Annotated in this window: 56 protein-coding genes and 1 pseudogene; 34 read left to right on the top strand and 23 right to left on the bottom strand. The window is 71.1% G+C overall.

Annotated features, from left to right (window positions below; all coding sequences use genetic code 11):
- A partial coding sequence (locus M1L60_RS38095) for an SPFH domain-containing protein (protein WP_253242436.1) occupies positions 1 to 224 on the bottom strand: 224 nt, incomplete at its 3' end.
- A gap of 11 nt (positions 225 to 235) precedes the next feature.
- Positions 236 to 685, bottom strand: a complete 450-nt coding sequence (locus M1L60_RS38090) for an NfeD family protein (RefSeq protein ID WP_253242435.1) — start codon at positions 683 to 685, stop codon at positions 236 to 238.
- Between the two features lie 155 nt (positions 686 to 840).
- Here M1L60_RS38090 and M1L60_RS38085 point away from each other — a divergent pair, with 155 nt between their 5' ends.
- Complete coding sequence (locus tag M1L60_RS38085) at positions 841 to 2,145, top strand: serine hydrolase domain-containing protein (RefSeq protein ID WP_253242434.1); 1,305 nt, start codon at positions 841 to 843, stop codon at positions 2,143 to 2,145.
- Between the two features lie 11 nt (positions 2,146 to 2,156).
- On the opposite strand, the gene M1L60_RS38080 is transcribed toward M1L60_RS38085, so the two are convergent.
- The 3 genes from M1L60_RS38080 to M1L60_RS38070 all read right to left on the bottom strand — a co-directional run bounded on the left by M1L60_RS38080 (position 2,157) and on the right by M1L60_RS38070 (position 4,564).
- The gene (locus tag M1L60_RS38080) at positions 2,157 to 2,561 is read right to left on the bottom strand and encodes a type II toxin-antitoxin system VapC family toxin (RefSeq protein WP_253242433.1); all 405 of its coding nucleotides are present in this window, start codon (positions 2,559 to 2,561) and stop codon (positions 2,157 to 2,159) included.
- Positions 2,558 to 3,511: a hypothetical protein gene (locus M1L60_RS38075; protein WP_253242432.1), complete on the bottom strand. Its 954-nt coding sequence runs from the start codon at positions 3,509 to 3,511 to the stop codon at positions 2,558 to 2,560. The genes M1L60_RS38080 and M1L60_RS38075 overlap by 4 nt, the downstream gene beginning before the upstream one ends.
- A 147-nt stretch (positions 3,512 to 3,658) precedes the next feature.
- On the bottom strand, positions 3,659 to 4,564 hold the full coding sequence (locus M1L60_RS38070; RefSeq protein ID WP_253242431.1) for a DMT family transporter: 906 nt from the start codon (positions 4,562 to 4,564) through the stop codon (positions 3,659 to 3,661).
- Positions 4,565 to 4,720: 156 nt separating this feature from the next.
- On the opposite strand from M1L60_RS38070, the gene pdxR reads away from it, so the two are divergent.
- Complete coding sequence (gene pdxR / locus M1L60_RS38065) at positions 4,721 to 6,019, top strand: MocR-like pyridoxine biosynthesis transcription factor PdxR (protein WP_253242430.1); 1,299 nt, start codon at positions 4,721 to 4,723, stop codon at positions 6,017 to 6,019.
- Here the strand turns inward: pdxR and M1L60_RS38060 are convergent.
- Positions 6,006 to 6,806 carry a DUF3097 domain-containing protein gene (locus M1L60_RS38060; RefSeq protein ID WP_253242429.1) on the bottom strand — a complete coding sequence of 267 codons (801 nt, stop codon included), beginning with the start codon at positions 6,804 to 6,806 and terminating at the stop codon, positions 6,006 to 6,008. The genes pdxR and M1L60_RS38060 overlap by 14 nt on opposite strands.
- An 89-nt stretch (positions 6,807 to 6,895) precedes the next feature.
- Between M1L60_RS38060 and M1L60_RS38055 the strand changes: the two genes are divergently transcribed.
- Entirely contained in the window at positions 6,896 to 7,678 is a 783-nt protein-coding gene (locus tag M1L60_RS38055) for an Rv1486c family protein (RefSeq protein WP_253242428.1), read from the top strand.
- Complete coding sequence (locus tag M1L60_RS38050; protein WP_253242427.1) at positions 7,671 to 8,156, top strand: NUDIX domain-containing protein; 486 nt, start codon at positions 7,671 to 7,673, stop codon at positions 8,154 to 8,156. The genes M1L60_RS38055 and M1L60_RS38050 overlap by 8 nt, the downstream gene beginning before the upstream one ends.
- Here M1L60_RS38050 and M1L60_RS38045 read toward each other — a convergent pair.
- Positions 8,149 to 8,553, bottom strand: a complete 405-nt coding sequence (locus M1L60_RS38045) for an NUDIX hydrolase (RefSeq protein WP_253242426.1) — start codon at positions 8,551 to 8,553, stop codon at positions 8,149 to 8,151. The two genes, M1L60_RS38050 and M1L60_RS38045, sit on opposite strands and share 8 nt — an antisense overlap.
- 56 nt (positions 8,554 to 8,609) lie before the next feature.
- Between M1L60_RS38045 and M1L60_RS38040 the strand changes: the two genes are divergently transcribed.
- Positions 8,610 to 9,140, top strand: coding sequence for a GNAT family N-acetyltransferase (locus M1L60_RS38040; protein ID WP_253242425.1), 531 nt, complete (start codon positions 8,610 to 8,612; stop codon positions 9,138 to 9,140).
- Between the two features lie 87 nt (positions 9,141 to 9,227).
- Positions 9,228 to 9,536: a hypothetical protein gene (locus tag M1L60_RS38035; RefSeq protein ID WP_253242424.1), complete on the top strand. Its 309-nt coding sequence runs from the start codon at positions 9,228 to 9,230 to the stop codon at positions 9,534 to 9,536.
- Here the strand turns inward: M1L60_RS38035 and M1L60_RS38030 are convergent.
- Positions 9,520 to 10,350, bottom strand: coding sequence for a L,D-transpeptidase (locus M1L60_RS38030; RefSeq protein WP_253242423.1), 831 nt, complete (start codon positions 10,348 to 10,350; stop codon positions 9,520 to 9,522). The genes M1L60_RS38035 and M1L60_RS38030 overlap by 17 nt on opposite strands.
- 43 nt (positions 10,351 to 10,393) lie before the next feature.
- Between M1L60_RS38030 and M1L60_RS38025 the strand changes: the two genes are divergently transcribed.
- Positions 10,394 to 10,921: an alpha/beta fold hydrolase gene (locus M1L60_RS38025; protein ID WP_253242422.1), complete on the top strand. Its 528-nt coding sequence runs from the start codon at positions 10,394 to 10,396 to the stop codon at positions 10,919 to 10,921.
- On the opposite strand, the gene M1L60_RS38020 is transcribed toward M1L60_RS38025, so the two are convergent.
- Genes M1L60_RS38020 through M1L60_RS38000 form a run of 5 tightly spaced genes read right to left on the bottom strand, consistent with a single transcriptional unit; the run spans position 10,911 to position 14,609 of the window.
- Positions 10,911 to 11,309 (bottom strand): MmcQ/YjbR family DNA-binding protein, encoded by a 399-nt coding sequence (locus M1L60_RS38020; protein ID WP_253242421.1) that lies wholly within the window; start codon positions 11,307 to 11,309, stop codon positions 10,911 to 10,913. The genes M1L60_RS38025 and M1L60_RS38020 overlap by 11 nt on opposite strands.
- Before the next feature lie 4 nt (positions 11,310 to 11,313).
- Positions 11,314 to 12,093: an HAD-IIA family hydrolase gene (locus M1L60_RS38015; RefSeq protein WP_253242420.1), complete on the bottom strand. Its 780-nt coding sequence runs from the start codon at positions 12,091 to 12,093 to the stop codon at positions 11,314 to 11,316.
- Positions 12,093 to 13,091 carry a ferrochelatase gene (locus tag M1L60_RS38010; protein ID WP_253242419.1) on the bottom strand — a complete coding sequence of 333 codons (999 nt, stop codon included), beginning with the start codon at positions 13,089 to 13,091 and terminating at the stop codon, positions 12,093 to 12,095. Before M1L60_RS38010 ends, M1L60_RS38015 begins: the two co-directional genes overlap by 1 nt.
- 19 nt (positions 13,092 to 13,110) lie before the next feature.
- The gene (gene fabI, locus M1L60_RS38005) at positions 13,111 to 13,878 is read right to left on the bottom strand and encodes an enoyl-ACP reductase FabI (RefSeq protein WP_253242418.1); all 768 of its coding nucleotides are present in this window, start codon (positions 13,876 to 13,878) and stop codon (positions 13,111 to 13,113) included.
- Between the two features lie 26 nt (positions 13,879 to 13,904).
- Positions 13,905 to 14,609, bottom strand: coding sequence for a beta-ketoacyl-ACP reductase (locus M1L60_RS38000; protein ID WP_253242417.1), 705 nt, complete (start codon positions 14,607 to 14,609; stop codon positions 13,905 to 13,907).
- 88 nt (positions 14,610 to 14,697) lie between these two features.
- Between M1L60_RS38000 and M1L60_RS37995 the strand changes: the two genes are divergently transcribed.
- The 4 genes from M1L60_RS37995 (at position 14,698) to M1L60_RS37980 (ending at position 18,819) form a co-directional block, all read left to right on the top strand.
- Complete coding sequence (locus M1L60_RS37995) at positions 14,698 to 15,990, top strand: sensor histidine kinase (protein ID WP_253242416.1); 1,293 nt, start codon at positions 14,698 to 14,700, stop codon at positions 15,988 to 15,990.
- On the top strand, positions 15,987 to 16,637 hold the full coding sequence (locus M1L60_RS37990; protein WP_253242415.1) for a response regulator: 651 nt from the start codon (positions 15,987 to 15,989) through the stop codon (positions 16,635 to 16,637). The genes M1L60_RS37995 and M1L60_RS37990 overlap by 4 nt, the downstream gene beginning before the upstream one ends.
- A gap of 310 nt (positions 16,638 to 16,947) precedes the next feature.
- Positions 16,948 to 17,655, top strand: coding sequence for a tropomyosin (locus tag M1L60_RS37985; RefSeq protein WP_253242414.1), 708 nt, complete (start codon positions 16,948 to 16,950; stop codon positions 17,653 to 17,655).
- A 402-nt stretch (positions 17,656 to 18,057) separates the two neighbouring features.
- Complete coding sequence (locus tag M1L60_RS37980) at positions 18,058 to 18,819, top strand: alpha/beta hydrolase (RefSeq protein WP_253242441.1); 762 nt, start codon at positions 18,058 to 18,060, stop codon at positions 18,817 to 18,819.
- Between the two features lie 343 nt (positions 18,820 to 19,162).
- Here the strand turns inward: M1L60_RS37980 and M1L60_RS37975 are convergent, their stop codons facing one another.
- The 3 genes from M1L60_RS37975 to M1L60_RS37965 are packed head-to-tail and all read right to left on the bottom strand — an operon-like array spanning position 19,163 to position 22,196.
- Positions 19,163 to 20,113, bottom strand: coding sequence for a VWA domain-containing protein (locus M1L60_RS37975; RefSeq protein WP_253242413.1), 951 nt, complete (start codon positions 20,111 to 20,113; stop codon positions 19,163 to 19,165).
- The gene (locus tag M1L60_RS37970; RefSeq protein WP_253242412.1) at positions 20,110 to 21,087 is read right to left on the bottom strand and encodes a DUF58 domain-containing protein; all 978 of its coding nucleotides are present in this window, start codon (positions 21,085 to 21,087) and stop codon (positions 20,110 to 20,112) included. Before M1L60_RS37970 ends, M1L60_RS37975 begins: the two co-directional genes overlap by 4 nt.
- Positions 21,069 to 22,196: an AAA family ATPase gene (locus M1L60_RS37965; RefSeq protein ID WP_253242411.1), complete on the bottom strand. Its 1,128-nt coding sequence runs from the start codon at positions 22,194 to 22,196 to the stop codon at positions 21,069 to 21,071. The genes M1L60_RS37970 and M1L60_RS37965 overlap by 19 nt, the downstream gene beginning before the upstream one ends.
- 256 nt (positions 22,197 to 22,452) lie before the next feature.
- Here M1L60_RS37965 and M1L60_RS37960 point away from each other — a divergent pair, with 256 nt between their 5' ends.
- Genes M1L60_RS37960 through M1L60_RS37945 form a run of 4 tightly spaced genes read left to right on the top strand, consistent with a single transcriptional unit; the run spans position 22,453 to position 24,950 of the window.
- On the top strand, positions 22,453 to 22,674 hold the full coding sequence (locus tag M1L60_RS37960; RefSeq protein WP_253242410.1) for a hypothetical protein: 222 nt from the start codon (positions 22,453 to 22,455) through the stop codon (positions 22,672 to 22,674).
- Between the two features lie 9 nt (positions 22,675 to 22,683).
- Positions 22,684 to 23,178: a PH domain-containing protein gene (locus tag M1L60_RS37955; RefSeq protein WP_253242409.1), complete on the top strand. Its 495-nt coding sequence runs from the start codon at positions 22,684 to 22,686 to the stop codon at positions 23,176 to 23,178.
- Complete coding sequence (locus tag M1L60_RS37950) at positions 23,175 to 24,551, top strand: PH domain-containing protein (protein ID WP_253242408.1); 1,377 nt, start codon at positions 23,175 to 23,177, stop codon at positions 24,549 to 24,551. The genes M1L60_RS37955 and M1L60_RS37950 overlap by 4 nt, the downstream gene beginning before the upstream one ends.
- Before the next feature lie 9 nt (positions 24,552 to 24,560).
- Positions 24,561 to 24,950, top strand: a complete 390-nt coding sequence (locus M1L60_RS37945) for a thioesterase family protein (protein ID WP_253242407.1) — start codon at positions 24,561 to 24,563, stop codon at positions 24,948 to 24,950.
- Here M1L60_RS37945 and M1L60_RS37940 read toward each other — a convergent pair.
- Positions 24,943 to 25,881: a carbohydrate kinase family protein gene (locus tag M1L60_RS37940; RefSeq protein WP_253242406.1), complete on the bottom strand. Its 939-nt coding sequence runs from the start codon at positions 25,879 to 25,881 to the stop codon at positions 24,943 to 24,945. The two genes, M1L60_RS37945 and M1L60_RS37940, sit on opposite strands and share 8 nt — an antisense overlap.
- Before the next feature lie 95 nt (positions 25,882 to 25,976).
- Here M1L60_RS37940 and M1L60_RS37935 point away from each other — a divergent pair, with 95 nt between their 5' ends.
- Both M1L60_RS37935 and M1L60_RS37930 read left to right on the top strand, forming a co-directional pair.
- Complete coding sequence (locus tag M1L60_RS37935; protein ID WP_253242405.1) at positions 25,977 to 26,624, top strand: superoxide dismutase family protein; 648 nt, start codon at positions 25,977 to 25,979, stop codon at positions 26,622 to 26,624.
- Between the two features lie 50 nt (positions 26,625 to 26,674).
- Positions 26,675 to 28,144, top strand: coding sequence for an aminopeptidase P family protein (locus tag M1L60_RS37930; RefSeq protein WP_253242404.1), 1,470 nt, complete (start codon positions 26,675 to 26,677; stop codon positions 28,142 to 28,144).
- Here M1L60_RS37930 and M1L60_RS37925 read toward each other — a convergent pair.
- The gene (locus tag M1L60_RS37925) at positions 28,141 to 28,614 is read right to left on the bottom strand and encodes a hypothetical protein (RefSeq protein ID WP_253242403.1); all 474 of its coding nucleotides are present in this window, start codon (positions 28,612 to 28,614) and stop codon (positions 28,141 to 28,143) included. The genes M1L60_RS37930 and M1L60_RS37925 overlap by 4 nt on opposite strands.
- A 157-nt stretch (positions 28,615 to 28,771) precedes the next feature.
- Here M1L60_RS37925 and M1L60_RS37920 point away from each other — a divergent pair, with 157 nt between their 5' ends.
- Both M1L60_RS37920 and M1L60_RS37915 read left to right on the top strand, forming a co-directional pair.
- Positions 28,772 to 29,191, top strand: a complete 420-nt coding sequence (locus M1L60_RS37920) for a YciI family protein (protein ID WP_253242402.1) — start codon at positions 28,772 to 28,774, stop codon at positions 29,189 to 29,191.
- Entirely contained in the window at positions 29,188 to 30,432 is a 1,245-nt protein-coding gene (locus M1L60_RS37915; RefSeq protein WP_253242401.1) for an RNA polymerase sigma factor, read from the top strand. The genes M1L60_RS37920 and M1L60_RS37915 overlap by 4 nt, the downstream gene beginning before the upstream one ends.
- Here the strand turns inward: M1L60_RS37915 and M1L60_RS37910 are convergent.
- The 3 genes and pseudogenes from M1L60_RS37910 to M1L60_RS37900 all read right to left on the bottom strand — a co-directional run bounded on the left by M1L60_RS37910 (position 30,409) and on the right by M1L60_RS37900 (position 34,521).
- A complete protein-coding gene (locus M1L60_RS37910; protein WP_253242440.1) occupies positions 30,409 to 31,161 on the bottom strand; it encodes a class I SAM-dependent methyltransferase in 753 nt (250 codons plus the stop codon). The genes M1L60_RS37915 and M1L60_RS37910 overlap by 24 nt on opposite strands.
- 98 nt (positions 31,162 to 31,259) lie before the next feature.
- Positions 31,260 to 34,085, bottom strand: a pseudogene (pulA, locus tag M1L60_RS37905) (pullulanase-type alpha-1,6-glucosidase); the annotation flags it as partial.
- Between the two features lie 46 nt (positions 34,086 to 34,131).
- Positions 34,132 to 34,521, bottom strand: a complete 390-nt coding sequence (locus tag M1L60_RS37900) for a DUF6841 family protein (RefSeq protein WP_253242400.1) — start codon at positions 34,519 to 34,521, stop codon at positions 34,132 to 34,134.
- 185 nt (positions 34,522 to 34,706) lie between these two features.
- Between M1L60_RS37900 and acnA the strand changes: the two genes are divergently transcribed.
- The 7 genes from acnA to M1L60_RS37865 all read left to right on the top strand — a co-directional run bounded on the left by acnA (position 34,707) and on the right by M1L60_RS37865 (position 41,759).
- A complete protein-coding gene (gene acnA, locus M1L60_RS37895; protein WP_253242439.1) occupies positions 34,707 to 37,484 on the top strand; it encodes an aconitate hydratase AcnA in 2,778 nt (925 codons plus the stop codon).
- Positions 37,485 to 37,694: 210 nt separating this feature from the next.
- Positions 37,695 to 38,102, top strand: coding sequence for a pantetheine-phosphate adenylyltransferase (gene coaD / locus M1L60_RS37890; protein ID WP_253242399.1), 408 nt, complete (start codon positions 37,695 to 37,697; stop codon positions 38,100 to 38,102).
- 37 nt (positions 38,103 to 38,139) lie between these two features.
- A complete protein-coding gene (locus M1L60_RS37885; RefSeq protein ID WP_253242398.1) occupies positions 38,140 to 38,679 on the top strand; it encodes a sigma-70 family RNA polymerase sigma factor in 540 nt (179 codons plus the stop codon).
- Complete coding sequence (locus tag M1L60_RS37880; RefSeq protein ID WP_253242397.1) at positions 38,676 to 39,731, top strand: hypothetical protein; 1,056 nt, start codon at positions 38,676 to 38,678, stop codon at positions 39,729 to 39,731. The genes M1L60_RS37885 and M1L60_RS37880 overlap by 4 nt, the downstream gene beginning before the upstream one ends.
- Complete coding sequence (locus M1L60_RS37875) at positions 39,728 to 40,624, top strand: ABC transporter ATP-binding protein (RefSeq protein WP_253242396.1); 897 nt, start codon at positions 39,728 to 39,730, stop codon at positions 40,622 to 40,624. Before M1L60_RS37880 ends, M1L60_RS37875 begins: the two co-directional genes overlap by 4 nt.
- Entirely contained in the window at positions 40,621 to 41,463 is an 843-nt protein-coding gene (locus tag M1L60_RS37870) for a DUF2705 family protein (RefSeq protein ID WP_253242395.1), read from the top strand. The genes M1L60_RS37875 and M1L60_RS37870 overlap by 4 nt, the downstream gene beginning before the upstream one ends.
- 50 nt (positions 41,464 to 41,513) lie before the next feature.
- Positions 41,514 to 41,759, top strand: a complete 246-nt coding sequence (locus M1L60_RS37865; protein ID WP_253242394.1) for a DUF2630 family protein — start codon at positions 41,514 to 41,516, stop codon at positions 41,757 to 41,759.
- Positions 41,760 to 41,820: 61 nt separating this feature from the next.
- Here M1L60_RS37865 and M1L60_RS37860 read toward each other — a convergent pair whose 3' ends face one another.
- Positions 41,821 to 42,738, bottom strand: coding sequence for a serine protein kinase RIO (locus M1L60_RS37860; RefSeq protein WP_438862201.1), 918 nt, complete (start codon positions 42,736 to 42,738; stop codon positions 41,821 to 41,823).
- A gap of 148 nt (positions 42,739 to 42,886) precedes the next feature.
- Positions 42,887 to 43,537, bottom strand: a complete 651-nt coding sequence (locus M1L60_RS37855; protein WP_253242393.1) for an HAD family hydrolase — start codon at positions 43,535 to 43,537, stop codon at positions 42,887 to 42,889.
- A gap of 164 nt (positions 43,538 to 43,701) precedes the next feature.
- Here M1L60_RS37855 and M1L60_RS37850 point away from each other — a divergent pair, with 164 nt between their 5' ends.
- From M1L60_RS37850 to M1L60_RS37815, 8 genes are all read left to right on the top strand, one after another.
- The gene (locus M1L60_RS37850) at positions 43,702 to 44,280 is read left to right on the top strand and encodes a TetR/AcrR family transcriptional regulator (RefSeq protein WP_253242392.1); all 579 of its coding nucleotides are present in this window, start codon (positions 43,702 to 43,704) and stop codon (positions 44,278 to 44,280) included.
- 69 nt (positions 44,281 to 44,349) lie between these two features.
- Positions 44,350 to 45,252: a TIGR04222 domain-containing membrane protein gene (locus tag M1L60_RS37845; RefSeq protein WP_253242391.1), complete on the top strand. Its 903-nt coding sequence runs from the start codon at positions 44,350 to 44,352 to the stop codon at positions 45,250 to 45,252.
- 55 nt (positions 45,253 to 45,307) lie between these two features.
- Complete coding sequence (locus M1L60_RS37840; protein WP_253242437.1) at positions 45,308 to 46,132, top strand: MbnB/TglH/ChrH family RiPP precursor modification enzyme; 825 nt, start codon at positions 45,308 to 45,310, stop codon at positions 46,130 to 46,132.
- Entirely contained in the window at positions 46,129 to 46,587 is a 459-nt protein-coding gene (locus M1L60_RS37835; RefSeq protein WP_253242390.1) for an SCO6045 C-terminal-like domain-containing protein, read from the top strand. Before M1L60_RS37840 ends, M1L60_RS37835 begins: the two co-directional genes overlap by 4 nt.
- A 19-nt stretch (positions 46,588 to 46,606) precedes the next feature.
- Positions 46,607 to 47,356, top strand: coding sequence for a helix-turn-helix domain-containing protein (locus tag M1L60_RS37830; protein WP_253242389.1), 750 nt, complete (start codon positions 46,607 to 46,609; stop codon positions 47,354 to 47,356).
- Between the two features lie 32 nt (positions 47,357 to 47,388).
- Entirely contained in the window at positions 47,389 to 48,147 is a 759-nt protein-coding gene (locus tag M1L60_RS37825) for an SDR family oxidoreductase (RefSeq protein ID WP_253242388.1), read from the top strand.
- Positions 48,148 to 48,336: 189 nt separating this feature from the next.
- Complete coding sequence (gene mug / locus M1L60_RS37820) at positions 48,337 to 48,879, top strand: G/U mismatch-specific DNA glycosylase (RefSeq protein WP_253242387.1); 543 nt, start codon at positions 48,337 to 48,339, stop codon at positions 48,877 to 48,879.
- Positions 48,880 to 49,225: 346 nt separating this feature from the next.
- Positions 49,226 to 49,783 carry a TIGR03086 family metal-binding protein gene (locus M1L60_RS37815; protein WP_253242386.1) on the top strand — a complete coding sequence of 186 codons (558 nt, stop codon included), beginning with the start codon at positions 49,226 to 49,228 and terminating at the stop codon, positions 49,781 to 49,783.
- The last annotated feature ends 41 nt before the right edge of the window (positions 49,784 to 49,824 follow it).

Genomic DNA, 49,824 nt, shown 5'->3' with positions numbered 1-49,824 from the left:
TGGGGCGGGAAGGAGACGACCTGCTCGCGCATGTCGACCTTGCTGCGCACCGAGTCGACGAACGGCACCAGCAGGTTGAGACCCGGCGAGAGCGTCCGCTTGTACTTGCCGAGACGCTCGACCACGTCCATGCGCTGCTGCGGGACGATGCGGACCGATCGGAGCAGCGTGACGATGGCGAACACCACGATCACGATGATGAGGACGCCGACAATAGCTTCCATGGCACCCCTCTCTATATGTTGGGCAGATCGTCGCGCCACACGATGACCGTGCCGCCGTCGACCTTGATGACCCGGACGCGCTCGCCGGGTAGGTATTTCTCGTGACCGTCGAACGAGCGGGCCTGCCAGTGCTCGCCGTCGATCTTGACCATGCCGCTCTCGCCGTCGATCTCTTCGAGCACGGTGGCCTGCGTGCCCTCGATCGCCTCGACCCCGAACGGCGTCTCGCCCGTCTCGATGGCGGGCCGGGCGTGGCGCTTGACGATCGGGCGCAGGGTGGCCACGGACAGGCCGGAGACGACCACGAACACGATCACCTGCAGCAGAAAGGGTGCGCCGAGAGCCGCCGCACCGGCCGCCGCGAAGGCACCGACCCCGAAGAAGATGATCAGTAACGTGGCCGTGAAAGCCTCGGCGATCGCCAACGCGATGCCTAGCACGATCCAGAGAACCGCTTCCACGCATCGATCGTGACACGTCCGCGCACGTCCGGCGACGCTGCGTGCGCCCTCACGGAAAATGTCATGCAACTGCCATCCAATCCGGGGGCCCGGCAGCGTAGCCATATGGGCCGAGCAGAGTTATACCCACGAGTCACACATCGAGAGGGTCCACCGTGTCACTGCTGCCGGAGACCGGCCGACGGGTCGAGGAGATCGCCGTCCGCGCCCAGGCCGAGGGGCGTACGCCGTCGCTCGTGCTGGCCGTCGTGCGCGACCGCGCCGTGCTGCATCAGGTCTTCACCGGCGAACATCCGCGGCCGGACGCGAAGACGCAGTACCGCCTGGGGTCGATCACCAAGACGATCACCGCCACGCTGGCCCTGCAGCTGCGCGACGAGGGCTTCTTCGCCCTCGACGACCTGCTGTACCGCCACCTGCCGGGCACCCCGATCGGCGGGGTCACACTGCGCCAACTGCTCGGACACGTGTCCGGCCTGCAGCGCGAGCCGGACGGCGCCTGGTGGGAGCGCAACACCGGCGGCGACGTCGACCAGCTGCTGGCCGAGCTGGGCTACGACAAGGTCGCGGGGCCGCCGTTCCGCCGCTACCGGTACTCGAACCTGGCCTACGGGCTGCTGGGCGCCGTGATCGAGAAGGTGACCGGGGAGAGCTGGCAGGCCCTGGCCGGCAAGCGGGTGCTCGACCCCCTCGGGATGAAACGGACGACGTACGCGCCGGTGGAGCCCTTTGCCCGGGGTTATGTCGTGCATGAGCTGGACCGTTCGCTGCACGAGGAGCCCCGCCTGGACTCGGGGGCGATGGCGCCGGCCGGTCAGCTCTGGTCGACGCTGACCGACATGGCCAAGTGGGCGGCCTTCTGGACCGACCCGGCCCCGGCCGTACTCGCGCGGGAGACGGTCGACGAGATGTGCGCGCCGGTGGTGATCAGCGACCTCGAGTCGTGGACCGGCGGCCACGGCCTCGGCCCGCAGCTCTACCGGGTCGGCGAGCGGGTGTTCGTCGGCCACGGCGGGTCGATGCCCGGGTACGTGGCCCAGTTCGCCGTCCACCGGCGCAGCCGCCTGGGCGTGATCGCCTTCGCCAACTCGTACGGCCTGTCCGGCACGACGATCAAGGACGTCGCCCTGTCCGCCCTGACCGCGGCCGTCGACGGCGAGCCGGAGACCCGTACGCCCTGGCTGCCCCCCACCCCGCCCACCGGCGAGGCCGCGGCCCTGGTCGGCCGCTGGTGGTGGATGGGCCGCGAGTACGAGATCACCACCCACGCCGACACGTTGGTCATGACCGGCCCCAACCACCGTTCCCGCTTCACCCGCGAGGCCCCCGACCGCTGGCGCGGCATCGAGGGCGACAACGAGGGCGAGCTCCTGACTCTCCTGCGCGACGACGAGACCCACGTCACCGCGATCGACATCGCCACCTTCGTCTTCAGCCGCGACCCGTCCCACCTGGCCTGAGCCCGGCACCGTCAGGAAAGAACGACCAGACCTGGGAAGTTGTCGAAATGGCGTCGGTTGATCGTCAACAACGGCGCGTTGTGATAGATAGCCGTGGCGCAGATCCACAAGTCGTTGGTCTGGCTGTTGTGGCCGAGCGGATGACCGGCCCGCTGCGCATGACTCTTGAGCCGGCCCCAGAGGCGTGCAAGATCGTCGTCGTAGGGCGCGACAACGTAGCGGCGGATTGCCTCTTCGAGTTGATCCACCCGCTTCTGGCCCCAGCCCCGCTTGGCCGCGCCGAAGTGAACTTCCGCAATGGTCGTGAAGCTGATCACCGGGACTGCGCCTATCAGGTGTGGAGCGAACGAACTCGCGGCCGTCGGAGTTGGCCACAGATGTGAGAAGGCATCGGTGTCGACGATCACGTACTTCATTCGTCGCCGGTCCGAGCCGACCGGACAGCGTCCAGGAACTCGTCGAAGTCTTCGATGGGCGCACCGCCGAGTTCGTCGAGCGAGCTCAACGGCTCAACCTGCTGCTGCCGGGCCAGACCGTCGAGCGAACTGGGCTTGGCGCTGCTCAGCGCTTCCAGCCGTGTCAGGTGGAGCACGTGGACTGACGTGCCGTTCGGCTCGAACTCCCCGGTCCCCTCGGCCATGACCATCTGGTCCATGGCATCGAGGACAGCGTCACGCAAATCCTGCGGGAAGTCACAGAGCACGCTTCCGGCGTAGGTGTCGATGCGGCAGCGAAGGCCGGCCGGTGAGAAGTCGCCCATATGCAACCGGCCGACGACAGTTACGGTCTGCTGAACAGGCTCGAACTGGACCGAGCGGACCGCTGCCTGCAATTCCTCATCAATCGTGAAACGTTTCCCGCCGGCCCGCCAGAACTCGATTCGAGTGACGCCCGTCGGGCTGATCCCGCCCGCGAGATCGCGTATGCCGTTGAGAACCTGCGGGGTGAAGTGAGGGGGCGTCGTCAGCGGGTCGCGCAGGATTCCGTTGATCCCCTCCTCCAAGACGTCCAGCGCACTGTTCAAGAGGTCGTCCAGGCTGCGTTGCCCGGTGCGCGCAATGTCGAGTGCGGCCGACCCCGCTCGGAACCCGACGAAGTCGAGCCGAACCGCGTCGACGATCTCTCGGGGGCGCCGTCCGGGCCGGGCAGCGCCACCGCTGATGCTGAGCGCGATCCGCTCGAGTGAGGCTTGGAGCCCACCCGCGAGGCGGGCCAGTTCCGACAGGGCCAGACGCCCGCCTTCGGTCGCTGGGCCGACAGCGCGAAGGACGAGATCGGCCTCTCCGCTCACCGTGTCGCCTGACGAGCTCAACAGACCCACCTCCCAACGTTTTCGAGCAGGATCGGCGTCGGCCGGCAGGCTCACCGACCCGGCCGGACCAGTGGCTCCATCATGCCCGAATCAGAGGACGGAGACGTCGACCCCGCTCACGCCTGTGGATAACTCGAGCTGCCCGCTTGACAGCGGCGTAGCGTCGCCGCCACGTCCCTGGGTGGGAGGGGGCGGCGGTGGCTAGGGGACAAGATCTAAAGCTCGGGAAGTCACGATCGGCGTGGGTGCGACCGTCGGGCGGGAGCGGAAGCCCAGCGCCAGGCCGACCGCGACGACGGCGATGCCGAGCCAGACGGCCGGGCCGGGCATCGGGCCGCCCAGGGCCACGCCGGCCACGGCCGCCGAGATCGGGGCGATGCCGGTCAGCAGGCCGGCCCGGGCCGAGCCGAGGCGCTGGACGCACGTGTACCAGAGGACGAACGCCACCGCTGTCACCGCGACGGCCAGGTAGATGCCGGCCAGTATGTCGTCGAGTCGCAGCCGCAGCACCGCTGCCGGGCCCTCGCCGACGAGTCCGCCGACCCCGAACGCCGCCGCGGCCATCCACGTCGAGTGCACGCTGACGCCGAGCGGGCCGTGGCGGCCCAGCACCGGGACGGCCAGCAGGGTGAAGCCGGCCTCGCAGGCGAACGTCACCAGCGCCCACAGCAGGCCGATGCCGTCGGTGCGGCCCAGGCCCTGCACCAGCGCCGCGCCGGCCGTGACGATCAGGGCGGCCACGATCAGCCGCCGGGCCGGGGTCTGACCCTCGAGCAGCGGGCCGGCCACCGCCAGCAGCAGCGGCACGCAGGCCACGGCTACCCCGAGCACGGCCGGCTCGGCGTGGCGGGAGCCCTGCACCAGGGCCACGTTGAAGATGAGCATGCCGGTGACGACCACGCCGCCGAGCCACAGCCACTCGGTGCCGTGGGGGCGCACGAGGCGCCGGCCGGTGAACCGTGCGTACAGCACGAGCAGCAGACAGGCCACGGCGTACCGAAGCGATTGCACGGTCAGGGACGGCGCGCCGGCCAGGAAACCGGAGACGGCGACGCTGCCGCCGACGAAGGCCATACCGGTCGCGCCGGCCAGGAGACTTGTCTTCACCAGAACGATGCTGGTCGCGATATGGTCCGGGTTGAAGGACCAATCCAATGGCGCTGAGGGGGACCAATTTCCGGATCGGACTTCCTGCAGCTGCGCCCCGAGGAGGCGCCCGTCAAGGGCCTGACGGCCTGGCTCGCCGACGGGCTGCGGGCCGCGGTGGTGGGCAAACGGCTGGCCCCGGGCGAGAAGCTTCCGCCCACGCGGGTGCTCGCGGCCGAACTGGCGATCTCGCGCGGGGTGGTCGTCGACGCCTACCAGCGGCTCATCGACGAGGGGCTAGCGCAGGCCCGCACCGGCGCCGGCACCACGATCGTCGCGCATCCGCACGTCCGGGACGCGCCCTCCGACCGCCGCCGCTCGCTCGACACGTTGCGCCTGCCGCTGCCGCCGGCCGACGGCATCGACGTCGACCTCTCCCCCGGCGTCCCGGATCTTTCGGCCTTTCCGCGTACGGCGTGGTTGCGCGCCGAACGGGCCGTGCTCGACGAGATCACCGCGGCCGACCTGGGCTACGGCGATCCGGGCGGCACCCCGCGCCTGCGGGCCGAGCTGGCCGGGTGGCTGGCCCGCACCCGCGGCGTACGGGCCGAACCGGACGACGTCATCGTGGTCAACGGTGTCGCCCAGGCGCTGGCCCTGCTCGCCCAGACGCTGCCGTCACGAACGATCGCCGTCGAAGACCCGGGATCCCGCGGGGCGCGGGACCAGCTGGCGCATTGGGGCGTACGCCCGGAGCCCGTCCCCGTCGATGCCGACGGCCTGGTCGTGGCCGCGCTCACCCAGTCCGCGGTGCTGCTCACCCCGGCCCACCAGTTCCCGACCGGGGTGGTGCTCGGCCCGGCCCGCCGGCGGGAGCTGCTGGCCTGGGCGGCCGGCGGTGGCACGGTCATCGAGGACGACTACGACGCCGAGCACCGCTACGACCGCGCCCCCGTGGCGGCGCTTCAGGGCTCGGCTCCGGACCAGGTGGCGTACGCGGGAAGTGTCTCGAAATCCCTCGCGCCGGGCATGCGTCTGGGCTGGCTGATCGCCCCGCGCCGCCTGCAGCCCGCACTGCTCACGGCCAAGCACGACAGCGACCTCGGCAACCCGGCGCTACCCCAGCTGGTGCTGGCCCGGCTGCTGACGACCGGCGACTACGAGCGGCATCTGCGCCACGTCCGCAACCGTCAGCGCCGCCGCCGGGACGCGCTGCTGGCCGCCCTGCGCGAGCACCTGCCGAGCGCCCGCGTGACCGGGATCGCCGCCGGTCTGCACCTGCTGCTCATGCTGGACGGCGACGAGCCGGACACGCGGACGGCCGAGCGCGCCGCGGAACATGGCGTTCTCGTCCACCCGCTGTCGTGGCACCGGATGACGCCCGGCCCGCCCGGCCTGGTGCTCGGCTACGCGGCCAACCCGCCGGATCGGCTGGCCGAGGCGGGCCGGCGTCTGGGAAGGCTCATGGCACGGTGACGAAGTCGATCAGGCGCTCCATCGAGTTGATGAGCGGCGTCTCGACGTCCTTGTAGCTGCTCACGGACGACAAGATGCGCCGCCACATGTCGTACGGTTCCCGGACGCCCACCGCCTTGCAGATGCCCTCTTTCCAGGGCTGCCCGGGCGGGATCACCGGCCATTTCTGCAGTCCGACCCGCTCCGGCTTCACGGCCTGCCAGATGTCGACGTACGGATGCCCGGTGACCAGCACGTCCGGGTCGGTCACGGCGGCCACGATCCGGCTCTCCTTGCTGCCCGCGACCAGATGATCCACGAGTACGCCCAACCGCCGCTGCGGCCCCGGCCGGAACTCCCGCACCGCGCCGGCCAGGTCGTCGATCCCGTCCAGGGGCTCGACCACGATGCCCTCGATGCGCAGGTCGTCGCCCCAGATCCGCTCGACCAGGGCGGCGTCGTGGACGCCCTCGACCCAGATCCGGCTCGCCTTGGCCACCTGGGCCCGCACCCCGTCGACGGCGACCGACCCCGACGCCGTCACCTTCCGCTGGGCCTGCGCGGGCGCCGCGGCGGGCCGGCGCAACGTCACCGTCTGCCCGTCGAGCAGGAAAGCGGCCGGCTCCAGCGGGAAATTGCGCCGCTTGCCGTGCCTGTCCTCGAGCACGACCGCGCCGAGCTCGAAGCCGACGACCGCCCCGCAGAACCCCGAATCCGCGTCCTCCACGACCAGGTCGCGTTCGGCGTCCACCTCGGGCACGACCCGCCGGCGCCGCCACTCCCCTTTGAGCACGTCCTCCCCATACATGCAAGGCACCGTAACCCGTGCGTTGGGACACGGCGTTTCTGACTCTCCGGCCGAGACAAGGTTCCCGGCGGGCACGTACCCTTGCTCGCATGTCCCCCGCAGCAGATGCGGCCACCCTCGTCGCGCGGCGCTCCACCCGGTTCGTGGCCTGGGTGCGCGCCTGGCGCGCCGGGCTCGCCCCCTTCGACGAGCTGGCCGACGAGATCGCCCGCGACGAGGAACACCTCGTCGCCGACGTGCCCGGCACGTGGACCGACGTGCCGCTGCCGCAGGGCCTGCCGGCCTTCGCCAAGGTGCACCCCGACGACATCCGGCTCGTGCTGCCCGCCCCCGGCGACCCGCGCGGCCTGCCCGGCCCGGGCCCGCTCACCGGCGCCGCCATGCTGGCCGGCGAGGCCGTGATGACCTCCGGCTTCGGTGTCGTGCCCGAGGTGCGCCGGCACGTCTCCGGTTCCGGCGTCGAGTTCGAAACCGTGCTGTGGCGCTGGTTCCCGGTCGAGAATTACCGCCCGGTCTTCCAGATGGGCGCGGCCGAGGCCGAGGGCGAGCTGACCCTGGCCCTGGGCGAGGCGACCAGCCAGCTGACGAAGCTCGACGTGGCCCAGTGGAAACCCGAGCTGGCCGGCGCCCTGCAAGCGTTGCGCCGCCCCGACAGCACGGCCACGCTGCCGCCCGGCTTCGACCCGCGGGCCCGCCGCCTGTTCGCCCGCGCCTCGGTGCTCGACCAGGTGCTCGCGCTGGCCTCGACCAACGCCCCCGGCGGCGCCATCAACGGCTACGAGGCCCAGCAACGCGACGCCGCGCTGCGCCCCCTGATGGACGCGTGCCGCCAGGCCCTGGTCGCCGCGTGCAACTCGCCGCTGCATGCCTGACCGCACCAAGCACTGCACGTTCTGCGGCGCCCGCTTCGTCCCGGGCCAGCCGTGGCCGCGCCGCTGCACCGCCTGCGGCGAGACGACGTACCGAAATCCGACCCCGGTGGCGGTCGCCCTGCAACCCGTCGGCGCCGGCCTGCTGGTCGTCCGCCGGGCCGTCCCACCCGCTCAGGAACGGCTGGCCCTGCCCGGCGGCTTCATCGACTACGGCGAGTCCTGGCAGGACGCCGCCGCCCGCGAGCTACGCGAGGAAACCGCCCTCAGGGCCGACCCCGCAACAGCCTCCCTGTTCGACACGATCAGCGCCCCCGACAGCACACTGCTCGTGTTCGCCTTGTTCCCACCACTCGCCTCAGCCGACGAGATGCCCCCACCCGAACCCAACAACGAGACGTACGGCTGGGAAGTCCTGAAAGGCCCGGTCGAACTCGGCTTCAGCCTCCACACCGCCGTCGCGGCCCGCTTCTTCAGCTGATCAGGCCGGCGGCCACCAGTTCGGCGACCAGCCGCTGGATCGCCGGGGCGCAGCGCCCGGCGTCGGCCGAGGTGAACCAGGCCAGCTCCGCGATCTCGTTGGCCGCCACCGGCGTCTCGTCGGGCTTGCCACCGATGAAACAGATCAGGCGTACGGTCGTCCCCGGCGGACGGTTGTGGGCGGGCGCGACGATCTCGGCGAACAGGGTGAGGTCGGCCGGGTCGACCACCAGGCCGACCTCCTCGCGGGTCTCACGGGCGGCCGCTTCGGCGTACGTCTCGAAGGGTTCGGGTTTGCCGCCGGGCAGATAGAAGGCGTCCAGCCCGTCCGGCCGCACCACCAGCACGCGGCGGTCTCGCACGTGGACCCAGGCAGCGGCGATCACTTCGCTTGTCACCCGGCGAGCCTAAATCGACAAGCGCGGGAACCCACGCGACGGCTAGCCTGCCGGCCATGGAGATTCGAGCGGAGCGGGACGGGGACGACGTTGCCGGCGTGCATCGGGCGGCCTTCGGCGCGGACGGCGAGAAGATCGTCGAGCTGGTGGCGGCGCTCAAACGGGATGATCCCGCGCTGCTGTCGCTCGTGGCCGAAGTCGACGGACAGGTCGCCGGGAACGTCATGTTCACCCGCAGCCTGCTCGACGCGCCGTCGCGCCTGGTCGACGTGTGGGTGCTCAGCCCGCTGTCCGTCCTGCCCGCCCGTCAGCGGCAGGGCGTGGGCCGGGCGTTGATCGAGCACGGCCTGCGGATCGCCGACGAGCAGCGCGTGCCGCTGGTCTTCCTCGAGGGCGATCCCGCGTACTACTCGAAGGCAGGTTTCCGCGCGGGCGGCGAGCTCGGCTTCCGCAAGCCGTCGCTGCGCATCCCGGACGTCGCGTTCCAGGTCTACCCGCTGACGGCCTACGAGCCGTGGATGACGGGCACGCTCGTCTACTCGGCCACGTTCTGGGACTACGACTCGGTCGGGTTGCGCGATTCCTGAGCCTGCACCTCGTGGCCGGCGCCTCACGCGACCCGGCTCACGTTCGTTTCGTAGGCGTGGGTTGGCCCGGCCCCTTACGTTGACGACATGCAGAAGCCGGAACTGGACGAGGATCAGCGCACGCTGGCCGCCCGCGTCGCCGCGATGCTCGAGGGGCTCGGGCCGGCTGACGACTACTCGGACGCTCTGCCCGCGCTGCGCGAACTCACCCGGGACCGGTTGGTGCTCGGGGACGTGCTGGGCGACTACCTGCACAAGGTGATGGCCGGCAGTCAGGCCCAGACCGTTTCGTACTGGCCGGTGCTGGAACTGTTGCGGGCGGCCGGCGCCGATGAGGAGCGGGCCGCGGCCAAGGCGACCTGGTTGCGGACGGCGGACGTCACTCCACCACGGTGAGCACGACGCCCTCGGGGATGTGACGCAGCAGGGTGCGCTGCGCGTCCGGCGGCATGCGGATGCAGCCGTTGGAGATGCTCCGCCCGAAGGCCGACTCGTCGTTCCACGCGTGGATCGCGGTGTGCCCGTTGCGCAGCGAGGCCGACAGCGCGTCGCGGTCGTCGGGGATCGCGCCGAGCACCAGCGCGTCGAGCCCGGCGTACACGTGTCCGTTGGTGATGGTCCGGCCCATCACGTAGGTGCGGCCGAGTGGTGTGGGCGTCCGCGAGGAACCGATCGCCACCTCCCAGTCGCCGCGCGGCTTCCCGTTGTGCCGCCAGGTGAGTCGCCGCTCGCTGAGGTCGACGACGAGCTGGTCGCGCAGCGGGTGCACCGTCCCGGCGCTGACCGGCACCCACCCGATGCGACGGTTGATCGACGGGACGAGCACGCCCAGCCACCCCGGCTCCCGCGCGACGATCGGCGCTGTGGTCGGCAGGCCGCTGATGCTGCGGGGCAGGAACGCGCGCGCCCGGCCGCCGGGTGCATCGTAGAGAGCGGCCTTCCCGTGCGGCCGCAAGCCTTCGGTGACCGCTTCGAGCGAGTGCGGAGCCGGGTCGCGCGGAAACCCCGGGGCGGCATTCCAGTACGAGATCTTGGGCAGACCGGGCGGGGCCGGAGTCGCCTCGGGCACCGGCCGCGCGGGCACGACGGCGGCCGGGATCTGGCGCACGGCCAGCGTCCCGTGGCCCTCGTCGCGCGTGGCGGCCGCCGCTGCCGTCGCGCCCAGGGCGACCGCGAGCAGCCCACCCGCCACCGCCCTACGGGTGTACATGCCACCACACTAGGACAATTCGATCGCCTGCGAGAATGCCCCGATGCGAAGAGCGATCATCTTTCACGGCACGGGCGCCAATCCGGGCGTGGCCTGGTACCCCTGGCTCGCGGCACAGCTGACCGAGCGGGCGTACGAAGTCGAAGTTCCCCATTACCCCGGGCTCAACGTCGAGCCGGTCGCCGAGTTACTGCCCAGCGTCCTCGAAGCGCACCGTTTCGACGAGAACACCGTGCTGGTCGGCCATTCCGGCGGCGCCGCCCTGCTGCTGGCCCTGCTCGAACACGTCCGCGTCGGCCAGGCGGTTCTCGTCGCCGGCTATTGCACCCGCCCCAACGACGCCGACGAGCCCGTGCTGCAGGCCGACTACGACTGGGACACCATTCGCGCCAACGGCGGCGAGCTCGTTTTCATCAATTCCCGCATCGACCCGTACGGATGTGACGAGCATCAGGGCCGGGCCATGTTCACCCGCCTCGGCGGCACCCAGATCGTGCGCGACGACGGCCACTTCGGCGACTACGGCCAGCCCTACGACGAGTTCCCGCTGTTGAACCGGCTCATTCCTTAGCAGCGTCGAGGCGGGCCACCCGCCGCTTACCCGCGGTCAGCCGATAACTGGCGTCGAGCAGCTCCTCGATCTCGGCCCAGTCGGTGTCGGGGCCGAGATCGATGCCGAGCCAGCCCGACGGCGCTAGGTAGGCCGGCCGGTAGCACCGCGGATCGTCCACCATCGCCGCCCGCTCGTCGGGGTCGAGCAGCACGAGCAGCGACTGGCTGTGCCGCTCGTACTCGCCGTCGACCTTGATGCTGCCGCCGTAATACGCGAACACTTTGGTCGTGTAGAACGCCGGAATGCCGTGCGACACCTTCTCGGCCGCGTCCGGAAAGTCCAGGGCCAGTTCCCGTACGCGGGAAAGCATTGGATCTTGATCGTCGAACATGACCGGGTGGCCCATGGCGTCAGATCTCGCCGATCAGGTCGGCCACCGAGTCGAGAATGCGCGACGGGCGGAACGGATACCGCTCCGCCTCTTCCCGCGTGCTGATTCCGGTGAGCACGAGAATCGTCTCGAGACCGGCCTCGAGCCCGCACAGGATGTCGGTGTCCATCCGGTCGCCGATCATGGCCGTGCTCTCGCTGTGGCCGCCGATGACGTTCAGGGCCGAGCGCATCATCATCGGATTGGGCTTGCCCACGAAGTACGGGTCGACGCCGGTCGCCTTCGAGATCATGGCAGCCACCGAGCCGGCGGCGGGCAGCGCGCCCTCGTTGGACGGGCCCGTCGCGTCCGGGTTCGTACAGATGAAACGGGCGCCGCCGTCGATCAGCCGAATGGCCTTGGTGATCGCCTCGAAGCTGTAGGTGCGGGTCTCGCCGAGCACCACGTAGTCGGGGTCGAACTCGGTCAGTACGTACCCCGCCGCGTGCATGGCCGTGGTCAGGCCGGCCTCGCCGATGACGTACGCCGTGCCGCCCGGCCGCTGGTCGGCCAGGAACTGGGCCGTGGCCAGGGCGGCCGTCCAGATCGACTGCTCGGGCACGTCGAAGCCCATGCGGGTGAGCCGGGCCTGCAGGTCGCGCGGCGTGTAGATCGAGTTGTTGGTCAGGATCAGGAAGGGCTTGCCGGACGTCTTCATCCGGTTGACGAACTCGGGGGCGCCCGGCACCGGCACACCCTCGTGGACGAGAACGCCGTCCATGTCGGTGAGCCAGCTCTCGATGGCCTTGCGCTCAGTCATCATGCTCCTCGTCGCTGTGGAGGTGGGCAGCACGGGACCGGGCAGTCGTCCCAGACCGGCAGCGTACCGAGCCGCTGCAGCGGGGCGCCGTCGGTCCGCTCCTGCACGAGTTCGCGCACCATCGTGACGAACTGCGGATCGGTGCCGGGGGTGGCCGCGCGCGCGTACCCGAGGCCGAGCCGTTTGGCGGTGTCGGCTGCCTCGTTGTCGAGGTCCCAGAGCACCTCGAGGTGGTCGGAGACGAACCCGATCGGGCTGACCACGACGTCGGTGACGCCGCGCTGCTGCAAGACCTCGAGGTGGTCGTTGATGTCGGGCTCGAGCCACGGCACCTGCGGCGGGCCGGAGCGGCTCTGCCACACCAGGTCCCAGTCGTCGTGCCCGGCGACCAGGCGGGCCGTCTCGTGCAGCTGGGCCTCGTAACGCCCACCGGTCGGGCCCGCGGTCTTCGCCATGCTGACCGGGATCGAGTGGGCGGTGAAGACCAGCCGCGTCGTCTCGCGCCGGCTCTCGTCCAAGGTCGCCAGCGCGGCCCGTACGGCGTTCTGATGCGGCCCGACGAAGCCGGGGTGATCCCAGAACTGGCGCAGCTTCGAAATCACCGGCGCACCCGGACCGACCTCGGCCCGGGCCTTCGCGATGTCCTCCCAGTACTGCTTGCACGACGAATACCCGCCGTACGCGCTGGTGGCGAAGCCGAGGGCGTGCTTCACGCCGTCGTCGCGCATCTGCGCCACCGTGTCGGCCAGCATGGGGTGCCAGTTGCGGTTGCCCCAGTACGCCGGCAGGTCGATCTCTTTTTTGATGGCGGCCAGCAGATCACGGTTCTGCTGGTTGATCGGCGAGACGCCGCCGAAGTGGTAATAGTGCTCCGCCACCTCGGCCAGGCGCTCGTCGGGAACGCCACGCCCGCGCACCACGTTGCGCAGGAACGGCATCACGTCATCGGGCTTCTCGGGACCACCGAAGGACAGCAGGACGAAGGCGTCGTAGACCACACGTCCATACTGCCCCGTATCACGCACCCAACGCGTGATAGCCCCCGTCGACGTGTACAACCTCACCCGTAGTAGCCGGGAACCAGTCCGACAGCAGGGCGCAGATGGCCTTGCCGGTGGCCGTGGTGTCGTGCAGGTCCCAGCCCAGCGGCGCCCGGTTGGCCCACGCGTCCTCGAACTGCTCGAACCCGGGGATCGACTTGGCCGCCATCGTGCGCAGCGGACCGGCCGACACCAGGTTGCTGCGGATGCCCTTGCTGCCCAGGTGCAGGGCCAGGTAGCGGTTGGCCGACTCCAGGCCCGCCTTGGCCACGCCCATCCAGTCGTAGACCGGCCACGCCTTGGTCGCGTCGAAGGTCAGGCCGACGATGCTGCCACCGGGCTGCATGAGCGGCAGACAGGCCACCGCCAAAGACTGGTACGAGTACGTCGAGACCTGCAGGGCCTTCGACACGTCCTCCCACTGCGCGTTGAGGAACTCGCCGCCCAGCACGCTCTGCGGCCCGAACGCGATCGAGTGCAGCACGCCGTCCAGCCCGTCCACGTGCTCGCGCACCTTGTCCGGCAGGGCGGCCAGGTGCTCGGGGTCGGTCACGTCGAGCTCGATCACCGGCGGCGGCTCGGGCAGGCGCTTGGCGATCCGCTCGACCAGCGACATCCGGCCGAAGCCGGTCAGCACGACCTTGGCCCCGTTCTCCTGGGCGATCCGGGCCGCCGCGAACGCGATCGAGGCGTCGGTGATCACACCGGTGATGAGCAGCCGCTTACCGGCCAGCAATCCAGACACGCTCTGTTACTCCTTAGATATTTTTCTCAGTGGCCCATGCCGAGACCGCCGTCAACGGGGATGACCGCGCCGTTGATGTAGCCGGCCGTGTCCCCGGCCAGGAACGTGACGGCCCCCGCGACCTCGTCGACCGTGGCCAGTCGCCCCGCCGGCACGGCCTTGATGATCTCGGCCCGCCGGTCGTCCGAGAGCACCTGGGTCATCTCGGTGTCGATGAAGCCCGGGGCCACGACGTTGGCCGTGATGTTCCGGGTGCCCAGCTCGCGGGCGATGCTGCGGGCCATGCCGACCAGACCGGCCTTGCTCGCCGCATAGTTCACCTGACCGGGACCGCCGTACAGCCCGACCACCGACGAGATGAAGATGATCCGGCCCCACTTGGCCCGCAGCATCTTCGAACTGGCCCGCTTGGCGACCCGGAACGAGCCCTTCAGGTTCGTGTCGACGACCCGCTCGAACTGCTCCTCGCTCATGCGCAGCAGCAGCGTGTCGTCGGTGATGCCGGCGTTGGCCACGAGCACCTCGACCGGGCCCAGCTCCTTCTCGATCTGGGTGAACGCGGCGTCGACCTGGGCCGGGTCGGTGATGTCGCACTGCACGCCGTACAGCCCCTCGGGCGCCCCGCTGCCCCGGTGCGTGACCGCGACCCGGTCGCCTTGCTCGGCGAACGCCTGCGCGATGGCGAGGCCGATGCCCCGATTGCCGCCTGTCACCAGTACCGTGCGAGCCACGACCTTCGCTCCTCATACCCAGGTAGGGGGTGCCGGATGGCACCGCGGGGGCACGACGGCGCGGTGCGCAGCGCCGTAACCTGCCGGAGTGGAGACTATCGGCCCGGTGACCCGGCGCAATGCCACGGGGCCGCTACGCCGCCTGTCGTGGTCGCGGGAAACTGTCCGCCCGGCCCCACGGGCGCGCATCTGGATCTATGTGATGCCGCTGGGACTGCTGGCCCTGGCCGGTCTGGGCCTCGCCGTCGGCGTCCACCTGACCGAGACCCGGAACCTCGACCCGTTCTGGGTGGTGCTCATCTCAGTCGGCTCGGCCCTGCCGGTCGTCGTCACTCTACGTCGCCCCGTGCTCGCCTGGCGCCTGGCGTTCCTGATGCTCTTCCTGGGCAGCCTGCAAGCCGGGCCGAAAGAGTCGTGGCCCTGGAACACGGTCCAGATCCTCGGCTTCCTGCTCGTGCTGGGCCGCCTGGCCGTGGTCGAGGACGCCGCCCTGACCATCTGGGCCACCGCCCTGAGTCTGATCCCCGTTTTCGTGTACGCCCCGTACGCGAACGCCTGGGGGGCGGCGATCCTGCTCGTGGCGATCGCCGCGCTCGGCGACATCGTCTCGCGCCGCCGCCGTACGAAAGACCTGCTCGCCCGCAGTGAGGAACTCACCGAGCTAGAGCGGGCCCGGCGCGCGGTGCTGGAGGAACGGACGCGCATCGCCCGCGAGATGCACGACGTGGTCGCCCACCACATGTCGATGATCGCCGTCCGAGCCGAGACCGCCCCCTACCGCGTGGGCGAATTGTCCGACCCGGCCAAGGAAGAGCTGGCGACGATCGCCGACGCGGCCCGCGAGGCCCTGACCGACATGCGCCGCCTGCTGGGCGTGCTCCGCGCCGAGCAGGACGAGGTGCCACGCGCTCCCCAGCCCGGCTTCGCCGAGGTCGAAGGCTTGATCACAACGGCCCGGGCCGCGGGGGTGGATGTCGCCTACACCGCAACCGGTCTGCCCCGGCCTGTGGACAACGCGCTCGCCTCCGATCCGGCTGTGGACAACGAAATCCATTCCGGCGGCGATTCCCCTAGGCTGCCCACCCTGGGTGGGGCGGCGGCGGGGCTCGCGACGTACCGCATCGTTCAGGAGGCCCTGGCCAACGCGGCCCGTCACGCGCCCGGCCGGCCCGTGACCATCGAGGCCCGAGGCTTCGACGACCGTCTCGAGCTGACCGTGCGCAACGAGCTGGCCGCCCCCGCGCCCACCGGCCCGAGCCAGGGCCACGGCCTGGCCGGCATGCGCGAGCGCGCCGAACTGCTGGGTGGCACATTGTTCGCCGCCCCCGAGGACGACCACTTCGTCGTGTGGGCGAAACTGCCCTGGGGAGAGAGCCAGTGATCAAGATCCTGATCGCCGACGACCAGGCCATGGTCCGCCAGGGCTTCGGCGCGCTGCTGGCCGCCCAACCCGACATGCTGGTCGTGGGCGACGCGGCCGACGGCGCCGCCGCCGTGACCCAGTCCCGCGAACTCCGCCCCGACGTGGTCCTGATGGACGTACGCATGCCGGTCATGGACGGCCTCGAGGCAACCCGCCGCCTCAACCAGAACGACGGCCCCAAGGTCCTGATCCTGACCACCTTCGACCTGGACGACTACGTGTACGCGGCCCTGCGCGCCGGCGCCAGCGGCTTCCTGCTGAAGGACGCCCCCGCCGCCGACCTGATCAACGCCGTCCGCATCGTCGCCGCCGGCGAGGCCCTGCTGGCCCCCTCGGTGACCCGCCGCCTGATCGCCGAGTTCGCCGCCCGCCCCCTGGCCGACCGCCCCCGCCCGGCCGCCCTCAACGCCCTCACCCCCCGCGAGACCGACGTGCTGCGCCTGATCGCCCGAGGCCGCTCCAACCAGGAAATCGCCGAAGACCTGGTAGTAGCCGAACAGACAGTCAAAACCCACATCGGCCGCATCCTGGCCAAGCTCGGCCTACGCGACCGAGCCCAAGCAGTCGTCTTCGCCTACGAAACAGGCCTCGTCACCCCGGGATGACAAATCACGACAGCGACCTGACGACGACGTCAATATGAACGTAAAGGCCACCGATTGATCCACTGATACAACACCTGCAAGGGCATTCCTCTAGGCCGAAGGTGAGCTTCCCCGGTTTGGTGGAGCTTCTGATCTTCCCCGGCTCCACGGAACCCGGGGAAGATCATTCCCAAACATGATCGACTGATCATGGGGCAGAAAGTATCCGCGGGCGCACCGAAGAAGTATCCCGATGAGCTCAGAGCGCGGGCCGTGCGCTTGTATCGCATTTCGCAGAGCTGCAAGAGATCGATCGCCGTAGAGTGCTGCCGTGTCCACTAACGACGACCTGCCGGTGACCGAGGAACTTCCTGATGAGGCCCTCTCCAGGCCACCGCGATGGCGCTCTCCGGTCTTCATCGTTGCAGCGGTTGTGGGCGCGATGGTTTCGGCGGTCGTCATCAACATCGTCACGTCCGACGAGCCTTCCGTTGGATCGGTGGACTGGGTTGCAACGATCGCCATCGCCGCCACCGGCATCAGCCTCATCTTGGATGCGTTCGCACGCAGACTGACTGTTCGCGCAGACCGTGCGACGGCGCGGTCTCGCGACGCGTTCGACAGGGCCGCCGCCCAGGCCGTCAACTCTGTCGGCAAATCCTTGCCTGCACCCAAGCCGTCTTTGGAAGAGGAACTGGCCGAGGTGTCTGAGGCGCTCTCGGCTACCGTGAAGCGGCTCCGGCAGGTCAGTGCAAAGGCGGAAGCGTTCGAGACGGAAGTCAAAGACCTCGTAGCCCGTGCCGATGCTGCCAAGGCGACCGCGAGTCTCCACGAGGACGATGCGAAGAGGATCGCGAAGCTACTCGGGTCTGAAACCGAGGCGCGACTACAAAGCGAGATCCGAAAGCTGACCGTCGAACACAATCGCCAGATCGACGGGCTGCGCCGCTCAGGAAACCGGACCGCCTTTTGGACCTTTGGAGGTGGTGTTGTCCTCGGCACGGTCGGCAACGTGGTGGTCGCGCTTGTCATGGGGTGACGTCCAAGTTGCCTGCGGCGAGCAGGGCTTACGGCCCTGGAGAGGTCACCAGTTCGATCCCTGTTTTGCCCCACCAGGTCAAGGGACGTGTCGATCGACAAGAATGGCCTCTGTTGGTTGGCGGAGGCGACGGCCGGTCACGCCCGAGTCGTACCTGGGTAGCACTGTCGAATGCGGTCTGTGGGGTGACGATTCGGGGGGTGTCTCGGTCGGACGCTGCGGGCCATGCGAATCCTGCCGCTTGCCCTCGTTCTGACCAGTCTGCTCGCCGTCACGTTGCCCGTTCCGGCTCGTGCCGGGCATAGCACCGCAAGCGCGCCGGCGGCTTCCGTTCGGCCGCGGCTTGCGTTGGCTACAAGCAGGGCCGTCTTCGCTGACGCTTACCGTCGGTCCGCTGTGGATATGCTCGCGGCCGGCTGCCCCTATGCCACCTGGGCGGGGGCGGGGCGGCACTTCCTCTTCTTCGATCCGGCCGGGGACGGGCGGGCCGCCGAGGTCCTGGGTGACCTCGCCACCGCCACCCGCGTCGCCATCCTGATCCCGGGTGTGGACACCACGCTGGCCGACTTCGACCGGGGGCTGGGCGGCGTCCCCCGGCGCGCTCCGGGCGTCCAGGCTCGGGCCCTGCATGATCTGCTGGCCAAGCGTGACCCTCACACCGCCGTCATCGCCTGGCTCGGGTACGACCCGCCGGAGGGGATCGGGCTGGCCGCCGCCACCGAGGGGCGGGCCCGGGACGGCGCCGCCACTCTCAGCGCCTTCGTGCGTGATCTGCTGCCGGGGAAGGCCGTCACCCTCGTCGGGCACAGCTACGGCTCGATCGTCGCCGGGCTGGCCGCCAAGAACCTTCCTGAGGTGTCCGATGTGGTCACTCTGGGCGCGCCGGGCATGGGGGTCGACCGGGCCGACCAGATCGGGGGCGCGCGGGTCTGGTCGGCGCTCGCTCCGACCGACTGGATCCGCCGGATTCCGTCGGTGCGGGTGTTCGGGCTGGGGCTGGGGCGCAAGCCCACGTCGCCGGAATTCGGGGCGTACGCGCTGCCTACCGACGGTGTGGCCGGGCATGACTTCTATCTTGTGCCGGGTAGTTCGACCCTTCGGGCGGTGGCCGGGGTCGTCCTGTCGGGTGGTCCTCGACACGACGGGCCAGGCCGCGTTTCTTAGGCGCGGCTTAAGGGGTACAGTTCCGGGCGGTCCTGACGCCGTACGACTTGTTGGAGGTGATCGCTGTGCGAGATAGCGATCCTCCTAGTCGTGGCCGGGCCGCCCGTCAGCCGGTCTGACCGCTGACATCGATCAACCCCGCATCATCTCCCCGGGTCCAAGGGGTCTCAGTCGTGTGCGCCGCGACGCCGATGCGTGGGTTCCGGCCGCGACGTGACGTGCGCTGAAAACGCCAGTCACCCAGCGGAAGAAGTCGTCCGATGAAGAACCTCATCGCGCCCCTGACCTTCACGGTCGCCGCCGTCTACGTCGTCGTCCTGTTCGTCCTCGCGCACAGCACCCCTTAAGGCAGCCGGGACGTCCAGATCAGTGACAATCCGGCAGCAGCGAGACCCAGCAGCAGAGCCAGCCCCGCGTACCACTGCGTGACCTCGCGCGGTTCCACGCGGTGGCCGATCGAGCTGCCCATGTCCTCGTACACCTGCTTGAGCTCGCTGACCGAGGCCGCCTCGTAGAAGTAGCCCTTGGTGTTCTCGGCCAGCTGCTGCAACGACAACCGGTCGACCGGCACCCGCTGCAGCGCGCCCCGGATGTCGACCACGCCCGTGTCGGTGCCGAAGGCGATCGTCGAGACCGGCACATTGGCCTGGGCGGCCGCGGTGGCCGCGTCCTCGATCGAGCGGCCCGACGTGCGGTAGCCGTCGGAGAGCAGCACGATCCGGGCCGGGGGTGCGCCGTCGGCCCCGTCGGCGGGGACCGAGCGGATCGCGTCGAGCGAGGTGAACACGGCCTCGCCGGTGGCGGTCGCCTCGGCCAGGGTCAGGCCGTCGATCGCCGAGAGCACGTCGGAGCGGTCCTTGGTCGGCGAGACGAGCACGTTGGCCGCCTTGGCGAACGACACCAGACCCAGGTTGTACGTGGGTGGCAGTTCGCTGACGAACGCCTTCGCCGCCTCCTGGGCCGCCTCGATGCGGTTGGGGGCCACGTCGTCGGCCTCCATCGACAGGGACACGTCGATGGCCAGCATCACCGTGGCCCGCTCGAGCGGCTCTTCCTTGTCGACCGACGGGCGGGCCAGGGCCGCGCCCAGGGTCAGCAGGGACAGCAGGAACGCCGCCGCCGAGATGTGTTTGCGCCAGCCCAGGCCCTTGGGGGCGAGGGTGCGCAGCAGGTCGACGTTGGTGAACCGCATCGCGTACGTGCGTTTGCGGAACTGCCGCCACGTGTAGAGGCCGGCCAGAGCCAGCACCGGGAGCACGGCGAGGAGCCACCACGGCTCCAGGAATCGGATCATCGGGTGGTCCCCCGGGTGCGTGCGTGTCGTTGGGCGGCCACGAAACGGACTATATCCAGCAGCCAGTCGGTGTCGGTACGCAGGCGCAGGTGGGCCGCGCCGGCCGCGCGCAGGGCGCCGGCGATGGCGCCGCGCTGTTCGGCCGCGGCTTCCGCGTAGCGGTGCCGAAGCTTGGCGTCGGACGTCTGCACCTCGTGCAGTTCGCCGGTCTCGGGGTCGGCCAGGGTGAGCACGCCGACGTCGGGCAGTTCCAGTTCGCGGGGGTCGACGACCTCGATGGCCAGCACGTCGTGACGGACGCCGAGTTTGCGGACAGGCCGTGACCAGCCGTCCACCGGCGCCATGAAGTCGGAGATCACGACGGCCACCCCGCGGCGGCGGGGCGGCCGGTTGAGCATGTCGATCAGCGCGCCGAGGTCGGTACGGCCGGGGCGGATCTGGGTGCCGGCGATGGCCCGCAGCAGGCCCTGGGCCTCTTTGCGGCCCGGCCGGGCGGGCAGCCGGACGACCGGGGTGGCGGGCGGCGGCTCAGCCGATCGGCGGCGTTTTTTCGAAGCAGCACCGGAGCCGGTGCCCACGACAGCCCCGATGCGGTTTCCCCCGCGTACGGTCAAATGCGCCATCGCAGTGGCGGCCGCCAGCACCAGGTCGCGCTTGAGGTGCAACGCTGTGCCGAAGTCGAGGCTGGCGCTCAGGTCGATCGCCATCCACGTCTCGAGCTCGCGGTCGGCCACCGTACGGCGCACGTGGGGCAGCGTGGTGCGGGCCGTGACCGGCCAGTCCATGCGGCGCACGTCGTCGCCCGGCCGGTACTCGCGGGACTCCCCCGCCTCGCTGCCGGGGCCGGGCAGCAGACCCGCGTAGTCGCCCTGGAGCAGCCCGTCGAGTTTGCGGGTGACCAGCAGCTGGAGCCGGGAGAGGACGGCCTCGGCCCGGGCCGTGCCGGCCTCGTCGCCTAGTGCTGTGCCGGCCATACCGCACCGGACTGCGGGGTGTGCGGCTGCGGCCCGCCGCTGACGGGGGCGGCCGGGTGGGTGCCGTTGGGCGAGGTGCCCTGGCGGGCGGCCACCGAGGGCAGCGGGACGCTCTGCATGATGCGGGCCACGATGTGGTCGGCCGGGATGTCGTCGGCCAGCGCGTCGTAACTGAGCACCAGGCGGTGGCGCAGGATGTCGGGCGCGATGTCCTGCACGTCCTGCGGGAGCGCGTAGTCGCGGCCGCGCAGCAGGGCCAGGGCCCGGGTCGCGCGCACGATGCCGAGCGAGGCGCGAGGGCTGGCCCCGTACTGGATCAGCTGGGCCACGTCGGGCATGCCGTGCTGGGCCGGGGCGCGGGTGGCCAGGACCAGCCGGACCGTGTAGTCGACCAGGGCGTTGTGCACGAACACCTGGTCGGCCCGGCGCTGCAGACCGAGCAGATCTTCGGTGGTGAAGACCGTCTTGGGCTCGGGCGCGCTCACGCCCATCCGGTAGACGATCTCGCGCTCCTCGGCGTCGGTCGGGTAGCCGACCAGGATCTTCATGAGGAAGCGGTCGCGCTGGGCCTCGGGCAGGGGGTAGACGCCCTCCTGCTCGATCGGGTTCTGGGTGGCCATGACCAGGAACGGGGTGGGCACCTCGTGGGTCTGCCCGCCGATCGACACCTGGTGCTCGGCCATGACCTCGAGCAGGGCCGACTGCACCTTGGCCGGGGCCCGGTTGATCTCGTCGGCGAGCAGGAAGTTGACGAAGACCGGGCCCAGCTCGACGTCGAACTTCTCGCTCGACTGACGGTAGATGCGGGTGCCGACGATGTCGGCCGGAACCAGGTCGGGGGTGAACTGGACGCGCGAGAACGAGCCGCCGACCACCCGGGCCAGCGTCTCGACGGCGAGCGTCTTGGCCACGCCGGGGACGCCCTCGAGCAGGCAGTGGCCGCGCGCGAGCAGCGCCACGAACATGCGCTCGACCATCCTGTCCTGGCCGACGATCACCCGCTTGACCTCGAACATCGCCCGCTCGAGCTGGGACGCGTCCTGTGCCGGGGGCACGGGCGCACCGGCACCGGGGGTCGTCTCGGTCTCGGGCGTGAGCGGCTGCGCCACCAGTCCTCCACAGCGGTTCGAAAAGCCATTGCCGACGCTCAAGACTTACACGACCGACCTGAGAGCGTGCTCTTGGTGTCGCATTACGCTCCGCCGATGCGCCTGGCCATGGTCCGGAGGCTTTGATCTTTCTGCGCGATGCGCCGGATCGGGCACCTCCGCGGGGAGGATGCGCGGCGGTCCGAAGCGTGTAACATCGTCCCCGTCGCCGGGCGACTTCCCCCGTGGTCGCCCGGCGCTCAATACTCTTGAGCGCATGGATGGCCCTGCCGAGCCTCAGTGCTCCGCCAAAGGTTGTCGCGCCGACGCGACCTGGCAGCTTCTGTGGAACAACCCCAAGCTGCATACCCCGGATTACCGCAAAACCTGGCTGGCCTGCGACGAACACCGGGTCACCCTGGGTCAGTTCCTCGACGTCAGAGGATTCCTGCGCGAAGTGACGCCCTTCGGTACGGCAACCGATGCGAGCGTCTCCTAGGCTGAAGGGGTGACCGTCGACGCCCTGACCCCCTGGCCCGACACCGTGGAATGGCGTTCGGTCTCGCCGAAGCTGATCACAGTGGAACTGATCGTCCGGTGGAGCTGGACGGTGATCGTCGTCGCCGGCCTGTGCGTCGGCCTGGTGCTCCAGGGCCACTGGCTGTGGCAACTGGGCATCGCCCTGGTCGTGCTCAACGCGATCTGGCGCTCGTTCGTCACCGTCCGGGCCGTCCGCGCCTGGGGCTACGCCGAGCGCGACCAGGACCTGCTGGTCCGGCACGGCCTGCTGGTGCGGCGGCTGTCCATCGTCCCGTACGCCCGCATGCAGTTCGTGGATGTCACGGCCGGCCCCCTCGAACGCGCGTTCGGGCTGGCCACGGTCCAGCTGCACACGGCCGCGGCGGCCAGCGACGCGCAGATACCGGGTCTCCCGCCGGCCGAGGCGTCGCGCCTGCGCGACCGGCTCACCACGCTCGGGGAAGACCGGGCCGAGGGCCTGTGACCGCCGCCGGCCCCCCGCAACCGACCCTGCCGCCCGAGGCCGCCGTCGTCGAGCCCCGTCGCCGCCTGCACCCGCTGAGCCCGGTGCTGCACGGCGCCAAGAGCATCGCGGTGGTCGTGGCGGCGCTGTCCTGGCAGACCCTGTCGCAGGTCGGGCTGGAACGGTTCGCGCTGGTCGTGGCCGTCATCGCGGTCGCCGTGGTGATCTTCTCGATCTTCGGCTGGCTCACCACGGGCTATCAGGTGGTCGGCCGTGAGCTGCGGATCAGCGACGGCGTGATCTGGCGCCGCAACCGGGCCATCCCGCTCGAACGGCTGCAGGCGGTCGAGCTGCGCCGCCCCCTGCTGGCCCAGCTGACCGGGCTGGCCGAGCTGCGCCTCGAGGTGATCGGTGGCGGCAAGACCGAGGCCCCGCTGGCCTACCTGACCGTGCGCGAGGCGGCAGCGCTCCGGCAGCGGCTGCTCGCGCTCGCCGGTCGTACGCAAGCGGCGGCGCCACCCACCGACCAGCCGGCGGACGCGGCACCGGCCGCGCCCACCCTCGAACGCCCGCTCCTGCGGGTCAAGAACCGTGATCTGGTCGTCAGCCAGTTGCTCACCCCGCAGGCGTTCTTCCTGCCCGTGGGCGTGGCGTTCGTGGTGCTGCAGTTCGTGATGGAGGGGTCGTGGACCTTCGTCGGCATCGCCAGCACGGTGACGGCGATGGCCGGTGTGCTGCTGCAGCCGGTGCGGCGCGTGCTGCAGGACTGGGACTTCCGGCTGGCCCGCGACCCCGAGGAGAGGCTCGTGGTGCGCTACGGGCTGCTCGAGACGCGCAGCCAGGTCGTGCCGCTCAACCGGGTGCAGGCGGTCGGCGCGACCTGGCCGCTGCTCTGGCGGGGGCAGGGCTGGCTGCATCTGCGGCTGGCCGTGGCCGGGTACGCCGGTGAGGGTGGCGGCGACGCCAAGCGCTCCGACCGGTTGCTGCCGGTGGGCGAGTTCGACACCGCGCGGTCGCTGGTGTGGGAGGTGCTGCCCGGGGTCGATCTGGCCGCGCTGGCGACCTCGCCGCCGCCGAAGCGGGCGCGCTGGCTCAACCCGATCGCCCTCAAGTCGATCGGCGTCGGGCTGACCCCCGAGGTGCTGGTGACCCGGTGGGGGCTGCTGACCCGCGAAATGCATCTGGTGCCGTACGCCCGTCTGCAGAGCGTCCGCGTCGTGCAGGGCCCCCTGCAGCGCATGCTGGGCCTGGCCACCGTGTATGCCGACACCGCCCGCGGCCGCTCCGGCCAGGCCAAGGACCGCGACCTGGCCGAGGCCTACGCGCTGGCGGCCGAGCTGGCCGTGCGGGCCCGGCAGGCCCGCACGAACCTCAAGACGCCCGCACAGCCCTAAGCTCTGGGCATGGAGCTTCCGGAATTCCCGCCCGGTCTCAGCGCCCGGGTCGAGCTGACCGTCACCGATGCCGACACCGCGCAGGCCCTCGGGTCGGGCGACGTTCCCGTGCTGGCCACGCCGCGCGTGCTGGCCCTGGCGGAGGCCGCCACCGTCGCGGCCACCGCCCGGCACCTGCCGGGCGGGCTGACCACGGTCGGCGTCCGGGCCGAGATCAGCCACCTGGCGCCCACGCCGGTCGGGCGCCAGGTGCACGCGCTGGCCACGCTGGCCAAGGTCGAGGCGCGCAAGCTGCATTTCGAGGTCGTCGTGCGCATGGGCGAGACGCTCGTGGCCGAGGTGACGGTCGAGCGGATGATGCTCGACCGTCAGCGGTTCATCGAGAAGGCGATCAGCTGAGCGGGCCCCAGCGGGCCACCACTTCCTCGTTGGTCGGCATGGCCACGGCGCCACCGCGGCGCTCGCAGACCAGGCCGGCCACCGCGAGGGCGAACCGGACGTTGCGCTGCCAGCCGTCGAGATCCTTGGGCAGGCCGTCGGCGAGCAGGCGGCGGACGAGCGCGCCCATCACCGAGTCGCCGGCGCCGGTGGCGTCGATGGCGTCGACCTGGGGCGCGGGCAGGTTCACCGCGCCCTCGGCGGCCGACACGTACGCCCCCTGGGAGCCCCGGGTGACCACGACTGCCTTGGCCCCCAGACCGCGGATGCGCTCGGCCGCCTGCTCGGGCGACGCGCCGTCGTAGAGCACCTCGGCGTCGGCCGCGCTCAGCTTGACCAGGTCGGCCGTGGCGAAGAACTCCTCGGACAGCTCGCGCAGGTGGGTCACGGCGGCGCCGTCGGGCAGCAGGGTGGGCCGGGCGTTGGGGTCGAACACGCGCAGCGGACCGGGGATGGCCCAGGCGGCCCGCGCGGCGGCCCGGATCGGCTCGCGCAGCAGGCAGATCGAGCCCGTGTAGAGCACGTCGGCCCCGGCCACGGTGGCCGTGTCGAGGTCGGCCGGGCCGAGCAGCGAGTAGGACGGGGGCTCGCCGTAGAACGTGAAGGTCGGCTCGGCGCCCACGAACGTCGTGACGGCGAGCGTGGTCGGCACCGAGACCCGCTTGACGCCCGCCGTGCCCACGCCGCGCTCGGCCAGGAACACGGCCAGGCGGTTGCCGAGCACGTCGTCGCTCAGCGATCCGGCGTACTGCACCTGCCCGCCGAGCCGGGTCGCCCCGACCGCGACGTTGAGCGGCGCGCCCCCGATGGCCTGGCGGTAGACCACTTCACCGTTGTGTTCGGCCTCCTGCAGGTCGATCAGCGCCTCGCCGAGCACCACCGCGTAGCCCATGCCGTCCTCCTGTGTCTCGATGGGGAACAGCCTTCCGTCCCCCGACCCACCGCACCAGTGCTCGCGCAATATGTCCCATTTGAGATGATCGTGGGATGCGAAAGCGCGCGCTCGTCCTCACCCTTCCCCTGTTCATGATCACCGGCTGTACGAACTCGGTGCAGGTCGGCCCCACCGATCGGGCCTCGATGATCACTTCTGCCTCGTCCTGGACGCTCCATCAGGGCTCGGCGAGCCCGGAGCCGACGAGGTCGTGGACGCCGGACACGACCGCCTCGGGCACGTTCCTGCCGCACCGGCCCGGCTCGACGGCGATCACCTACGACCCCGCGGTGGTTCCGGCCGGCGCGCGGGCCACGGTCGGCGTCGCGCAGAAACCCCGGAGCACCGAGGTACGCCTGGAGGTGGCGGGACTGATCCCGCGGCGTACCTACGGTGCCCACCTGCACACCGAGCCCTGCACCGCCGTACCCGACCAGGCCGGCCCGCACTACCAGCACCAGAAGGACCCGAAGACGCCGTCGGTCGACCCCTCGTACGCCAACCCGGCCAACGAGGTGTGGCTCGACTTCACCGTCGACGGCTACGGCACGGCGACCGCCGCGGCCACGCAGCCCTGGACGTTCCCGGCCGGCCGGTCGGCCCGCTCGCTGATCCTGCACGCCCAGGCGACCAAGACCGCCGCCGGCGTGGCCGGCACCGCCGGGCCGCGGGTCGCCTGTCTCACCCTGCCGCGGCGTTGAGCGCGCGGGGAAGGCGGTAACGTCGAGGCCACACGATCGGAGGCGCCACCATGGCCGAGCAGAAGGCCGCGCAACCCGCGGCCAAGACGGAATCCCACGACCCCGCCTTCCCCGAGGCCTTCCTGCAGTTCATGCGGACCGGGTGGCGAGAGGACCCGCTGGCCGTCAGCCCGCGACCCGAGGTGCCGAACTACGCCAAACGGCGCAACGCGCTCTCCGAGGCCTTCCCGGGCGAGACGCTGATCATCCCGTCCGGCAACGAGAAGGTCCGGGCCAACGACACCGACTACTCGTTCCGCCCGGGCAGCGACTTCGTCTACCTGACCGGCGACCGCGACCCCGACAGCGTGCTCGTGCTGCGGCCCAGCGGTTCCGGCCACGACGCGGTGCTCTACACCCACCAGCGCAACTCCAAGGACACCGACGCGTTCTTCCGCAGCCGCAACGGCGAGCTGTGGGTCGGCCGCACCCACACCCTGGCCGAGAAGTCGACCGAGCTCGGCCTCGAGACGGCTCCGCTGGGTGCGCTGGGCGCGGCCCTGGCCGGTTCCGCCCCGGGCCGTACGAGGGTGCTGCGCGGTCTCGACCCGAACGTCGACCGCACCGTGCTGGCCTACGAGCCCGACCGCGAGAAGCCGCGCGACCGCGAGCTGGCCTGGGTGCTCAGCGAGCTCAAGCTGATCAAGGACGAATGGGAGATCGCCCAGCTCCAGGCCGCGATCGACGCCACCGTCCGCGGCTTCGAGGACGTCGCCCGGGTGCTACCGGCCGACCGCCCGGTCAAGGAGCGCCTGCTCGAGGGCGTCTTCGGCCTGCGCGCCCGGCACGACGGCAACGACGTCGGCTACACCTCGATCGTCGGCGCCGGGCCGCACGCGACGATCCTGCACTGGATCCGCAACACCGGCACCACCACGCCGGGTGAGCTGCTGCTCATGGACATGGGCGTCGAGGGCGACAACTTCTACACCGCCGACGTGACCCGCACCGTGCCGGTCAACGGCCGTTTCACCCCGCTCCAGCGCCAGGTGTACGACATCGTGCACGCCTCACAGCAGGCCGGCATGGACGCCATCCGGCCCGGGGTGCTGTTCAAGGACGTGCACAAGACCTGCATGCGGGTGCTGGCCGAGGGGCTGAACGACCTGGGTCTGCTCCCGGTCAGCGTCGACGAGGCGATGGACGAGAAGAGCACCGTCTACCGCCGCTGGACGCTGCACGGCTTCGGCCACATGCTCGGCATCGACGTGCACGACTGCAACAACGCCCGCAACGAGACCTACCGTGACGGCCCGCTGCAGGAGGGCTACGTCCTCACGGTCGAGCCCGGCCTCTACTTCCAGCCCGAGGACGACCTGGTGCCGGCCGAGCTGCGGGGCATGGGCGTGCGCATCGAGGACGACGTGCTGGTCACCGCCGACGGCTGTCACAACCTGTCGGCCGGGCTGCCCCGCTCCTCGGCCGACGTCGAGGCCTGGCTGGCCTCGCAGCGCGAGGCCGGCCCCCGTCTGCCCGGCTAGGCCTTCTTGTAGTCGCTGATGTTCCAGCACTCCGGGCCCGAACCGACGTCGATGGTCACCTTCACCGGGTGACCGTCGGCGTTGTCGAACGCCTTGGTGACCTGGCCGCCGTCGTCGGCCGCGTTCTGGGCCATCTCGAGCAGCTCCTTGAGCGTGAAGGCCTCGATCTCCTCGCCGGTCTCACCGGTGGCCGGACCGGGATCGGCCCCGGCACCGGCCGACGGCGGGGCCGACGCGGCGTTCAGGGGCAGCGACGAGTCGACCGCGCCCGCCTTCACCTCCACCTGGTACCGGCCCGCCGGCGCGGCCGCGTCGCAGCCGCGGGCCAGCACATAGGAGTACGTCGCGGGCTCGGTCCAAGCCGGCGGCGAAGCCGGTGGGGCCGCCTCCTTCTTCTCCTCCGATGAGGACGTGCACCCGCCGGCCAATGCCACCAGGGCGATGCCACCCAGGACCCATCGCAACCGCACAACTGTCTCCCCTCACCGAAAAATGCAGGACGCAATGTAGCGCAACGACGCACCCCCGAAATTCGTCGCGGGCGGTGTCGATCGGCGTCGCGCCCGTTCGACCTGAGGGTGAGAAGGTCGACGAGCGACCGGACCGGACACCGAGGAGAACGTCACTATGGCGAAGTACATGCTGATCATGCGGAACACCGACGAGAGCCAGGCCCGCATGATGTCCACGCCGATGGACGAGATGATCGAGCACGTCGGCCGTTACAACGAGGAGCTGATCAAGGCCGGCGTCCTGGTCGCGGCCGAGGGCCTGGACGACCCGGGCCAGGGCGTGGTCGTCGACTACAGCGGCGAGACCCCGGTGGTCACCGACGGCCCGTACGGGGAGACCAAGGAGCTGTTCGGCGGGTTCTACATCCTCGACGTCACCTCGAAGGAGGAGGCGGTCGAGTGGGCCCAGCGCATGCCCGGCTTCCCCGGCTCGAAGTGCGAGATCCGCCGCGTCCCCGGCATCGACGAGTTCCCGCAGGACAACGAGTGGATCCAGAAGGAGCGCGTCTGGCGTGAGCAGACCGGCCAGCTGTGACCACCCTCGAGGCGGTCTGGCGGATCGAGTCGGCCCGCATCGTCGGCGCGCTCACCCGCTACACCGGCGGTGACCTCGACCTGGCCGAGGACGTGGCCCAGGAGGCGGTGGCCGAGGCCCTCGTCTCCTGGCCGCGCGACGGCGCACCGGCCAACCCGGTCGGCTGGTTGCTCAACACGGCCCGGCGGCGGGCGATCGACAGCTTCCGCCGCCGGGCTGCCCGGGACGAGAAGTACGCGCTGCTGGCCCAGGAGGACACCGACGGCGGCGACGGGCACCTGTGGGACCCGGACCGCATCGACGACGACGTGCTGGCGCTGATGTTCGTCGCCTGCCACCCGGTGCTCTCGGCCGAGGCCCGGGTGGCGCTCACCCTGCGTACGGTGGGCGGTCTGTCCACGGAAGAGATCGCCCGCGCGTTCCTGGTGCCGGTGCCGACGATCCAGGCCCGGATCACCCGGGCCAAGAAGACGATCGCCGCTGCCCAGGTGCCGTTCGAGGTGCCACCGCCGTCCGACCGCAAACAACGGCTGGGCGGTGTCCTGAGCGTCCTCTACGTGATCTTCACCGAGGGCTCGACGGCCACGGCGGGTGACAGCCTGCTCCGCGCCGATCTGGCGTACGAGGCGGTGCGGCTGGCCCGGACGCTGGCCGCGTTGCTGCCGGGCGAGCCCGAGGTGTTCGGGCTGATCGCCCTGTGCGAGCTGACCGCCTCGCGGTTCCCGGCCCGCACCGCGCCCGACGGTTCGGCCGTCCTGCTCGAGGACCAGGATCGCCGGCGCTGGGACCGGTCGGCGATCCGCCGCGGCTTGGCCGCCCTGGATCAGGCCGCCGCGGCCGGTCGCGGCCTCGGCCCGTACGGGTTGCAGGCCGCGATAGCCGCCGGCCACGCCACCGCCGGTTCGGTCGCCGAGACCGACTGGGACCGCATCGTGCTGCTCTACGAGGCGCTGGGCCGGGTCGCCCCCTCGCCCGTCGTCGAGCTCAACCGCGCGGTCGCGGTGGCCATGGCCAGTGGCCCGGCGGCCGCCCTGCTGCTGGTCGACGAGCTGGTCGCACGGGACCGGCTGCCCGGTTCGTACCTGCTGCCCAGCGTGCGGGGCGAACTGCTGAAACGGCTGGGCCGCACGACCGAGGCCCGGGCCGAGCTGGAACTGGCGGCCCGGCTGTGCGGCAACGCCCGCGAGCGGGCCGTCCTGATCCGGAAGGCGGCGGACCTAAGCGCGCTGCAGGACGAGTAGATCGCTCTCCTCGTCGACCGGCCGCGCTCGGCCCTCGGCCCGCACGGCCGCCTCGAGCGCGTCGAAGCCCTCGATGATCTCGAGCTCGGTCAGCCGCTCGAACGTGGACGAGCCGCGCAGCTTCAGCCGGTGCTCGTACTCGGCCAGGCTGTCGGCGATGCGTTCCTGCACCCGCTCGACCGTCACGAAGTCGAGGCCGGCCGCGGCGAAGGTGTCGAGCAGCGGGTCGAGACGCGGGAAGACCTGCTCGTCGATGTCCCGGGCGCCCGGGAAGTAGCTGTACCACGGCAGCTCGGGCATGCGGTCGGGGAACAGGCTGCGGATCAGCACCCGGCCGCCGGGGCGCAGCACGCGGGCGATCTCGGCCGCCGCGGCGGCGTGGTCGCGGACGTGGTGCAGCACGAGGAACAGCAGCACGAGGTCGCAGCCGGCGTCGGGCCGCGGGATCTCGGTGGCCGAGCCGGCCAGGTAGGTCACGCCGGGGTGCTCGCCGTGTTCCTCGGCGACGGCTCGCATGTGGTCGGACGGCTCGACGCCCCAGACCGGGCCGCCGAATTCCGCGGCCAGCCCAGGGGTGAAACGGCCGGTGCCGGAGCCGAGGTCGAGCACCTCGAGCGGACGCCGGTCGGGCGCGTGGCGCGCGAAGACGCGCAGCCAGTCGGCCAGCCTGTCCGGGGTCAACGCGCGGGCCCGCGCATAGACCAGATGCTGCCGGTCGTCGTAATTCACCTCGCGCAACTGCACACCCCTCCCCCGCCCATCCTTTCGCAGAGCGCAGGCGAGCGCGACCCCTCACAGCCATCCGGAAGTGGACTCTCAGCTGAACCTCAGGCGGCGTCGGCCACGAAGACGGCCACCGATCGGGCCGGAACGGTCAGGGTGCCGGCCGACGCCTTGGCCGTCCGCAGCACCGGATCGGCCGATTCGGTCAGTTCCGGATGCGGGCGCAGGCCCTCGGAGACGCCGGGGACGGTCTGGACCGTGGACTCGTCGGTGGTGTTGAAGACCACCACGAGCTGGCCCCAGCGCGGGTCGAGGCCGGTGCCGTCCAGGCACATCACGATCACGCCGGGGGTCTCGCCCGGACCGCCGAGCGGGAAGGTCAGGCGGCGCTGCACCTCGTCGGCCGTGGGCAGCCCGAACACCGGGGACGAGCGGCGGATGCGCAGCAGCTCGCGGTAGCGCTCGGCGGTCAGCTCGATGACGTCGGGCGGCGGGACCAGCGCGGGTTCGGCCAGCAGGGGGCGGGCGCGGGGCCACTGGTCCTCGTTCTCGAGGGCCGGGGGCAGGCCCAGGCCGAAGCCGTTGCCCAGCGCCGGGTCCCACCGGATCTGGTTGAACCAGTCGCCGGAGTTGTGCGAGTTGCGGTCGAGCGACTTGGAACGCAGCCGTTCGCTGCCCATCGCCACGAAGCCGGCGCCCTGGCCGAGCACGACCAGCGCCAGCGCCAGGACCTGAAGCCGGGCCCGGTCGACGGCCGCGGTGGCGACCGGCAGCTTGAAGGCCAGCGCGTCGTACAGGATCTCGTTGTCGTGGGCGTCGACGTAGTTGATCGTCTCGCCCGGAGACAGCGCGTAGCCGCTGGGGGCGCCGTTGTAGTCGACCTGGGCCCCGCTCTGCTCGGCCCCGGTGTGGGTGGTGAAACGATAGGTGGCCAGACCGCCGGCCAGGCCGACCTTGATCCGGTCGTGCACGACCAGCGGGGCCGACGAGCCGAGCCCGGTGGCGAAGCCGGGCACGCCCGGGTCGCCGAACGAGCCGCCGCCGCGGGCCGCGTCGCGCAGCCGGTCGTTGAACGTGGCGATGCCGGTGCCGGCCATGTTGACCTGGGTGGCCTGGGCGAACCGGGCGTCGTGGGCGACCTCGCCGAAGTTCCAGCCCTCGCCGTAGAGGCAGATGTCCTTGCCGTCGGGCAGGTGGTCGAGGTTGACCCGCACCTCGAGGATGTTGGCCCGCGGGTGGTGGCCCATGAGGTCGAAGCGGAAGCCGTCGACCTTGTATTCGCGGGCCCAGGTGAGCACCGAGTCGACGACCAGGCGGCTCATCATCATGTGCTCGGGCGCGGTGTTGGGGCAGCACGTGGACTCGGCGGTCGAGCCGTCGGCCAGCAGGCGGTGGTAGTAGCCGGGGACGAGCCGGTCGAGGACGCTGAACCGGTCGAGCCCGTCGCCCATCGTGTGGTTGTAGACGACGTCGAGCACGACGCGCAGGCCGGCCGCGTTGAGGGCGGCCACCATGCGGCGGAACTCGAGGATGCGGGACGGGCCGGCCGGGTCGACGGCGAAGCTGCCCTCGGGCGCCGTGTAGTGCCAGGGGTCGTAACCCCAGTTGAAGCCGTCGGAGGCGGCCACGGCCATCACGGCGCGCTGCTGCTCGGGCGAGTCGGGCGGCAGGGCGGCCAGGTCGCAGTCGGGGGTGGCCTGGTCGGCCCGGCGGTCGGGCACGCTGCCGAAGTCGAACGCGGGCAGCAGGTGGACATGGGTCAGACCGGCCTCGGCCAGCGAGCTCAGGTGGCTCATCGAGGCCGAGCCGGGGCGGGTGAAGGCCGCGTAGGTGCCGCGCTCGGCCGGCGGCAGCGAGTGGTCGAAGATCGAGAAGTCGCGGATCGACACCTCGCTGATCTGCATGCGGGCCGGGGCGACCGCGGGCGGCTTGGCCAGCGTCTCCCAGCCGAACGGCTTGAGCGCGGGGTCGGCCAGGTCGACCAGCAGGCTGTGGGTGGAGTCGGCCGCCAGGGCCAGCGAATACGGGTCGGTGACGCTGGTGGTGACCACACGCTGGGCCGACGGGTGCCACACCTCGACGCGGTAGCGGTAGTAGCGGCCCAGCCACTTCGGCTTGAGCGCGGCCGTCCAGACGCCGGTGAGCGGGTCGCGATCCATCGGCACCAGGCGGGGCTCGTCGGCCGGGGTCTTGGACAGCTCGAGCTCGACCGCGCGGGCCGTGGGCGCCCACACCGACAGGCGGGGACGCTCGTCGCCCAGGATCAGGCCGAGCTCGGCGTCGGCGGCGTCGGCGTACAGGTCGTCGAGCACGCCCGGGATCTGCACGGCGGTCAGCGCGGTGACCTCGCCCGCGGCGTCGCGCCCCTCGACCAGCACCGGGCCCCGGAGCAGCTCGCCCAGGGCGGCGTCGCCCATCTCCCGTACGGAAAAAGCGCGGTAGGCCCGCAGGTGGGGGAACCGGCGGCTCTGGGCCTGGAAGAGCCCGCCCGGGCGCGCGGTGAGCGGGACCGCGGCCTCGCCCAGCAGCGAGAACGTGACGGCCCGCTCGGCCAGCCAGGCGGGCAGGGCGATCGTGGTGCGGTCGACGAAGACGGCGAACGCGCGGGCCCGGTCGACCTCGGGGCCGAGCGAGCCCAGCTCGGGCCGGACCGGTTCGACGAGACCGGCCCGCAGCCACACCTCGCGGGCCCGGGTGAGGTCGAGCCGCTGATCGTCGGGGAGATCTTTCTCGTCGCCGCGGTGGAGCACGAAGCGCAGGCCGATGGCGTCGTCACGGACGGGAACGGCGAAAACGGCGCCGAAATCGTCGAACGAGGCCGGATCGAGCGGCCGGCGCCAGTCGGGTTTGGTGATCGTGCCTTCCCAGGCGTGCAGGCCCCAGCCGGCGTAGTCGCCGGCGGGCCGCTGGTAGTGGATCACCACGACGTCGGGAGAGCTGATCACCTGGCCATACTCGCACCAGGGTCCGACAGTTTCAGCGCGTAGCGATGACCGTGGTGATTCTCGGCCCATCCGCCCCGAGCCGCAGCAGATAGCTGTAACTCTCCCCCGGCACGGCATTTCCTCGCGAATCGAGATATTCCCACTCGACCGACACCAGGCTCAGGGCGGACGACAACGTCTGCACGTCGAGCAACTGAGCGTGTGCGGCCACGATCTGACGTTCGTCGTAGCTGGGGGCGGCGCCGAGGAACGACAGCGCGACCGCGGCCGGCGAGGCGAACGTGAAGCTGTAGGAATCGGAGACCACCATGCCCGGCAGCGCGTAGCAGTTGGCGATCGCGGCCACGTCTCCGCTGGTCAGAGCGGTGGCGTAGCGGCCGAAGAACTCGCTCAGCGAAACCAGGTCAGCAGGCGCCTTCACGTTTCGAGATGTGCCCGGGGCGCGACCGGGGTAAACGTGAGAGGAGGGCGACCCCGCCTTGCGCAGGCTTACAAGACGGACGTACGGTTTATGAACAACCGTGAACCGAGAGTTAGGTATGCCTAACCCGAAGGCCGCCCTTTCGGTGCGAAAGACTTGAATGACAGTCGCTGGGTGTGAAGGAGATGACGGTGGCCAGCCTCGACACCTTTGGTGCGAAGAGCGAGCTCCGCGTCGGTGACGCGAGCTACGAGATTTTTGCGATCGACAAGGTCGAAGGGCACGACCGCCTGCCCTACTCCTTGAAGATCCTGCTGGAGAACCTGCTGCGGACGGAGGACGGCGCCAACATCACGGCCGACCACATCCGCGCGCTGGGGGGCTGGGACCAGACGGCCGACCCCAGCGTCGAGATCCAGTTCACCCCGGCCCGGGTGCTGATGCAGGACTTCACCGGCGTCCCCTGCGTGGTCGACCTGGCCACGATGCGTGAGGCCGTGAAAGACCTGGGCGGCGACCCGACCAAGGTCAACCCGCTCGCCCCGGCCGAGCTGGTCATCGACCACTCGGTCATCGCCGACCTGTTCGGCCGCGAGGACGCGTTCGCCCGCAATGTCGAGCTGGAGTACCAGCGCAACCGCGAGCGCTACCAGTTCCTGCGCTGGGGCCAGACCGCGTTCAACGAGTTCAAGGTCGTGCCGCCCGGCACGGGCATCGTGCACCAGGTCAACATCGAATACCTGGCCCGTACGATCATGGAGCGGAACGGCCAGGCCTACCCCGACACCGTGGTCGGCACCGACTCGCACACCACCATGGTCAACGGCCTCGGTGTGCTGGGCTGGGGCGTCGGCGGCATCGAGGCCGAGGCGGCCATGCTGGGCCAGCCGGTCAGCATGCTGATCCCGCGCGTCGTCGGCTTCAAGCTGAGCGGCGAGATGCCGGCCGGCACCACCGCCACCGACCTCGTGCTGACGATCACCGAGATGCTCCGCGAGCACGGCGTGGTCAGCAAGTTCGTCGAGTTCTACGGCCCCGGCGTCACCGCCGTGCCGCTGGCCAACCGGGCCACGATCGGCAACATGTCGCCCGAGTACGGCTCGACCGCGGCGATCTTCCCGATCGACGACGAGACGATCAAGTACCTCAAGCTGACCGGCCGCTCCGACGAGCAGGTGGCGCTGGTCGAGTCGTACGCGAAGCGGCAGGGCCTCTGGCTCGACCCGGACGCCGAGCCCGATTACTCCGAGAAGCTCGAGCTCGACCTGTCGACCATCGTGCCGTCGCTGGCCGGCCCGAAGCGCCCGCAGGACAGGGTGCCGCTGAACGCGGCCAAGCCGATGTTCCGCGACGCGCTCACCAACTACGTGCAGGCCAACGGCCCGGCCGACGAGGCCAGCGAGGAGTCGTTCCCGGCCAGCGACCCGCCTGCCAACCACGAGGACTCGGCGACCGACAAGCCGCACATCTTCAGCGCGGCGCGCAACGCGAACGGCCGCCCCACCAAGCCGACCCTGGTCAAGGGCGAAGACGGTGTGGAATACGAGCTCGACCACGGCGCCGTCGTGATCGCCGCCATCACGTCCTGCACCAACACCTCGAACCCGCAGGTCATGATCGGGGCGGCGCTGCTGGCCAAGAAGGCCGTCGAGCGGGGCCTGACCCGCAAGCCGTGGGTCAAGACCACGCTGGCCCCCGGGTCGAAGGTCGTCTCCGACTACTACGACCGGTCCGGCCTCACGCCCTACCTCGACAAGATCGGCTTCAACCTGGTCGGCTACGGCTGCACCACCTGCATCGGCAACTCGGGCCCGCTGCCCGAGGAGGTCTCGGCCGCGGTCAACGAGGCCGACCTGACCGCCGTCAGCGTGCTGTCCGGCAACCGCAACTTCGAGGGCCGGATCAACCCCGACGTCAAGATGAACTACCTGGCGTCGCCGCCCCTGGTCGTGGCGTACGCGCTGGCCGGCTCGATGGACATCGACATCACCACCGAGCCGCTGGGCACCGGTTCCGACGGCCAGCCCGTCTACCTGAGCGACATCTGGCCCAGCGCCAAAGAGATCGACGACGTCATCGCTTCCGCGATCGGGGCCGAGGGTTTCAGCACCGCGTACGCCGACGTCTTCGCCGGCGACGAGCAGTGGCAGTCGCTGCCCACGCCCGAAGGCAAGACCTTCGAGTGGGCCGACGACTCGACGTACGTCCGGAAGCCCCCATACTTCGAGGGCATGCAGCCGTCGCCGCAGCCCGTTTCCGACATTTCGGGTGCTCGGGTGCTGGCGAAGCTCGGCGACTCGGTCACGACCGACCACATCTCGCCGGCCAGCTCGATCAAGCCCGACTCGCCCGCCGGCAAGTACCTCGCCGAGCACGGCGTGCCGCGGCACGAGTTCAACTCGTACGGCTCGCGCCGGGGCAACCACGAGGTCATGATCCGCGGCACGTTCGCCAACATCCGGCTGCGCAACCAGCTGGTGCCGGGCGTCGAGGGCGGCTTCACGGTCAACCACCTCACCGGCGACCAGACCACGATCTACGACGCCTCGCAGGCCTACCAGGAGGCGGGCATCCCGCTGGTCATCCTGGCCGGCAAGGAGTACGGCTCGGGCTCGTCACGCGACTGGGCGGCCAAGGGCACGATGCTGCTGGGCGTGCGCGCGGTCATCGCCGAGAGCTACGAGCGCATCCACCGCTCCAACCTGATCGGCATGGGCGTGCTGCCGCTGCAGTTCCCGCCCAAGACCAACGCCGAGTCGCTCGGCCTCACCGGCACCGAGACCTTCACGATCACCGGGGTGACGGCGCTGAACGACGGCGAGATCCCCGGCACGGTCAAGGTCCGCACGGACACCGGCGTCGAGTTCGACGCCGACGTCCGCATCGACACCCCCGGCGAGGCGGACTACTACCGCCACGGCGGCATCCTGCAGTACGTGCTGCGCAAGATGCTCAACAGCTAAGTCGTCCGGCCGAAGCCCCGCCTTTCGCACCTGGGAGGCGGGGCTTCGCTTTATCCACAAACACGCGTTGTCCACATGGCGGGCCGGCTTGTCGTGCCCCCTGAGCCGCCAAAAACGTAAGATCACCGGTGGACGGGGGCCCCCGGGAGGGTGGGCGCTGGGTTCGGGAGGCACGGCGTGAGGCGCCGCGGCGGGACTTAAGCTCGGGCCATGTCCCGCGCGGTCTATCCCGGCACCTTCGACCCGGTCACGCCCGGCCATCTCGACGTCATCGAGCGCGCCCGCCGACTTTTCGACGAACTGACCGTGCTCGTGGCCGTCAACGCCGCCAAGCAACCGACCCGCGAGAGCGAGGCTCGGGCCGCTGCCGTCCACGCCGCCCTGCCAGCCACCTGGCACAACGTCACTGTCACGGCGTGGCGCGGGCTCACTGCCGACTACTGCCACCAGCACAGCGCCGACGTCATCGTCCGCGGCGTCCGCAACACGACTGACGTACGGCATGAGCAGGAGCTGGCGGCCATGAACCAGTCCCTGGGTGTTCCCACACTTCTCATCCCGGCTCGCCCCAACCTCGCCACCGTGTCGTCGACGGCTGCGCGGGCTTTTCCGGGCTGAGCTGTCACAACCGCGGCGGCGGCGGTGCTAGAGAGGCATGGACTTAGCACTGGCCCACGGCGGGAAGGACAGCGTGGCCCTGTCGAGACGCAGCCCGGTGGCCCGGGACGACCTGGAGCAGGTGTTCCGGGCCGCTTATCCGCGGGTGGTGGCCGTGGCCGCCCGTGTCCTGGGTTCGCGCGACGAGGCGGAGGACGTCGCGCAGGAGGTTTTCCTGACCTTCGGGCGCTCGGACGTGCCGGCGGGCGAGGCCCTGCCCTGGCTCTCCGTGGCGGCGGCCCACACTGCCCTCAATCACATCCGTACGGGAAAACGCCGCGCCGGCCGTGAGCAGGCCGCCCGGCCGCACGAAGCGACGGTGCCCGACGTCGCCGACGCGGTGGTGGCCGCGGAGGAACGGCGCCGCGTGCGGGCCGCCCTGGCGCGACTGCCCCGCAAGCAGGCGGTCGCGCTCGTGCTGCGGCACAGCGGCCTCAGCTACGCCGAGGTGGCGGCCGCCCTCGACCTCTCCCCCGGCAGCGTCGGCACCACCGTGCGGCGCGCCGAATCCGCTCTGCGCAAGGAGTTGACCTCATGACGCGCCACCCGAACGACGGCGTGCTGCGCCGGCTGGTGGACGAGCCGCTCGGTGTGGCCGACACCGATCGCGAGCACGTCGCGAACTGCCCGATCTGCACCGAAGGAGTGGCCATGGCCCAGAAAGACGCCCTTTTCACGGCCGAGGCCCTGCCCGCTGAGGCCGACGTGGATGTCGACGCCGCCTGGCGCCGGCTGGCCGCCGCCGATCCCGGCCGGGCGCCCAGCCGGACGAGGCGCAAATGGCGCAGTCCGATCATCGCCGGTGCCGCCGTGGGCGTGCTGCTGGCGGGGGCGGGCGCGGCAGCCGCGGGTGACTGGTTCCAGATCTTCCGGACCGAGCGCATCGCCCCGGTCACCGTCCACCAGGCCGACCTGATGGCCATGCCCGACCTGTCGTCGTGGGGCGACGTCGAGATCACCTCCCGCCCGCAGATCCATCCGGTGGGGGACGCGGCCGCCGCCGAGAAGGAGAGCGGCCTCGACCTGCCCGAGGTCGCCGAACTGCCCCGCGGGGTGACCGGCGAGCCGTCGTATCAGGCCGGGAAGCGCATCAGCGCGAGCTTCACGTTCCGGGCGGCCAAGGTCGCGGCCTTCGCCCAGAAACAGGGTGAGACTCCACCGACGATGCCGGCCGGACTGGACGGGAGCAGCTTCCGGTTGACCGCCGGGCCCGGCGCGGCCACGGTGTGGTCGAGCAAGCAGGGCGTCCCGTCCATGATCGTGGCCCGGGCGGTCGCTCCCACCGCGTACTCGACGGGGGTGCCCTTCGTGACGGCCCGCGACTACCTGTTGTCGCTGTCGGGTCTGCCGGCCGACGTGGCCGCGCAGTTGCGCCGCTTCACCGCGGACGGGACCACGCTGCCGCTGCACGTGATGCCGGAGGAGATGACGAGCGAGCCGACCGACGTCGGCGGGGCGCCGGCCACCCTGCTGAGCTCGAGCGACGGGGTGATGAGCGCGGTCGTCTGGGTCCGCGCCGGCACGGTCACCTTGGTCGCCGGCTCGCTGAGCGGCGACGAGGTGCTGACGGTGGCCCGGGGGCTGCGGTGACGTCGCCCGCGGTGTGGGCCTCGGGCCTGCGGAAACGGTACGGGAAGCGACAGGCCGTGGACGGCGTGACGTTCGAGGTGGGCCGGGGCGAGGTGGTCGCTCTGCTCGGCCCGAACGGCGCGGGCAAGACGACGGTCATCAAGATGCTGCTCGGTCTGGTCAGGCCGGACGCGGGCGAGGTCATGCTGCTGGGACGGCCGGGAACGGATCCGCAGTCGCGGGCCCGGGTCGGCTATCTGCCCGAGCTGTTCCGCTACCAGCCCTGGCTGACCGCGGCCGAGGTGCTGCGGCTGCACACCCGGCTGGCGAGCGTGACCGTCCCGGCGGCGGAGCAGCAGGACTGCCTCGGCCTGGTCGGGCTGGCCGACCGGGCCGGGGACCGGGTGGGCGGGTTCTCGAAGGGCATGCAGCAGCGCCTCGGCCTGGCGGTCGCGCTCGTAGCCCGTCCGGAACTGGTGGTTCTCGACGAACCGACCAGTGCCCTCGATCCGATCGGGCGGGCCGACGTGCGGGATCTGCTGCTCTCGCTGCGCGAACGGGAGGTGGCCGTGCTGCTCAACTCGCACCTGATCGGCGAGGTGGAGCGGGTCTGCGACCGGGTGGTGATCCTCGACCACGGGCGGGTCGCCACCTCGGGGACGTTGGCCGAGCTGCTCGGGCAGCGGGAGTTGCGACTGCGCCTGGAGGGGGTCACGGCCGAGGCCGAGAGCTGCCTGGGCTCGTACAAAAAAGAGGGCGACCAGTACGTCGTGCCGATCATCGACCTCGAGACCGTGCCCGACCTGGTGGCCGCGCTGGTGAAACTCGGCGTGCGGGTGCACGCGGTCGAGCCGGGCCGGATCACCCTCGAGGAACGGCTGCTCGACATCATCCGGAGCGGGGAGACCTCATGAGGATCGTGCTGACCGTCGCCGGTCTGACGCTGCGCGAGGCGGCCCGCCGCCGGGTGCTGCGGTCGCTGGCCGTGCTGACGATAGTTCTGCTGTCGTTGAGCGCCTGGGGGTTCTCCCGCATCAACGCCGAGTACGGCGGCCTGACCAGTGGCGAGTCCAAGCTGGCGGCCGCCCTCGTGCTCAACCTGGTGATGTTCGGGCTGAGCCTGATCGCCGCGCTCGGCACGGCGTTCCTGGCCGGTCCGACCGTGGCCGGGGAGTCCGAGTCGGGCATCGCGCTGGCCGTGCTGGCCCGCCCGGTCCGGCGCGCGTGGGTGCTGCTCGGCAAGTGGCTCGGGCTGGTCGCGTTCGGGGCCGGTTTCGTGGCCGTGGCCGGCGCCGCCCAGCTGGTGATCGTGCAGGTCACCACCGGTTACTGGCCGCCCGACCCGGTGACCGGGCTGGCGTTGCTGGCCGCCCAGTCGGTGACGCTGCTGACGCTGGGCCTGTTGCTGTCCACGGTCATCTCGCCGATGGCCTCGGGCGTGGTGGCGGTCGGTCTGTTCGGCGCCACCTGGATCGCGGGTGTGGTCGGGGGTCTCGGCCAGGCGCTGGGCAACGCGAGCGTCGAGCGGATCGGCACGGTCTCGCAGATGCTGCTGCCGACCGACGGCCTGTGGCGGGGCGCGATGCGGGCATTCCAGGACCCGACGCTGATCTCGCAGTTCAGCGAGGCCTTCCAAGGGCACCCGTTCCTCAGCTCGTCCCCGCTGACGGTCGCCTATCTGCTCTGGGCGCTCGTCTGGGTCGCTCTCGTGCTGGCCCTGGCCGGACTGGCCTTCCAGCGCCGCGATCTGTAGTGACGACGGTGACGTCCCACCTCGGGAGATCAGCGCATAGGCTTCCCGGCATGGATGACAAGACGGTGCTGAGCCGGATCCACGGCCTGGTCGATGAGGAGCACAAGCTGCGCGAGCAGCTGAGCAGGGGCGAGATCTCCTCGAGCGAGGAGCACGCCCGGCTCAAGGAGATGGAAGAGGCCCTGGACCAGTGCTGGGACCTGCTGCGCCGGCGCCGGGCGGCCCGCGAGGTGGGCAACAACCCCGACGCCGAGCAGGCCCACAGCGTCGGCGAGGTCGAGGGCTACCTGCAGTGACGCGGCGCCGGCCGCGGCCGCCCGGATCGGGGCGGTCGCGGCCGGAACCCTTGACGGCACCTCACTTGAGGCCCGCCTCGTAGAGCAGCCGCTCGAGCAGCTCGTCCGCGTCCACCTTCAGCCCGCGCTGGGTGAACCAGGCCGAGACGTTGCGCACGTCGCGCGCGATGAAGTCGCCGCCCTGCGGGTTGGCCACCACGTCCACGATCTGCGGCAGGTCGATGAGCACCAGCCGCCCCTCGTGCACCATCGTGTTGTAGGGCGAGAGGTCGCCGTGGGCCACCTGCGCGCGGGCCAGCACCGACAGCGCGTCGGCCATCTGCCGCCACAGGTCGGCCAGCTGGTCGGGGTCGGCCCGCACCTGCGCGAGCCGGGGCGCCGCCTCGCCGGTCTCCCAGTCGCCGATGAACTCCATCATCAGCTCGGTGCCGATCAGCTGCACCGGGTAGGGCACCCGCACCAGGCCGCTCTCCAGGCCGACCTGCCACAGGTGGGTGAGCGCGCCGAACTCGGCCATCGCCCACTGGCCGGCGATCATCTCTTTGCCGAACGAGGTGCGGTTGGTCATGGCCCGCATCTCGCGGGAGCGGCGGACCCGGCGTCCCTCGAGATAACCGGCGTCGCGGTGGAAGAGCCGGTGGTCGCCGTCGCGGTAGCGCTTGGCGGCCAGCATGCTCACCTTGTCGGTGTCGGGCACTTCCCGGCGTACGAGGTACACGTCGGCCTCTTTGCCGGTCTTCAGCATCCCGAGCTCGGTGTCGACCGCGGCGTGCTCGGTGCGTACCCAGTCGGGCCGAGGCACGGGACCGTGCAACGCGCCGTCCCAGGTGGACCAGCCATCGCCGGTGTCGGGCAGGTCGGGGTCTTCCTTGAGCTGCGGCCCGGGGCCGCCCCGCTTCTGGAAGGTCAGATCGTCGTCGTCGAACTTGCGGCGGCCGCGGCGCATGGTGGACGGGCCGAAAGAGTCGTGCTCGCGCACTGGAGGGTCTCCTTGAGAGAGGAAGAAGAAAGGTGAATCCGGACACGGGTCATCACAACGACAGCCATGCGTTCACACCTCCCTCTCTCAGGCCCTGTGCGGGCGACCGGGATACCTTCGCGCACCCTCTCGAGGCGGCGCAACCTATTTAACGAGCGGCGGCCATGATCGCCGAGATGCCCTGGATCACGTTGCCGACGATCTCGGTCGGGGCGAACCGGTTGTCCACCCATTCGCGGCCACGATGCAGCCACACGCTGGGCAGACCCATGGCGGCGGCCCCGCCGATGTCGGCCTCGGGACTGTCGCCGACCACCCACGCGCCGCCCAGGCGCATCCGCACCCGCTGCGCGGCCAACGCGAAGATGCGCGGGTTGGGCTTGCTCACGCCGGCCTGCTCGGAGATCACCCAATCGGCGACGTAGCGGTCGAGACCCGTACGCCGGATCCGGACGTCCTGGATCTCGGCCCGCCCGTTGGTGACCACGACCGGGACCAGGCCGGCGTCCTTGGCGATCTGCAGCGCGCAGCCGACGAGCGGGTCGAGCTTCTCGTAGGCCAGCGGACCCTCGTGCAGCTCGTCGACGAGGTCGATCGACGGAATGGTGAGCCGGTAGCGGTCGCGGATCAGGTCGGCCAGGTCCCAGCGCGAGGTCAGACCGTCGGCGTCGACGGAGAGTAGCCAGTCGAGGTCGTCCTGGGCCGCCCCGATCTCATCGAGGAATCCCTTGGCCCACAGCCGGAAGGCACCGCTGCGGTCGAGCAGGGTGTCGTCTAGGGCTATCAGGACAAGAGGCACCCGGGCACTTTACGTGAGCGGGGAGGGCACCGAACAGTCCAGGACTGTCAACAACTCACGGGCGGGATGGGGGAATTCGCGCCATCCGTCCCTGGGCTGCGCACTCTTGCCAAGACGTACGTACGGATTGCATACGAATGGTGGCCCGTGACACGATCCTGGACGTGCCCCGAGTGAGTCAGGACCAACTGGACGCCCGCCGCTCCGAGATCCTCGCGGCGGCCCGTGACTGTTTCGCCCGGTTCGGCTACGAGGGTGCGACAGTGCGGCGGCTCGAGGACGCAACCGGGCTGTCCCGCGGTGCGATTTTCCACCATTTTCGCGACAAGGAATCCCTCTTCCTGGCCGTGGCCGAGGACGACGCGGCCGCCATGGTCGAAACCGTCGCCCGCAACGGCCTCGTCCAGGTGATGCGCGACCTGCTGGCCCGGGCCGGCGGCAGCGAGGGCGACACCGCCGGCTGGCTCGGCACCCAGCTCGAGGTCTCCCGCCGGCTGCGCACTGACCAGGCCTTCGCCAAACGCTGGACCGAGCGGTCGGCCGCCATCGCCGACGCCACCCGCGAGCGGCTGCAACGCCAACGGGAGGCCGGTGTGCTGCGCGACGACGTGCCGGTCGAGGTGCTCACCCAGTTCCTCGAGCTGGCGTACGACGGTCTGGTGCTCCACCTCGCCACGGGCCGCCCGCCCGGCGAGCTCAGCCGGGTCCTCGATCTGGTCGAGGAAGCCGTCCGAAGGGCCTGATCACAGACGTTGCACGGGTCTGCACAATAAGGGCCAGACGCGCTGCGACAAGCACGGGAGGTCTGGTCCATGAACGACACCTGGGGTATCTCCGGTCCGACCTTTCTCACCTACTTCATCGGGGCCACGATCGCGATCGCGATCATCGCCGCCGTGCACCGCAAGGCCCTGTTCCGCGGCGACCGTTCGGCCCGGGTCGACAACCTGGGCCCGCAGCAGGTGGCCTATCTCAACGGCGGCGACCGGCTGGCCATCTACTCCTCGATGGGCGGCCTGCGGGCGGCCGGCGCGCTCGGCACCGGGCCCGGCCGCATCCTCGTCCGCACCGGCCCGCTGCCCAGCGGCGTGACGCCGCTCGACAGCGCCGTCTACAACGCGGCCGGCAACGGCGTACGCACGCGTGACCTGCCCAACGACCAGTGGGTCGCCTCGGCCGTCGAGCAGCTGCGCGACAACCTCGAGCGCACCGGCCTGGCGGTCAGCGCGGGCAAGATGCGCGAGGCCCGGCTCTGGGTGCTGGCCGGCCTGGCCCTCGTCGCGATCGGCATCGCCCGGGTCGTCGCTGGCATCGGCAACGACAAGCCGGTCACCTTCATCGTCATCGCCACGATCGCCGCGTTCGTCGTCACGCTGACCCTGCTGCGCACCCGCCGCTGGGCCACCGACGCGGCCCACAAGGGCCTGCGCGACCTGCGGTACAAGCACAACTACCTGGCCCCGAGCAACTCCCCGTCCTACGCGACCTACGGCGCGACCGGGGCCGCGATGGGGGTCGCGCTGTACGGCGGGGCGGCGCTCTACTCGATGGACCCGGCGTTCGCGGCCGAGGCCGAGGTGCAGCGCATCGCGGCCACGGGCGGCGCGGCCGGCAGCAGCGGCGGCAGCGACGGTGGCAGCAGCAGCTCGTGCAGCAGTGGCAGCTCGTGCAGCGGCGGCAGCTCCTGCGGCGGGGGCGGCGGCTGCGGTGGCTGAGCAGCCTCCCTCGTACGGGGTGGGGATCGGGCGGCTGCCCTCGTACGGGGTCGGGATCGGGTCGCGGCCCTCGTACGGGGTCGGGATCGGGTGGCGGCCCGAGATCGCCGGCTTCGTCGAGGGCCTGCCCGGGCTGCGCTTCGCCGAGGTGGTGGCCGAATCGGTGCACGCGCACGGCGAGCTGCCCACCGGCCTGCAGGTGCTGCTCGACCGCGGGGTGACGATCATTCCCCACGGCGTACGCCTGTCCCTGGGCGGCGCCGAGCCGGTGGACCCGGCGCGGGTCGAACACTTCGCCGCCGTGGCCGAACGCCTGCGGGCGCCGCTGATCAGCGAGCACATTGCTTTCGTACGGGCCGGAGGCATCGAGGCGGGCCATCTGCTGCCCCTTCCCCGTTCGCGGGAGGCGGTCGACGCGGTGGTGGCCAACGTGCGGCGGGTGCAGGCGGCGGTGCCGGTGCCGATCGCGCTGGAGCCGATCGCAGCCCTGTTCGACTGGCCCGACGACGAGCTGACCGAGGGCCAGTTCCTGACCGAGATCCTCGACCGCTCGGGCGCCCAGCTGCTGCTCGACGTGGCAAACGTGTACGCCAACGCCCGTAACCGGGGGACCGATCCGGCTGAGCTGCTCGACCAGCTGCCGTTGGAGCGGATCGCGTACGTCCATGTGGCGGGTGGGGCCGAGCATCAGGGGCTCTATCACGACACCCACACCGACGCCGTGCCGCAGCCGGTGCTCGACCTGGTGGGCGCCCTGTGCGCCCGGCACGTCCCGCCCGCGTTGATGCTCGAACGCGACGGCGACTATCCGCCCGCGGCCGCCCTGGCCGCCGATCTGGACGCCATCGCCAAGGCCTCCGGCTACCCCGTCATCACATGACGACGCCGGCTTCCGACTCGTCGGGCCTCGCGGCGCGGCAGGCGGCCCTCGTCGAGGCGTTGACGGCGGGGCGGCCCGTGCCCGAAGGGATCGACGGCTTCCGTTTCGAGGCGGCGCGGCTGGCGCTGCTGCGCAAGCGGGCGGGCGAGGTCGCACGGCAATGGCCGATGCTGGCCGCGGCCTTCGGCGATCGGTGGAAACGAGAGTTCTCGAGCTGGGCCGCCGTCCGGCCGACCGAGGGCTCCCTGCGCGACGGCTGGGACCTGGCCCGCGACCTGACCCGGCGCGGCGCCCTGCCCCCGGCCGCCGCGGCCGAACTGGCCCAGCGCGAGGCCGCCTGGCACTACGACAGCACGGCGGCGCCGCGGTCCCGCCGCGGTCCTGCCCTCCGCACAGCCGGCGGCGCCACCGCTCTCCAAGTGGCCGGCCGGGTCTGGCTCCTCCGCCGCCCCTGACGCCGCCTACGCTGCGGGGATGAGCGGGGTGGGCGAGCTCCTGCGGGGGTGGCGGGCGGATCGGCGGCTGAGTCAGTTGGAGCTGTCGGTGCGGGCCGGGGTGTCGGCCCGGCATCTGTCGTTCCTCGAGAACGGGCGGTCCCGGCCGACGCGCGACATGATCCTGCGGCTGGCCGAGGAGTTGAAGGTGCCGTTGCGGTCTCGCAACGAGCTCCTGCTGGCCGGGGGCTTCGCGCCGGCGTACGGGGAAACCGCTCTGGACGGTCCGCCGCTGGCCACGGTGCTGGCGTCGTTGCGGGACGTGCTGGCCGGGCACGCGCCCTACCCGGCCGTGCTCGTCGATCGGCACTGGACGATGGTCGATGCCAACAGCGCGGTCGCCCGGTTCACCGACGGGTGCGCGGGATGGCTGCTCGAACCGCCGGTGAACGTGCTGCGCCTGTCGCTGCATCCGGACGGCATGGCGCCGCGCATCGGCAACCTGGGCGAGTGGCGGGCCCACGTGCTGCACCGCCTCGATCAGCAGGCGGCGGTAACCGGTGATCCGGTGCTGCGCGAGCTGCGGTCGGAGCTGACGGCCTATCCGGGCGGCCTGGCTGGCGACGGCTCGCCGCCGAACGGCCTGGTCGTGCCGTTGCGCTTCGACGGCCTGTCCTTCTTCAGCGTCACCTCGGTTCTGGGCACGCCGTTGGACGTGACCCTGTCCGAGCTGGCCATCGAGTCGTTCCTGCCGGCCGACCCCGACACGGCGGCCGCTCTGCACCGCTGAATCCGGGCCCGTCCGGTGGCAGGATCGACGGCATGGATCTCGGGCTGGCTGATCGTGTCTACGTCCTCACCGGAGCCTCGCGCGGCTTGGGCTTCGCCACCGCCGAGGCGCTGGTGGCCGACGGCGCCAAGGTGGTGATCTCGTCGCGCGACGAGCAGCGGGTGGCCGAGGCGGTCGGCTCCCTCGGCGAAGGCAACGCGGTGGGTGTGACCGCCGACCTGGCCGACCCCGAAGCCCCGCGCCTGCTCATCGACACGGCCGTCGAACAGTTCGGGCGCTTCGACGGCGCCCTGATCTCGGTCGGCGGCCCGGTGCCGGGCCGAGCCTCGGCCCTGAGCGACGAGCAGTGGCGCGACGCCTTCGAGACGGTGTTCCTGGGCACCGTCCGGGCCGCCCGGACCTTCGCGGCGGCCCTGCCCGAGAGCGGCGCGATCGCCCTGGTCCTGTCGACGACGGTCAAGACGCCGCTGCCCGGGCTGGGCCTCTCCAACGGCCTGCGCCCCGGTCTGGCCATGGCCGCGAAGGACATGGCGGACGAGTACGCCCCGCGCGGCGTCCGCATCGTGAGCCTGCTGCCGGGCCGTTTCCTCACCGACCGCAGCATCGAACTCTTCGAAGCCACCGGCGACGCCTCCAGCGCCGCCGCCGAGGTGGCGGAAACCGTCCCCCTGCGCCGCATGGGCGAACCGGCCGAGTTCGGCCGGGTCGCGGCTTTCGCCCTGTCCCCCGCCGCCAGCTACATGACCGGAACCACCCTCACCATCGACGGCGGCGTCCTCCGCACCCTCTGACCAGCGCGGCCGTCCACCGCTGCTTCGACCAGCGCGGCTGTCCCCACACCCTCCGGCCGCCACGGCGTCGTCCGCACCTCTGATCGCCGCAGCGTCATCCGCACCCCTGAACGCCACGGCGTCATCCGCACCCCTGAACGCCACGGCGTCATCCGCACCCCTGAACGCTGCGGTGGATAGGCTTGTTCGGTGTCTGCGCCTACCGCGGCGGAGGTGGCGGCGGCCGGTGACCGCACCATCCCCGATCTGATCGGCCCGGATCTCCGGGTGCTCTTCTCCGGCATCAACCCGAGCCTGTACTCGGCCGCGACCGGTCACCACTTCGCCCGCCCGGGCAACCGGTTCTGGCCGGCCCTGCACCGTTCCGGTTTCACCGAGCGCCAGTATCACCCGTCCGAGCAGTTCGAACTGCCGTCGCTGGGTCTGGGCATCACGAACGTGGTCGCCCGGGCCACCGCCCGGGCCGACGAACTCTCCCCCGCCGAACTGATCACCGGCGGTGAGGTGCTGGCCGCCCTGACCGAGCGGTGGAAGCCCCGCTACCTGGCCATCCTCGGCGTCACGGCCTACCGCACCGCGTTCGCCAAGCCGAAGGCCGCGATCGGCCCGCAACCCGAGCACATCGGCGGCGTGCCGGTCTGGGTGCTGCCCAACCCGAGCGGCCTCAACGCCCACTACACAGTGGACACCCTCGCCGACGCCTACGCCGATCTGCGCAACGCCACCGCCTGACCGCAGCATCGGCCCGGAGGCCCCTCACCCGGCGGCCATCCGCCACACCGCCCGGCCCGGACGACGCCCGACCTCAAACCCCACTCGACCGCCGATCGTCGTGCAGGTCGCCTGCGGCCCGACGTAGAGCGGCACATCCGCGACGCCGACAGCCGCGCGATCAGGCAGCGTCGACGTCTGACCGTGGAGCCCGCACTTGACCGCTACCCACGGCACGGCCAACCACACAATCACGGCAGGGCGGCGCCCAACCCGAGGCCCGCACTCCACCGCCACCCACAACATGGCCAACCACACGATCGGGGTGGAGCGGCGCGGAGGACGCGGTTGTCGCTACGGTCGAGGCATGACTACCGAGATCAGCACGTTGATGGCGGCGGCGGCTGAGCGGACTGTCCCGATCGTGCAGGGCATCCGCGACGATCAGCTCGGCGATCCGACGCCGTGTGAGAAGTTCCAGGTTCGTGATCTGCTCAATCATCTCTTTCAGGTGGTCGTCGGCTTCCAGGGCGCCGCGCGCCGGGAAGCGCTCGACTTCTCCAGCACCCCCGACTCCCTCACCGAGGGGTGGCGGGACAGGTTCGCCACCGAGACCGAGCGCATGATCGCCGCCTGGTCGGATCCGGCCGCGCTCGACGGGATCTCGCCCGGCATGGGCATGCCCCAGCCCCTCGTCGCCAACCTGGCCCTGGCCGACCTCACCGTGCACGGCTGGGACCTGGCCACCGCCACCGGCCAGCCCTATCAACCGGCCGACGTGGCAGTGGACCATCTGATGCCCTTCGTCGAGCAGATGGCCCCGACCGGTCGCCAGATGGGCGCCTTCGGCGCCGAGGTGCAGGCCCCGGAAGACGCCGGCACCTTCGAACGCCTCTTGGCCCTCAGCGGCCGCACCGCCGCCTGACCCACCGGGGCCCCGCCCGGCCGCCCGACCCATGCGGGGCG

This window comes from Paractinoplanes aksuensis, assembly GCF_024137025.1.
Lineage (GTDB): Bacteria > Actinomycetota > Actinomycetes > Mycobacteriales > Micromonosporaceae > Actinoplanes > Actinoplanes aksuensis.
The sequence above is the reverse complement of the archived record's forward strand: the minus strand, read 5'-3'. Positions and strand labels throughout refer to the sequence as shown.

Excerpts from the sequence above, each read along its gene's own strand:
- M1L60_RS38025 (WP_253242422.1), top strand. The coding sequence starts at position 10,394 with ATGCGAAGAGCGATCATCTTTCACGGCACGGGCGCCAATCCGGGCGTG.
- M1L60_RS38030 (WP_253242423.1), bottom strand. The coding sequence starts at position 10,350 with ATGTACACCCGTAGGGCGGTGGCGGGTGGGCTGCTCGCGGTCGCCCTG.
- coaD (WP_253242399.1), top strand. The coding sequence starts at position 37,695 with ATGTCCCGCGCGGTCTATCCCGGCACCTTCGACCCGGTCACGCCCGGC.
- M1L60_RS37830 (WP_253242389.1), top strand. The coding sequence starts at position 46,607 with ATGAGCGGGGTGGGCGAGCTCCTGCGGGGGTGGCGGGCGGATCGGCGG.
- M1L60_RS38040 (WP_253242425.1), top strand. The coding sequence starts at position 8,610 with ATGGAGATTCGAGCGGAGCGGGACGGGGACGACGTTGCCGGCGTGCAT.
- M1L60_RS37815 (WP_253242386.1), top strand. The coding sequence starts at position 49,226 with ATGACTACCGAGATCAGCACGTTGATGGCGGCGGCGGCTGAGCGGACT.
- acnA (WP_253242439.1), top strand. The coding sequence starts at position 34,707 with ATGACGGTGGCCAGCCTCGACACCTTTGGTGCGAAGAGCGAGCTCCGC.
- M1L60_RS37885 (WP_253242398.1), top strand. The coding sequence starts at position 38,140 with ATGGACTTAGCACTGGCCCACGGCGGGAAGGACAGCGTGGCCCTGTCG.
- M1L60_RS37835 (WP_253242390.1), top strand. The coding sequence starts at position 46,129 with ATGACGACGCCGGCTTCCGACTCGTCGGGCCTCGCGGCGCGGCAGGCG.
- M1L60_RS37980 (WP_253242441.1), top strand. The coding sequence starts at position 18,058 with ATGCTCGCGGCCGGCTGCCCCTATGCCACCTGGGCGGGGGCGGGGCGG.
- M1L60_RS38060 (WP_253242429.1), bottom strand. The coding sequence starts at position 6,806 with ATGTATGGGGAGGACGTGCTCAAAGGGGAGTGGCGGCGCCGGCGGGTC.
- M1L60_RS37935 (WP_253242405.1), top strand. The coding sequence starts at position 25,977 with ATGCGAAAGCGCGCGCTCGTCCTCACCCTTCCCCTGTTCATGATCACC.
- M1L60_RS37845 (WP_253242391.1), top strand. The coding sequence starts at position 44,350 with ATGAACGACACCTGGGGTATCTCCGGTCCGACCTTTCTCACCTACTTC.
- M1L60_RS38020 (WP_253242421.1), bottom strand. The coding sequence starts at position 11,309 with ATGGGCCACCCGGTCATGTTCGACGATCAAGATCCAATGCTTTCCCGC.
- M1L60_RS37880 (WP_253242397.1), top strand. The coding sequence starts at position 38,676 with ATGACGCGCCACCCGAACGACGGCGTGCTGCGCCGGCTGGTGGACGAG.
- M1L60_RS38050 (WP_253242427.1), top strand. The coding sequence starts at position 7,671 with ATGCCTGACCGCACCAAGCACTGCACGTTCTGCGGCGCCCGCTTCGTC.
- M1L60_RS38080 (WP_253242433.1), bottom strand. The coding sequence starts at position 2,561 with ATGAAGTACGTGATCGTCGACACCGATGCCTTCTCACATCTGTGGCCA.
- M1L60_RS37945 (WP_253242407.1), top strand. The coding sequence starts at position 24,561 with ATGGAGCTTCCGGAATTCCCGCCCGGTCTCAGCGCCCGGGTCGAGCTG.
- M1L60_RS37920 (WP_253242402.1), top strand. The coding sequence starts at position 28,772 with ATGGCGAAGTACATGCTGATCATGCGGAACACCGACGAGAGCCAGGCC.
- M1L60_RS38015 (WP_253242420.1), bottom strand. The coding sequence starts at position 12,093 with ATGACTGAGCGCAAGGCCATCGAGAGCTGGCTCACCGACATGGACGGC.
- M1L60_RS37825 (WP_253242388.1), top strand. The coding sequence starts at position 47,389 with ATGGATCTCGGGCTGGCTGATCGTGTCTACGTCCTCACCGGAGCCTCG.
- M1L60_RS37960 (WP_253242410.1), top strand. The coding sequence starts at position 22,453 with ATGGATGGCCCTGCCGAGCCTCAGTGCTCCGCCAAAGGTTGTCGCGCC.
- M1L60_RS38035 (WP_253242424.1), top strand. The coding sequence starts at position 9,228 with ATGCAGAAGCCGGAACTGGACGAGGATCAGCGCACGCTGGCCGCCCGC.
- M1L60_RS37975 (WP_253242413.1), bottom strand. The coding sequence starts at position 20,113 with ATGATCCGATTCCTGGAGCCGTGGTGGCTCCTCGCCGTGCTCCCGGTG.
- M1L60_RS37930 (WP_253242404.1), top strand. The coding sequence starts at position 26,675 with ATGGCCGAGCAGAAGGCCGCGCAACCCGCGGCCAAGACGGAATCCCAC.
- M1L60_RS38055 (WP_253242428.1), top strand. The coding sequence starts at position 6,896 with ATGTCCCCCGCAGCAGATGCGGCCACCCTCGTCGCGCGGCGCTCCACC.
- M1L60_RS37865 (WP_253242394.1), top strand. The coding sequence starts at position 41,514 with ATGGATGACAAGACGGTGCTGAGCCGGATCCACGGCCTGGTCGATGAG.
- M1L60_RS37940 (WP_253242406.1), bottom strand. The coding sequence starts at position 25,881 with ATGGGCTACGCGGTGGTGCTCGGCGAGGCGCTGATCGACCTGCAGGAG.
- M1L60_RS37970 (WP_253242412.1), bottom strand. The coding sequence starts at position 21,087 with ATGGCCGGCACAGCACTAGGCGACGAGGCCGGCACGGCCCGGGCCGAG.
- M1L60_RS37870 (WP_253242395.1), top strand. The coding sequence starts at position 40,621 with ATGAGGATCGTGCTGACCGTCGCCGGTCTGACGCTGCGCGAGGCGGCC.